Source organism: Rhodoferax sp. GT1R46, assembly GCF_056521285.1.
On the sequence record NZ_JBWMBC010000003.1, the window covers coordinates 1 to 57,671 of the forward strand.

General features: G+C 53.6%; 52 protein-coding genes, 1 tRNA gene and 4 pseudogenes (1 of these 57 running past the window's edge). 30 read left to right on the forward strand and 27 right to left on the reverse strand.

From position 1 onward, the window contains the following. Positions 1-508: 508 nt before the first annotated feature. From AC097W_RS08530 to AC097W_RS08585, 12 genes are all read right to left on the reverse strand, one after another. A complete protein-coding gene (locus AC097W_RS08530) occupies positions 509-697 on the reverse strand; it encodes a hypothetical protein (RefSeq protein ID WP_479602082.1) in 189 nt (62 codons plus the stop codon). Between the two features lie 712 nt (positions 698-1,409). Further along, positions 1,410-2,816, reverse strand: a complete 1,407-nt coding sequence (locus tag AC097W_RS08535; RefSeq protein ID WP_479602083.1) for a hypothetical protein — start codon at positions 2,814-2,816, stop codon at positions 1,410-1,412. 485 nt (positions 2,817-3,301) lie between these two features. Then, entirely contained in the window at positions 3,302-3,571 is a 270-nt protein-coding gene (locus AC097W_RS08540) for a hypothetical protein (protein WP_479602084.1), read from the reverse strand. A 91-nt stretch (positions 3,572-3,662) separates the two neighbouring features. Beyond that, positions 3,663-4,094: a S16 family serine protease gene (locus tag AC097W_RS08545; protein WP_479602085.1), complete on the reverse strand. Its 432-nt coding sequence runs from the start codon at positions 4,092-4,094 to the stop codon at positions 3,663-3,665. Beyond that, positions 4,057-5,316 (reverse strand): protease Lon-related BREX system protein BrxL, encoded by a 1,260-nt coding sequence (gene brxL, locus AC097W_RS08550; RefSeq protein ID WP_479602086.1) that lies wholly within the window; start codon positions 5,314-5,316, stop codon positions 4,057-4,059. Before brxL ends, AC097W_RS08545 begins: the two co-directional genes overlap by 38 nt. A 9-nt stretch (positions 5,317-5,325) precedes the next feature. Beyond that, positions 5,326-7,941 carry a BREX-1 system phosphatase PglZ type A gene (pglZ, locus tag AC097W_RS08555; RefSeq protein WP_479602087.1) on the reverse strand — a complete coding sequence of 872 codons (2,616 nt, stop codon included), beginning with the start codon at positions 7,939-7,941 and terminating at the stop codon, positions 5,326-5,328. Beyond that, a complete protein-coding gene (locus AC097W_RS08560; protein WP_479602088.1) occupies positions 7,938-9,791 on the reverse strand; it encodes a 3'-5' exonuclease in 1,854 nt (617 codons plus the stop codon). Before AC097W_RS08560 ends, pglZ begins: the two co-directional genes overlap by 4 nt. Further along, the gene (locus tag AC097W_RS08565) at positions 9,784-10,452 is read right to left on the reverse strand and encodes a hypothetical protein (RefSeq protein WP_479602089.1); all 669 of its coding nucleotides are present in this window, start codon (positions 10,450-10,452) and stop codon (positions 9,784-9,786) included. The genes AC097W_RS08560 and AC097W_RS08565 overlap by 8 nt, the downstream gene beginning before the upstream one ends. Beyond that, positions 10,421-10,633, reverse strand: a complete 213-nt coding sequence (locus AC097W_RS08570; protein ID WP_479602090.1) for a hypothetical protein — start codon at positions 10,631-10,633, stop codon at positions 10,421-10,423. Before AC097W_RS08570 ends, AC097W_RS08565 begins: the two co-directional genes overlap by 32 nt. 93 nt (positions 10,634-10,726) lie before the next feature. Then, the gene (locus tag AC097W_RS08575) at positions 10,727-11,158 is read right to left on the reverse strand and encodes a type II toxin-antitoxin system VapC family toxin (protein WP_479602091.1); all 432 of its coding nucleotides are present in this window, start codon (positions 11,156-11,158) and stop codon (positions 10,727-10,729) included. Continuing rightward, on the reverse strand, positions 11,155-11,388 hold the full coding sequence (locus tag AC097W_RS08580; protein ID WP_479602092.1) for a hypothetical protein: 234 nt from the start codon (positions 11,386-11,388) through the stop codon (positions 11,155-11,157). The genes AC097W_RS08575 and AC097W_RS08580 overlap by 4 nt, the downstream gene beginning before the upstream one ends. A gap of 195 nt (positions 11,389-11,583) precedes the next feature. Further along, positions 11,584-12,024 (reverse strand): hypothetical protein, encoded by a 441-nt coding sequence (locus tag AC097W_RS08585; protein WP_479602093.1) that lies wholly within the window; start codon positions 12,022-12,024, stop codon positions 11,584-11,586. Between the two features lie 126 nt (positions 12,025-12,150). Between AC097W_RS08585 and brxC the strand changes: the two are divergent. Continuing rightward, positions 12,151-13,776, forward strand: a pseudogene (gene brxC, locus AC097W_RS08590) (BREX system P-loop protein BrxC); the annotation flags it as partial. Positions 13,777-13,905: 129 nt separating this feature from the next. On the opposite strand, the pseudogene AC097W_RS08595 reads toward brxC, so the two are convergent. From AC097W_RS08595 to AC097W_RS08620, 6 genes and pseudogenes are all read right to left on the reverse strand, one after another. Then, positions 13,906-14,397, reverse strand: a pseudogene (locus AC097W_RS08595) (DUF1819 family protein); the annotation flags it as partial. 152 nt (positions 14,398-14,549) lie between these two features. Next, positions 14,550-14,732 carry a hypothetical protein gene (locus AC097W_RS08600; RefSeq protein ID WP_479602094.1) on the reverse strand — a complete coding sequence of 61 codons (183 nt, stop codon included), beginning with the start codon at positions 14,730-14,732 and terminating at the stop codon, positions 14,550-14,552. A gap of 160 nt (positions 14,733-14,892) precedes the next feature. Beyond that, positions 14,893-15,222: a hypothetical protein gene (locus AC097W_RS08605; RefSeq protein ID WP_479602095.1), complete on the reverse strand. Its 330-nt coding sequence runs from the start codon at positions 15,220-15,222 to the stop codon at positions 14,893-14,895. A gap of 98 nt (positions 15,223-15,320) precedes the next feature. Further along, complete coding sequence (locus tag AC097W_RS08610) at positions 15,321-16,529, reverse strand: plasmid recombination protein (protein WP_479602096.1); 1,209 nt, start codon at positions 16,527-16,529, stop codon at positions 15,321-15,323. A 258-nt stretch (positions 16,530-16,787) separates the two neighbouring features. Beyond that, positions 16,788-17,924 (reverse strand): ParB/RepB/Spo0J family partition protein, encoded by a 1,137-nt coding sequence (locus AC097W_RS08615; protein ID WP_479602097.1) that lies wholly within the window; start codon positions 17,922-17,924, stop codon positions 16,788-16,790. Positions 17,925-18,148: 224 nt separating this feature from the next. Next, positions 18,149-19,387, reverse strand: a complete 1,239-nt coding sequence (locus AC097W_RS08620) for a hypothetical protein (protein ID WP_479602098.1) — start codon at positions 19,385-19,387, stop codon at positions 18,149-18,151. Positions 19,388-20,074: 687 nt separating this feature from the next. On the opposite strand from AC097W_RS08620, the gene AC097W_RS08625 reads away from it, so the two are divergent. The 3 genes from AC097W_RS08625 to AC097W_RS08635 all read left to right on the forward strand — a co-directional run bounded on the left by AC097W_RS08625 (position 20,075) and on the right by AC097W_RS08635 (position 21,516). Continuing rightward, complete coding sequence (locus AC097W_RS08625) at positions 20,075-20,302, forward strand: DUF4224 domain-containing protein (protein WP_479602099.1); 228 nt, start codon at positions 20,075-20,077, stop codon at positions 20,300-20,302. A 42-nt stretch (positions 20,303-20,344) separates the two neighbouring features. Beyond that, on the forward strand, positions 20,345-21,403 hold the full coding sequence (locus tag AC097W_RS08630) for a tyrosine-type recombinase/integrase (protein WP_479602100.1): 1,059 nt from the start codon (positions 20,345-20,347) through the stop codon (positions 21,401-21,403). A gap of 37 nt (positions 21,404-21,440) precedes the next feature. Further along, positions 21,441-21,516 (forward strand) — tRNA-Asn (locus tag AC097W_RS08635). Positions 21,517-21,738: 222 nt separating this feature from the next. Here AC097W_RS08635 and AC097W_RS08640 read toward each other — a convergent pair. The 3 genes from AC097W_RS08640 to AC097W_RS08650 all read right to left on the reverse strand — a co-directional run bounded on the left by AC097W_RS08640 (position 21,739) and on the right by AC097W_RS08650 (position 25,522). Then, positions 21,739-23,502, reverse strand: a complete 1,764-nt coding sequence (locus AC097W_RS08640; protein WP_479602101.1) for a retron Ec67 family RNA-directed DNA polymerase/endonuclease — start codon at positions 23,500-23,502, stop codon at positions 21,739-21,741. Positions 23,503-23,735: 233 nt separating this feature from the next. Next, a complete protein-coding gene (locus tag AC097W_RS08645) occupies positions 23,736-24,929 on the reverse strand; it encodes a tyrosine-type recombinase/integrase (protein ID WP_479602102.1) in 1,194 nt (397 codons plus the stop codon). 11 nt (positions 24,930-24,940) lie between these two features. Then, positions 24,941-25,522, reverse strand: coding sequence for a hypothetical protein (locus AC097W_RS08650; protein ID WP_479602103.1), 582 nt, complete (start codon positions 25,520-25,522; stop codon positions 24,941-24,943). 125 nt (positions 25,523-25,647) lie between these two features. On the opposite strand from AC097W_RS08650, the gene AC097W_RS08655 reads away from it, so the two are divergent. From AC097W_RS08655 to AC097W_RS08705, 11 genes are all read left to right on the forward strand, one after another. Next, positions 25,648-25,893: a helix-turn-helix transcriptional regulator gene (locus tag AC097W_RS08655; protein ID WP_479602104.1), complete on the forward strand. Its 246-nt coding sequence runs from the start codon at positions 25,648-25,650 to the stop codon at positions 25,891-25,893. Positions 25,894-25,923: 30 nt separating this feature from the next. Then, positions 25,924-26,745: a toprim domain-containing protein gene (locus AC097W_RS08660; protein ID WP_479602105.1), complete on the forward strand. Its 822-nt coding sequence runs from the start codon at positions 25,924-25,926 to the stop codon at positions 26,743-26,745. Further along, positions 26,742-28,379 carry a YfjI family protein gene (locus AC097W_RS08665; protein WP_479602106.1) on the forward strand — a complete coding sequence of 546 codons (1,638 nt, stop codon included), beginning with the start codon at positions 26,742-26,744 and terminating at the stop codon, positions 28,377-28,379. Before AC097W_RS08660 ends, AC097W_RS08665 begins: the two co-directional genes overlap by 4 nt. Beyond that, complete coding sequence (locus AC097W_RS08670; RefSeq protein WP_479602107.1) at positions 28,376-29,029, forward strand: hypothetical protein; 654 nt, start codon at positions 28,376-28,378, stop codon at positions 29,027-29,029. The genes AC097W_RS08665 and AC097W_RS08670 overlap by 4 nt, the downstream gene beginning before the upstream one ends. Beyond that, positions 29,010-29,834, forward strand: coding sequence for a hypothetical protein (locus AC097W_RS08675; RefSeq protein WP_479602108.1), 825 nt, complete (start codon positions 29,010-29,012; stop codon positions 29,832-29,834). Before AC097W_RS08670 ends, AC097W_RS08675 begins: the two co-directional genes overlap by 20 nt. A 138-nt stretch (positions 29,835-29,972) precedes the next feature. Further along, positions 29,973-30,581 carry a hypothetical protein gene (locus AC097W_RS08680; RefSeq protein ID WP_479602109.1) on the forward strand — a complete coding sequence of 203 codons (609 nt, stop codon included), beginning with the start codon at positions 29,973-29,975 and terminating at the stop codon, positions 30,579-30,581. Positions 30,582-30,716: 135 nt separating this feature from the next. Next, complete coding sequence (locus tag AC097W_RS08685; protein ID WP_479602110.1) at positions 30,717-35,762, forward strand: DEAD/DEAH box helicase; 5,046 nt, start codon at positions 30,717-30,719, stop codon at positions 35,760-35,762. Positions 35,763-35,766: 4 nt separating this feature from the next. Next, complete coding sequence (locus AC097W_RS08690) at positions 35,767-36,258, forward strand: thermonuclease family protein (RefSeq protein ID WP_479602111.1); 492 nt, start codon at positions 35,767-35,769, stop codon at positions 36,256-36,258. A gap of 473 nt (positions 36,259-36,731) precedes the next feature. Next, positions 36,732-36,962: a hypothetical protein gene (locus AC097W_RS08695; RefSeq protein WP_479602112.1), complete on the forward strand. Its 231-nt coding sequence runs from the start codon at positions 36,732-36,734 to the stop codon at positions 36,960-36,962. 835 nt (positions 36,963-37,797) lie between these two features. Further along, a complete protein-coding gene (locus AC097W_RS08700; protein ID WP_479602113.1) occupies positions 37,798-38,190 on the forward strand; it encodes a glutaredoxin family protein in 393 nt (130 codons plus the stop codon). A 28-nt stretch (positions 38,191-38,218) separates the two neighbouring features. Beyond that, complete coding sequence (locus AC097W_RS08705; RefSeq protein WP_479602114.1) at positions 38,219-38,428, forward strand: hypothetical protein; 210 nt, start codon at positions 38,219-38,221, stop codon at positions 38,426-38,428. Between the two features lie 72 nt (positions 38,429-38,500). Here the strand turns inward: AC097W_RS08705 and AC097W_RS08710 are convergent, their stop codons facing one another. Then, positions 38,501-38,818 carry an SHOCT domain-containing protein gene (locus AC097W_RS08710; RefSeq protein WP_479602115.1) on the reverse strand — a complete coding sequence of 106 codons (318 nt, stop codon included), beginning with the start codon at positions 38,816-38,818 and terminating at the stop codon, positions 38,501-38,503. Positions 38,819-38,964: 146 nt separating this feature from the next. On the opposite strand from AC097W_RS08710, the gene AC097W_RS08715 reads away from it, so the two are divergent. The 7 genes from AC097W_RS08715 to AC097W_RS08745 all read left to right on the forward strand — a co-directional run bounded on the left by AC097W_RS08715 (position 38,965) and on the right by AC097W_RS08745 (position 43,690). Then, a complete protein-coding gene (locus AC097W_RS08715; RefSeq protein WP_479602116.1) occupies positions 38,965-39,267 on the forward strand; it encodes a flagellar basal body rod protein in 303 nt (100 codons plus the stop codon). Between the two features lie 74 nt (positions 39,268-39,341). Continuing rightward, entirely contained in the window at positions 39,342-39,863 is a 522-nt protein-coding gene (locus AC097W_RS08720; RefSeq protein WP_479602117.1) for a superoxide dismutase family protein, read from the forward strand. Positions 39,864-40,213: 350 nt separating this feature from the next. Then, positions 40,214-40,609, forward strand: a complete 396-nt coding sequence (locus AC097W_RS08725; RefSeq protein WP_479602118.1) for a translational machinery protein — start codon at positions 40,214-40,216, stop codon at positions 40,607-40,609. Positions 40,610-40,826: 217 nt separating this feature from the next. Beyond that, entirely contained in the window at positions 40,827-41,102 is a 276-nt protein-coding gene (locus AC097W_RS08730; protein ID WP_479602119.1) for a DnaJ domain-containing protein, read from the forward strand. A gap of 12 nt (positions 41,103-41,114) precedes the next feature. Beyond that, positions 41,115-41,678, forward strand: a complete 564-nt coding sequence (locus AC097W_RS08735) for a hypothetical protein (protein ID WP_479602120.1) — start codon at positions 41,115-41,117, stop codon at positions 41,676-41,678. A 33-nt stretch (positions 41,679-41,711) separates the two neighbouring features. Next, entirely contained in the window at positions 41,712-42,458 is a 747-nt protein-coding gene (locus AC097W_RS08740; protein ID WP_479602121.1) for a hypothetical protein, read from the forward strand. 2 nt (positions 42,459-42,460) lie between these two features. Next, positions 42,461-43,690 (forward strand): hypothetical protein, encoded by a 1,230-nt coding sequence (locus AC097W_RS08745; RefSeq protein ID WP_479602122.1) that lies wholly within the window; start codon positions 42,461-42,463, stop codon positions 43,688-43,690. Positions 43,691-43,716: 26 nt separating this feature from the next. Here the strand turns inward: AC097W_RS08745 and AC097W_RS08750 are convergent. Then, a pseudogene (locus AC097W_RS08750) lies at positions 43,717-44,040 on the reverse strand (3-oxoadipyl-CoA thiolase); the annotation flags it as partial. Here AC097W_RS08750 and AC097W_RS08755 point away from each other — a divergent pair. The 6 genes and pseudogenes from AC097W_RS08755 to AC097W_RS08780 form a co-directional block, all read left to right on the forward strand. Then, positions 44,038-44,133: pseudogene (locus AC097W_RS08755) on the forward strand (ABC transporter ATP-binding protein); the annotation flags it as partial. The pseudogenes AC097W_RS08750 and AC097W_RS08755 sit on opposite strands and share 3 nt — an antisense overlap. 7 nt (positions 44,134-44,140) lie before the next feature. Continuing rightward, the gene (locus tag AC097W_RS08760) at positions 44,141-44,632 is read left to right on the forward strand and encodes an acyl-CoA dehydrogenase family protein (protein WP_479602123.1); all 492 of its coding nucleotides are present in this window, start codon (positions 44,141-44,143) and stop codon (positions 44,630-44,632) included. Next, positions 44,619-45,104 (forward strand): MarR family winged helix-turn-helix transcriptional regulator, encoded by a 486-nt coding sequence (locus AC097W_RS08765; protein WP_479602422.1) that lies wholly within the window; start codon positions 44,619-44,621, stop codon positions 45,102-45,104. The genes AC097W_RS08760 and AC097W_RS08765 overlap by 14 nt, the downstream gene beginning before the upstream one ends. 105 nt (positions 45,105-45,209) lie before the next feature. Then, complete coding sequence (locus AC097W_RS08770) at positions 45,210-45,425, forward strand: hypothetical protein (RefSeq protein WP_479602124.1); 216 nt, start codon at positions 45,210-45,212, stop codon at positions 45,423-45,425. A 52-nt stretch (positions 45,426-45,477) separates the two neighbouring features. Beyond that, entirely contained in the window at positions 45,478-46,065 is a 588-nt protein-coding gene (locus AC097W_RS08775; protein WP_479602125.1) for a DsbC family protein, read from the forward strand. A 7-nt stretch (positions 46,066-46,072) separates the two neighbouring features. Beyond that, positions 46,073-47,326: a putative Na+/H+ antiporter gene (locus AC097W_RS08780; protein WP_479602126.1), complete on the forward strand. Its 1,254-nt coding sequence runs from the start codon at positions 46,073-46,075 to the stop codon at positions 47,324-47,326. 20 nt (positions 47,327-47,346) lie between these two features. Here the strand turns inward: AC097W_RS08780 and AC097W_RS08785 are convergent, their stop codons facing one another. Together AC097W_RS08785 and purL are read right to left on the reverse strand one after the other, a co-directional pair. Beyond that, the gene (locus AC097W_RS08785) at positions 47,347-47,943 is read right to left on the reverse strand and encodes a glutathione peroxidase (RefSeq protein ID WP_479602127.1); all 597 of its coding nucleotides are present in this window, start codon (positions 47,941-47,943) and stop codon (positions 47,347-47,349) included. A 53-nt stretch (positions 47,944-47,996) separates the two neighbouring features. Continuing rightward, positions 47,997-52,046: a phosphoribosylformylglycinamidine synthase gene (purL, locus tag AC097W_RS08790; RefSeq protein WP_479602128.1), complete on the reverse strand. Its 4,050-nt coding sequence runs from the start codon at positions 52,044-52,046 to the stop codon at positions 47,997-47,999. A gap of 85 nt (positions 52,047-52,131) precedes the next feature. Between purL and map the strand changes: the two genes are divergently transcribed. Then, on the forward strand, positions 52,132-52,953 hold the full coding sequence (gene map / locus AC097W_RS08795; protein WP_479602129.1) for a type I methionyl aminopeptidase: 822 nt from the start codon (positions 52,132-52,134) through the stop codon (positions 52,951-52,953). Between the two features lie 16 nt (positions 52,954-52,969). Further along, positions 52,970-55,585 (forward strand): [protein-PII] uridylyltransferase, encoded by a 2,616-nt coding sequence (locus AC097W_RS08800; RefSeq protein ID WP_479602130.1) that lies wholly within the window; start codon positions 52,970-52,972, stop codon positions 55,583-55,585. A gap of 46 nt (positions 55,586-55,631) precedes the next feature. Here AC097W_RS08800 and def read toward each other — a convergent pair whose 3' ends face one another. Continuing rightward, positions 55,632-56,177 carry a peptide deformylase gene (def, locus tag AC097W_RS08805; RefSeq protein WP_479602131.1) on the reverse strand — a complete coding sequence of 182 codons (546 nt, stop codon included), beginning with the start codon at positions 56,175-56,177 and terminating at the stop codon, positions 55,632-55,634. Further along, positions 56,177-57,671, reverse strand: the 3' portion of a protein-coding gene (ligA, locus tag AC097W_RS08810) for an NAD-dependent DNA ligase LigA (protein ID WP_479602424.1). The gene runs 608 nt beyond the window's last position; 1,495 of the gene's 2,103 nt are visible here — the last part of the coding sequence; the start codon falls outside the window, past its right edge; the stop codon is at positions 56,177-56,179. The genes def and ligA overlap by 1 nt, the downstream gene beginning before the upstream one ends.

The window sequence follows — 57,671 nt, forward strand, 5'->3', positions numbered from 1 at the left end:
CCGGCCAGCACCGGGTAATTGAATGACTGAAGTGTGCACGTGTCCACCTTATTGAAGTGGACACCATGCTCCCAACTATTGCCGCCTCCAACAAGATGGGTTTGCCGCGCGCTTACATTGGACGCTCCAATTGCCATTTCATTGCGAATGTTTACGGGGCATTGGGGTCTTTTGGGATGGGGCTACCTTTTCAAAGAAGGTGTCCATCCTTCCTGGCAAGTTCGAATTGGAGGCTCCAATTTTTCAATTTCCTTCATCAGATCCTTGTCGTCTCTCGATTTAAAGCCAGAAGGAACCCTGAAAAAATGTCGCTAAACAGCTAACTTAATTTCAATCACTGGGGGTGAATTCCCCGCCCCTTGGGGCGTAACGGTATTCGCAATATAGCCCTTATAAATGCTTCTAACACTGGCAAATAATATCAAATATGCCATGCTACACAATTTCAATCAGAATGAAAGTTTCTATATAATACAAACATCTACTACTTTTTACTTTTCATTTCTTGCTATATTTCTTTTAATGCCTTCAAGGCTGCTTTCTTGCTTTTTTTAGATTCTTCCATTGCTCTTTGCTCATGAATTGCATCTATAGCTTTTTTCATATATAAATCCAACTCTTCTTTGCTTAAAGTTAAAAGACGCAAGTATTCAGGGTCTTTATGCAGTTTTTCCATTACGTCGTCATCTTGACTCATGATTTATCTCCACAAAAAATTCATATTTTCACGAATAGCGTTTAGCAGTCGCCGCCTTGATGCCTGCCAGGAGCACTGCTGCAGAACGGCGGGTACAGTGTCCGAAGGCACTGAAAAACGTAGGTGAGCCCAATCGGAGCGATACCGCACCCCTTGGAGCGCGGATGTTCACTCACCTACCAGCGTCAAAAATTTCGAGGTGAGTAAATAGCAGCCAGTTCTTTTCATGAAAGCTTGCGGCAATCAAAGAATGTAGGCCGGGGGTCTCCCTTAAGTGCCAAGTAAGCAACAAGTCATTTTTCCAACCTCACCCACATCGGTAAATGACAAGTTGCATGATCGCTCTTCAGCGATCATCTCAGCACTATGCTATTTTTATGCTGAGATCCAATAGAAAAAATAAAATTTACTGGATCCAGACCGGTTCAAATTTTCCTACGAAACAATTCTAATTGAATTCATGAAAAAATGCAACACAAAGTCCTGAAAATATGCATGCAATTATGTGGATTTTAATGGAACTTTAAATTCATATATTGTCGTTAGTGCTAAGCATACAAGTGAAAGTTTTTCGCTGAAGAAAAAATCCTGTTAAATTCAATAAATTCAACAGCCTAGAGCCGAATCGGCGAACTATATTATTGTTATAGCTAACAGACTAGACGAAAATATAAGACCAACCTAGAAGATCAAATTTTTACCCTCTCATCAATCAAACGAACCCAATTTTTCGATTGTTGATTATTGAGTTGTTGCTGCAAGACCACGAATTCATGTCGATTTCACTTTTCCGGTTAGCAACTGCAATTCCGATAGCCGATTGAAAACGAATTTTGCACTGACGCAAACTCAAACTTTGAGCTTGGTCAAGAATGTTTTCCGGCAAACTTTTATCAAAAGCAATGCCCAACTTATCAATTTCTTCTTCGAAAATACTTCGCGATACTTTCCTCAATTGACATGGCGTTAGTGGTTCAATTTCAAAAGTTAGCACACGAGACATTATTGGTTCTGGTATCGAGGCTTCATTACCCAACAAGATGAATCGTACAAAGGACGCATTGATGCTGATGCCCGGTAGGGCCTGATCTTCAAACACTGTTGCAGTGTCTTCCTCAAGCAGAGAATAGAGGCTTGCAAGTGGGTCGTAATCTTTTGCCCTTGCCTTTTCAACTTCGTCAATGACAACGAGGGGGTTAGCAATTGGCCCATACCCATTCACTGGGTATGCAAGTCGCTCAAACAGCAGCCCAGGACTTGAGTTACTAAAGAACGTAGAGGACCCGCCAAGGCTCATACCGTTTGTCTCCGCCGCTATGACGATATGCAGGGGCTTCGTCACGTTAAATATCTTTTGCAATGACCTAGCGAACGCATTTTTTCCACAACCGGACGATCCCAGCAGGAAAATTGGTTGCATCCGATGAGCGCCTAATCCACCATGTGTAACCAACGCTAGATGAGGCCGAATTACCGTGGAAATTACGCGTTCGAAATTGGGAAATTTTACGGCGAGTACATCCAGTTCCGCTTGCCAGTCCGATACAGGAAGTCGAAAAGGCCGAGTCGGGCCTGACTCAAACAAACTCATCATGATTTTTTTGTAGCGCGTACGTACATCGGAATCACGAGATACGGTCACAGCCTCCGCTTCTGCTTCGAATACTAGGTTGCCAAAAATAATGACCTGCTTCTCATTTCGACCATTTACCGATACCTCTTGGCAATCACTTTTCGTGTCCTGTGATTGGGCATTGTTTGGCTTCGATTTATGAGCTTTGAAACTTTGCATTTCAAACATGTCTTCTGTACCAAATAGTTTTTCATCATCTGAATATATCGACCAGGCCATTTTCTTGAAGTCGGCTATTGCGCGCTCGATTACTAGCGCATGTCGCCTCGTCAGATACGGGCGGGCACTGAATTCGATTTGTAAATGTCCTTGAAACTCATCGAAGCCTACGAAGGCAATTTCAGGCGGTTTTGTCAGTAAAAGTAACTCGACAGTTTTCAAAAATGCCTCAGTTATGAAAGTCCATTTTTTCGAAAAATCGCTGGCGTAATTAACTTGCATCCAAGCTGGTAATTGTGACTTCCTACTCAATTCAAAATCATTCATTTTTATGCAACTCCTGCACTTATAGCGCGAGGAAGTTGCACTTCAACTGAAGCACAAAAATAGTTTTTGGAGAGCATAAGTTTTCCGGTTGTGCCAACCTTGCGAATACATAATTCGCAGCTACTCACTGAAGTAATTTCAATGAAAAATCCGGACAATCCGGATGACAAAAACGGAACGCGATCACGCAATGAAACAGTATTGCGTTTAGCGTAAAGATTTAGATAAAAATACTGTTACTTCAGCTGTTTAACGTCCTCGTTGAACTAATTTCAACAGATAGAAATCAACAAAATCGACAGCGACTTTGGTTGCTGATAGTAACAGTGAGTATTTCGCAATGCATGTACGTAATGTACGATTGATTCCGGAAGTTTTGTGCAGAAATGTTGCGTAAAAAAAACGGGCACGAAATAGATAATTTACTACAACACGACGGAGTCAGTCTATCGTATACGCAACTCCGTCGCTTCTATACGACTAAGCTATTCTGCAGTTTTCAACTTAGGTGGACGTCCAGGTTTTGCCCCTGGTTTTGGTACTTTCTTTACACCTTCCCCATTTGGCGCACGTGGCTTGCGCAGCACAATGACACTTTTAAGCTCTGCTAGTGTCAACTCGTATTCTTTGATGGTCTTAAGTACATCGGCAAGCGCAGCTGCTCGCCCAGCTTTCTTTGCAGCTTTAATTTTTTCGGCGATTTTTGCTTGATCTTCGAGCAACGTTTCCAGAGTTTCTGGCTTTTCTATTTTCATATTTCCTTAGGATTGAAATTAAAAAACAACACGAATAATGCCATATTTTTGAAATTTAAATTAATTTTCTTAACTTTCAAAGAGCATAGCGTCATTCGACCCCAAGCGCCTTGAACACCGCATCCACAGGATCCGAATAAAAACTGGTCTGGAATTTTGCAAACAGCTCACCGGGCACGGACGGAATGTCGGTAACGCTCGACATAGGCAGCAAGATCCGCTTTGCACCAGCATCAAACGCAACCTGCATGCTTTCAGCAAGGTTGCGCACCTGCACAACGGTGCCGCCAAGGCTCATGTTGCCCATGACGGCCAGCTGGGACTGCACAGGCTTACCCAAGGCAGCGGAACATAGAGCAATGAAGCTTGCCAGAGTAAACGTCTGCGGCATACCGCAGTTTTGAAGATCAACCAGGTGGGTGTGAAAATCGCGCTCACCGGGCTTTATGGATGCGCTGATGCGAGATGAATTAGCTTTGAAGTAATCAAAGGCTACCCAACTTGAACCATTTATCGATGGCATCGGCAAAGCTCTGCTTGCGCATTTCGCGCAGGTATTCAGCCAGGTAGTCAACGATCAAGCCGTATTGGTTGGTGAAGAATTCAGGCCGCATTTTCGGGATTTCCCAACCTGGCACATAGGCATGGAAGCGGTCGAAAAACGCAGAGTCAATCATTGCCTCGGGGAATGGCGAGAACAGATGACTGGTCTTCACCAATGATTCCACGGACTGCCCTTGGGGCAAGTTGCCAACAAACACCATGGCAGCACTCGCATTGATGGATTCACGGCCACGGCTGAACGAGCCTGATGCCATGTAATCTTTCATGATCTGAACGCCATCGTGGTCTTTGAAATTGATACCGGCCACTTCGTCAAAGGCCACCACATCCCAAAGGCCAACCAAACCCACCTTGCGCGCACTCATGTTGTAGAACAGATTCGCAACGGTTGTTTGCCCACCGGAAACCAAGATGCTGTTGGGGCTTATTTCCTTGTAGATGTGGCTCTTGCCAGTACCGCGTGGCCCTAGTTCGCAGAAGTTGTAATTGTTTTCAACTAGCGGAATCATCCGGGCCAGCAAATGCCATTTGGCTCGCTCTTTAAAGTGGCTCGGCTCCATTCCAGTGGAACGAATCAGGGCATCGATCCACTGCTCGTCCGTGAATGACTTGCGCGCCTCAAACAACTGCGGCATATCCATGTTGGGCATCTGGATTGGCTTGAGCTCAGTGACTGAAAAAGGCGAGCCTTTTTGGTCTTCTTCAAAGTGGTATTTCAGGGTAACGATGCACCAGATTCCACCCACCAGCAGCTTCTCAAACTGGCGCACATAGGTGTCAGAGATCTCAGCATTTTTTACACCCAGGTTCGAGAGCAATGCTTCATACACATCGCGCTTTTCATTCAGCTTGACGGTGACCTTGTCGATTACTTTATACGTACCACTTTCGCGCACATTCGACTTGACCTTCTCGGCTTCGTCGGGGCGCACATAGTTCTCCGTGAGGATGCGTTTGACGTTGACCAGACCGTTCTTAATTACCGCTTCGTCATTACTTGCGCAGTACATGCCTAGCAGGTACTCCAGCACATAAACGGGCACGTTGGCCCCCTCTTTAATGAGCTTAGTAAGGTCTTTGCGGACCACTTTGCCGGCGAAATGCGTGTTCAGCAAATCGTCAAGGCTGGTGTCGCTCACGATGTCGGCCTGTGGCTCTGGGGTTGAAGTTGTTGTGGTCATTTATTGATCTCAGAAATCGTTCCCAAACGCCAGATCCACCTTGATGGGTAGGCGCATCACTTCCACTTTGCTGACGGCATCACGCATTACTAGGTCATAACGCTTGTGGGGGTCATGCGAGCCCGCCAACACGGTCAACAAAACGGAGCGTTTGCGCTCATCCAGCAGTTGCGAGGTGCTGTCAAACGTAATGGACTGCACATCGCTGATAGGCTTGTCTCCATCCTGGCTGTCGCGCAGTGAAACTACAACTGATCTTGGCAACACTTTTTCGGATACAGCATCGGTCTGGATAAATTCAAACCTTTGGGTGTTGGTCACCACCTTGTTGACGGCACCCAACAGACTCACGCTCACGAATTTTGTTTTAGCGGTTTCGGATTCACTTTCGCGAACGGTAATCACTGGCACCACCACCTCCTGCGGCATGGCACTGCCATGAACAAAACGCGCGCCGCCAGCAAAATGAAAGCGGCTGGCACCTTTGGGCACCCAAAAGTCCAGGCTGCCTTCAGCTGTAGTTCCAGCAGTGATAGCGGTATTGCCAGACCATGCTTTTGAAGAAGCACCCAAGTCACGACCAATCAAGTACCGCTTTTTCGCTTTGACTGTGCCAGCGGGTTTGTCGTCCAGGGTCGATTTATCAGAATCATCCAGCGCGGATTCCTGGTACATAAAGCCATGGTCGGCGGTGACCAGCACGGTGGAGCCATTCAGTCCATTAATAATAAAACCCAGCACTTGCGATAGCTCTGTCACGGTTTGCGCAGCCGCCTCAAAGGTTTTGGTCTCCGACACCTGCTTATCGCCAGTCATGTCGATACGGTCGTGGTAGATGTAAACAAGGCGTTGGTCACGCACCAGTTCTCGGCCCTTTTCTTTACCTAAAGCCATCAGGTCCTCTGCTTTGATCGCAATGCCGCCGAAGGTCCTCAGGTGGTCGTTGCGCTGCTCCAAGGAAGCCACGGAATGACCATCGGCCAACACATCCAAGTTGGCATTTTCTTTATAGCCCAAGGTTTGGTGCGGCAACAGTGCGGCCATGCCTAGCGCTGTATAGCTTGGCAATACGCCCAACATGCCATCCAGTGATGCCTTGAACCGGCTCTTGTTATTAGTGTGCTGAACAAGTTGTTGGGCAACTTCAAACCGGAATGCGTCAGAAATTAATACGTAAACCCGCTTCACACCACCATCAAACAGCGGCAGCACCTTGCGCGCGTAAAAATCCTGCTGAGGAGTGACATCGGGCAGTTTCCAATGGCTGAGCAAGCCCTGCGGGCCTTCCATTACCTTGGACCAAGCTGTGCTGAGTTGCGGAATAAACCATCCGGAATACACGCCCTCAATGGTTTCCCGCAACTCATGCAACACCGCCCACCCTGTGGGCTCCACGGCATCGGCGGCAGTATGAAAGTAGCGGTATAGCTGATCGAAACGGAATAATTCATCACGATATTTGGCGTACGCAGTGGACGGATCTGCAAAGCTGAAGCCCGCTGCATGCGTGGCCTTTAAACTGAAGAAATCGGCAGCTGCAGTCAATGCGTCGTAACACGCTGCCAAGGCGCGTGTGCGGTCACTGGCGCTGGCCAGCAAGGGGTTGGCCCAATGCCCTTCGCGCCGGCGTGCCATCAATGCGCGAACCACATCCATGTTGGCACCTGCACCAGTAACAATCCTCTTCTTGAGGTCTTGCACCACCCGCAATTCCACGTCCTCAAAAGTCATGCACTCGACCAGTTGCTCAGCGGTCTGGCTGGAAAGCAAGCCCTCTAAATTCAGCTCTTTGGCAACTGCCTGAGCCAAGGCGTTGTAATTGCCAAACTGGGCAATATCAGAGCGCCACCGCCCCACGAATACCGACGCATTGGCAGCCAAAGTTCGATCCGGCAACACAAAATGGGCCAACTGCCTGGGTGCATCACCCATCAAGCCACGGCAAAAGTCGGTTACCAAAATTCGCAACAATAAATCACGCAAATTGGGTTCGGCATCGGCATACCCCAACTGCAATTGCACAAGCGACCAGAAAGCGGGTGTCAGATCGTTGGCAGCAATTTCCAGCCAAGCCTTCGGCTGCGCCGACAAGTCAGCAGTGCCATCCGCCACCATCGCCCCATAAAGCCGCTGCAACATGGCAAACAGCTCTGGCTGATCGGCTCTAGACAGAACCGCAAGCATCTTTCTATCAAGGTCCACCGCTGTATCACCAGGCAGTACCAATCGTTTCAAGCGATCCACACGATCCTTGGCACGCAAAAACTTGACGCGATCTTTCAAGTGCTGGCGAAGACCCTGCGTGGTCAACCCCAAGTCTTCCAACAATATGGATGTGGAATCAGCGCGGAATAATTTACTGCGCATGCGTACATCCAGCAGCCAGTCTTTTGCAGGCTCCGGCTCTGGCTTGTTGCTGTACACCAGCCAACGTTGATTGGCGATGCGCTCCAGATCCAGCTTTACGCGCAATGTGGGTACGTCATCTAGGCGGATCAACTTCACGCCATCAAGGTTCAGACTGTCGAGACTATTTGCAAATTCAGCTTCTACGTCGTGCCAGAACACAACCGCATGGGTGGTGAACAAGGATGCCAGACTGTCAGCAATTCTTTGATTACTCATGAAAATGGATCGCCAGTTGCGTCAATTTGATTTCTGATTTTTGCTGCAAATATGCCAAGTTCATCTGGCACATTTGATCTTCGGTGTATTGCTAATTGCCCGACCGTTGAGCGTGATCCAAGTGCAGACAGATACGGTGACTCTGCACCCTTATCGGTAAGCAAAAGAAGTCTATGTTCAGCACGCGTCATCGCCACATAAAACAGCCGCCGTTCTTCATCAAGAACAGCACGCGGCGTAACCCCAAACGGCATAAACAGCAAGTTATCAGGGTGAATTTTCGGGAATTGCCTTTGGGTTGCATCCAAAATAATCACCGTGTGTGATTCTTGCCCTTTGGAGCCATGGGCAGTCATTGTGGAGATTTGCCCCTCTAAGGACTCTTTTGTTGCTGCGCTGAGCTTGCACAGCGCAGCAATAAGCCGATCTTTGAACGCACTGAGCTCGACCCCATAGACAAACCCGCCCCTGGCCAAAATCATGGTCTTTTCTTTGGGGGCTTCCAGAAACTTTTCAGCACAATATTTCAACGCCTGCGCAAGTCTTAGCATCGAGGGCGATGGTGCCCTGTTGTCTTCACGCTTTGGAAGAAAAAGTCGATCCTGATCTCGCTCCACCTGGTATTGATCACCATCACGGAACTCCAACCAAATATCACCCAGGTTTTGAGTTTTGATCAGCCCAAGGTTTGACTTACTGCTTTTGGCCGGCTGCCCCCGCCCCGCCATCAACCGGTTGCCAGCAGCCACCACCAACGAATCGCTGCGGTAGTTGGTTGTAACTCCCACAGCATCCGAGTTTGGGAAAAAACTGCCGAAGTTATTAAAGAATCGCAAATCGGCGCCGGCAAAGGCGTTGATGGCTTGCCAGTCATCGCCAACGGCAATCAGACGGATGCTCGGATTTGCCCTGAGGACCGCGTCGAGCATCTGAAAGTACAGCTCTGAAAAATCCTGATATTCGTCAAGCAACACCCACCGCAATTGCCCCAGCGGCATCATTCGGCCTTCACCCAGGTGGATACTGGCAGTTGTTCCCCGAACACGAACTTCTTGTGTGGCCTGCATGAGCAGATCGTCAAAGTCCATGGCTTGCTCTTCGGTCAGCATGGCTTCGTATTCACGATAGGCCCTTAACGCCAGTTCATGGAAAAGTCTCGCACGTGGCTCGATGTCTGGAGAATCGGCCAACTGTGCTGCGACTGTATCGACTGACCAGGCTCGCTTCTTTGACCGCTGAATGAATTGCAGGAACAACTCAGCCATACGGGAAATTGCGAAATCATTTTCAAAGACACGCCGAACAATTTCAGATTCCGACAGCAATGTGCATTTGATACCCTGCTTCTCCAGGATCCTTTGCAAGCTGGCCTCAAAGCCAACCCTACCGCTGCGAATCAACCCCGTGTGAGTCTCCAGAAGCGGGATCTGATGGCCGACCCTCAACACCCACAATGTGGACAGCACATGAAAGTCCAAACTCGCTTGCGCCATCAGCCGGAATTCAGCTTTTGGTTTCCCATCTTCACTTAATTTACAAAGATGATTCCATTCGTCAGCAGGCGAGGAGAAGAGCACGCCGTTCTTGACATCCTTACCCAACTCCGGCGACTTCAGTGATTTGGGTACCAATGTCCAATTACCAAGAAAGCTGCTGGCTTTGACCCATTCCTCATCGGCGCCATTTAACTTCGTCAGCAGGGACTGCAAATTCGCTTCCAGGTCGTCCTCGTATTTGGCAATCTCATTCGGCTGAGAGTTGGTCGAATAGTAGAGATCCACCTTGGCCTTACGGTAGGCCATGCCGAGGTCGACAAGGGTGAATTCCGATGGTGGAGTCTTGCTACTCATCCCCCGCTCCACCCGTAACCGCCTTTACATCCGCCAGCAAATCCCCGAACTTGCCATAGTTGACCTTCACCCCATCATCCAGATCCAATGTGATACGCATATCAGCGTAGTGGCGCAATTGTTCGTCGTAGGCCAGTAGCTCTACGTGCTTCTTCTTTAGCTTTTCCACTTCCTTGGCCAGCTTGTTGCGGACAGCGGTGCTGCTGGCGGCATTGGCATCTTTTTGCAGCATCTCGATGCGGCTGTGGATTTTGCCGGTGAGAGGTACGACGTATTCGGCGCGTAGGCGTGCCAATGTGCCTTCGGAATAGCGGTGCAGGTAAACCAGAGCCTGGAAGGCACCTTGTTTGCCGCTGCTGAAGAGCCAGTAGATTGGACGCTTCTTATAGGTTTGCAGGTGGTCTTTGAAAAACTTGTCTGCAATGTAGCGGCGGATAGTTTCGTCCGGAGTTTCGGTAGGCTTGGCACCTAAGCTTTCTGCCAACCAAGCCATGTTTTCTTCCAAAGTATCTGGCCCCCAGACAGCCTGCAAGAATTCGCGGATGCGGCTGCAGGCATCGTCGGCGAACCAGAGTTCGTCGGTGATGGGGACGATGCCATCCGCATCTGCGGGGAGGGTAACGTAGCGGCTAGACTCGAAGCCGACGTTGGCGTTGTCCATCCACCTTGATGGGCCAAGCCTGACCGGCAATAACGGTAACGTCACCCTGAGGTTGGCTGGGTGCTACTTCCAGCTTGTCGCCTTTGCTTGACAAACCTAATTGATTGGCACGGGCTGTGACAGCAGCGATGAAGTCTTTGCGTGCTTGCGGGGCGTAGGACTTGAGATTTGACTTGTTCATGTTTTTATATGGGAAATAGGGCTGTATCCCGCGTGAATTGTGCGGTAGCAGCTATCAAATTAGGAGTGGATGGTGGCTGATTTTGAGCGGCCACTACGCACAACTAAAGTCGGCCAACCAGGCAATTTGGCCGAGGTTTTGGGCCTTGGCGAAGTAACGACGGTCCGCCGTGACCAGCACCGCACCAGGAATAGAAAGTGCCACTGCGTGGTAAAGCGTGTCGAACAGGTGGTGGTCAAGTTGGCGAGCCAGTTCAATAGCTCGGCCGTAGGCCACTGTAGGAGCTGCCCAGGTGATGTTGAGCTGTGCCAAATCATCAATATATTGTTGTGCCCGATCTGGCTTGAGGCGGGACACCACTGCCGCCACTTCCGCCAAAAAATGGGGTGGCTGATAAAAGTCCAAGGTGCCGCGGGTGCTGGCTTTCAGAATCTCTAATGCAGGATCAATATCGTCTTCGCGCAATGCCCAGTCGCCTTCAGCAAACCATTTGACGGCCACGCTGGCATCTACGACACAAATCATGGACGGCCTTCTTCGCGGGCCACCCTGAACTCCGCCTCAGAAAATCGAGGGGCATTGATTCGATTGGCCAAAATGCGGTCTACGGCACTGCAATGCTGCTTGCGGCGCTGTTCGCGCTCCACTGCATCGCGCATTAAATCTGCAATGACGGCGCTTTTGTTCTGGCCTTCAAAAACGGTGTTGAACGCATTCTTGATGTCCTCGGGGACGCTGAAATTGACGGTAGACATAGTGAACCCTCGGTTGTTGAAACTTTCAACAACATTGTGATGCGTAAATCTGGATCCGTCAAATTGGCTCGAATGAATAAAGCCCTGATCCGTTGCGGCAAGCCACAAGTTCACGGAGCTTTTGTCCATTTTTGACGCGTTATGTATTACTTGTTGATACTTATCGCAATGAAAGTGGCGCATTAGCGCGTGGCTTTACTGCAGCCGTGCAAGTTGTCCGGAGCGAATGGCCGCCAGTAGCTCTGCTTTAAGCTTGTCAACACAGGCTTCCACGTCAGCTTCAGTTTCCAAATAATTCTTTGTAGAAAAGTCCGCCACCCTAATTACGCGGGTCGTTTTCGCCACTACCACCGGCACATTGGGATGACCGGTTTGCAACGGCTTGGCGGTGTCTCCAGGCATGGCCACCTGGTGGGGTGGTTTTACGGTGGAAGATTCGATCATGCTCACAGCATCGTCCATAGCATCACCACCCTGACCTTGCAGGTACAAGATCTGCGCAATGCTGGTTTGACTGGCGATGCGAGTTTTGATGTCTTGCAGTACTCGCAAAGCCTTGTTGCTGAGGTCTGATGAGGCGGCAGATGCGTTGAGCTTGGCCTGGACTTCGGCAATCTTGCCGTCGATAGACAGCAAGGCTTTTTCTCTCTTTTCTTGGGCCAACTGCTCATTAATAGCGCCGACAGTGGCCAACAAAGGCTCGATGCGGTTGAGGTCATTGGCGAACGCCTGTTGACCAAAACAGAAGCTGCCCATATTGCCTTGCGTGATGTGTTCGCCGCCAAAGGCGATGTTATTAATAACCAGCTCAGCTTCGTTGGCAATTCAGTGAGCTTGCTTGGCTACAAGGATGCTGCAGACTTTGTGGCGGTGTATCCCTTTGCGCCTTACCAGTTCACTTTGCTTCAAAAGATTTTTGAGGCTATCCGCAAGGTCGGCGCTACTGGCAAACACCTGTCTCGTGGTGAGCGCTCGTTGTTGGATGCATTCCAGTCCGCCGCAGTCCGCAATGCGGATCAAGGTACGAGTGTGCTGGTGCCGCTGTACGACTTCTATCCGTCTATTGAATCTTTCATCGACGGCATTGCCAAGAAATCCATTGATGAAGCGCCACTGAACCCTGGTTTGCAGCCCGCTGATGTGCTGCTGCTAAAAGCCATGTTTCTCATCCGCCATATCGCGGACATCGTCAAACCCAACGTCGAAAACTTGGCTACCTTGTGCTGCCCAGAAATCGATGCTGACAAGTTGGCTCTCAAGCGAAGCATTCAAGAGAGTCTTGCTCGCCTAGAGCAGCAGCGCCTGGTCAGCCGCAATGGCGACCTTTGGTTCTTCCTCACTAATGAAGAGCGGGACGTAGCAAGAGAAATCGGTCACGTAGAAGTCTCCGCAGCCGAAAAATCACGCTTGCTGGCGGATATCGTTTTCGATGAAATATTAAGCGGCCAAACCAAAGTTCGCCACCGTGACACCAAGGCAGATTACGAATTCAACCGCCTTATTGATGGTGCGCCTTGGCGCCAAGCCAACCAGACACTTATTTTTGAAGTCATCACGCCCTTAGGCGATGAATACGACCGCCTGCAGCCCGCCAAATGCATTTTGCGCAGCAGCGAAGGCCTGGGGCGTGCTTTGATTCGTTTGGATGAAGGCGACCGCCTGGACATCGAAATTACGCTCTACCAGCAAATTGAAAAGTACATCGTCAGCCCCAAGGCTGACCAAGCTACTCCATCGTTAAAGCGCATTTTGGGTGACCGCAAGGAAGAAAACCGTGAGCGTAGATTGCGTTTGGTTCATCAGATCTCGGGCCTTATCACTTCGGGTGACTTTTATGCGCTCGGCCAGCCGGTCACCATCAAGGCAGCAAACCCATCGACTGTGCTCGATGAATTGCTCAATTATTTAATCACCAACACCTACGCCAAGCTGCCTTATTTGAAGGTGCGCCAAGCCGACCCGATTGCTGAAATTAAAGCCGTTTTGATGGCCGACGATCTGGGGCAGCACGCCCTTGGTCTTGACGGCGATGCTGGCAACGCATTGGCCGTTAAGGAGATGCGCGACTATTTGCATATGGCCGCAAGCCAAAACCGTGTGCTGTTGTCCGATGTGCTGAACCGCTTTTCCGGCATTCCATGGGGATGGCAGCCCGAATGGGAAACAGTGCTGCTCATCGCGCGCCTGTTCATGGCTGGCGAAGTCAAACTGATGCTGGATGGATCTGAGCTGGACCCTGCTGCCGCTATGGAGCCATTGACCAAGTCCGCCAAGTTCAAACAGGTTTCCATTCTCAAGCGGAAAACCGCTGATGCCACCGCCATCAAGCGTGCGCGTGAGCTTTATAAAGATCTTTTCCAAAAACTTGGACGGGAAGAAGAAGACAGCCTGGTCACCGACTTCCGCACCCGTTTGACCGATTGGCAGTCGGACCTGAAAAGCTATTTGCTTATCGTCCCGAGCACGCAAGTAGCGGCGAACATCAGGGTGAATGTGTTGTGGGGTCAACTTCATGGAGCGGCCATTTTCCAAATACTTGGCCTCAACCAGAATGCGAACAATAACTTGAAAAAGCTTGGCTTTTGTAGATTCAGACCAGGCGGCCACAGCGGCATCTTGATGAGAACACTGGGTCAAAAAGTCTTGCCAGTCCAGCGGCGACAGTGCTACCTCAAGGCGCCGCTGGCGATCAGCGTACACATTGCGCATGAAGTCGCCCAAAAGCTCGCTGTGCTTTACTGAAGCGGCCAAAAGGAGCTGATTGACCACTTCGCTCTCCCGCTCCGAGATCATTTTCCAAGCCTGGTCATCAAGCGTCGCTAGACGACGCTGGATCAATCTAGCCTGGCGGCGTGCGGTAGCTGGGGTCTTTTTTTGCAGAATATTGTCGACTTCGATGGCCCGAAGCCAGGCGGCATCATCTGGATGCGTCAAAAGCAACGCGGCAATGCGCCTGCTCTCGGATGGCATCAGTGATCCAGCTGAAATTTCTGCGTTGTACTGCGTCATCCGAGCGCAGCGATGATGGAAATGCGAGTCATGACTCCCCTCTGTTATGAGGGGAGTTTAACGGGTGAAATATGAAGGCTTTGGCGTTAGCGTCAGCGGCGAAAGAGCCAAGGATTTAACGTTATCCGTATCCGGTGGCTGGTTCATTTTTTCTAGGCTTCAGCAGCGATTTTCCACAAGTCACGGTTAGCGGTTTTGACGGGTGCGCTGAATCGCCCATGGTGAATGAATGCATCTCCTCGCTTTAAAAAGGCAGTGAACAACTTCATTTGACGGCCATTCAAGTTGGCCTTTTGGATGTTCTCAATGCGGAAGTCCGCGGTGCTCTTGGTCATTTCAATCTCCCAACCCCTGTACCCGAGGTGCGGTGTCAGCGTTTTGCTGACTATGGTTTGAACTATGCGCACAGTGCGCGTTAAAAATAATATATGTGACGTAAAGTGAAATTTTGATAACCTGAATTTCACTATCAATTCATAACTGATGTGCCACTAATTAAACGGCGTACTCTTCATCACAATAAACGTATCTAAAAAATCCCATCAAATGAATTGGATTAAATTTACCATCTTTAATTTTTATGGAACTAACAACAACAGGATGATCATAGATTTCATGGTAAAGATTATAATTTTCAATTAAATCACTGAGATTATGAGAATCAACAATCATTCCATTTTTATCCTGCATCCAGCGCGCAGCAACTAAGTGCTTGACTTTTAGATTTTTTCTCACAAATCCAACGCTTCCGTTTTTTTCACCAGGATAAATTCTTAAGAATTTATCATAATTTTTCAGTAGGTTTTTTATATCCGATTCAATCATAAAACTCCAATAGTTAACTTAAACACAATTTTATATTTATTAATAAATTAAATGTTGTGATTTTCGAGATATTGGCATGTATATTTAATACAATTTACTTAAAATCCAATTTTATTAATGGTATTTAGATTTATACCGACCGAATTCAATACGTATTTAGCCGCGGATTGTGGAATTTCACCCATTTGAACTTGCGCCTGGAGTGCCTCTGCGAACGACAAGTCACGATCTTTAGCAGCCGCAAGCCCTTCTTTCAGCATCGCGTCATTTGCAGCACTGAGTGCCATGACGTCAGCTCGACCCAGCTGCTCTTGCAGGCGGAAATTGAGCGCCTGATTTTCAGCATTGGCAATCGAAATAATTTCGCGCACTCGCGCTTTTTGTTCCATCAACTCCTGGGCTTCTCGCTCAACTTCTGCACGTTGAAGACTTAGCTCCTTGGCGCTGCGGTAATCGAGCCTTGGTTTTGGAAATTCGCTCTTTCGATGAAGACTGCATTTCACTCCTACGCGAGCATGAAAGTGGTCTTGCATTTGGACGTAACCTTGGTTGTAAATACCGACCAGCTCTCGACCCTTGATGCCCTCTGCCTTGGCTTTCTGGACTTCAGAAAATCCGGCCATAAGGTGCCGCACTGAAGCGCCTGGGTTTGCCCCATTCTGGGCAATGCAGTGCACGTGACCATAATTTTCATCCTGGTGGCAGATAACGGAGACGAGGTTGCGGCCATACTGCCGCTTGCACCATGCGGTAACCATACGAACCCATTTGGCATAGACTGGATTGTCGAGGTCGTGCTTTTCTGGGTAACTGAAAACCGAAGCGATCATCACTACAGTCGAAGATCTCTGCTTACGCGTTACAAGCTTGCCTGTCTTTTTGAACGTCATGGTCTCAGTTTGCACCGCGGCCCTCCGTTGCAAATCCTCATACCAGCCAACCAGCTCCTCCGGCTTCTTGCCCCACAAATGGATGGCTGGCTGTGGCGCGTCAATATGCAGGAAGTATTTTGGGGCTTCCCTAATTGCCTCGCCGATTACATCGCGTGCAGAAGCCTTTTTTCTGCCCACCTTTACGCTCTTGCGAACACCATCCACGGTCAGAACCTTTGCCCGCCGCTGTCCTTTTGTGATTGCGTAACCAGTTTCGTGCACGAATTGAGCGGAACCAATTCCGGTCGCGCCCTTGATTTTCGAATTCGAGGGAGTCTTCGGTAACGTAGATTTCGTTACTGTAGAAATTGAACTATTCGGCTTCGTTTCGCCCCGCCTAGTCAGCGAAGGAATAGATTGATTGATTTTTGACATTTGTTTGCATTCCTATTATTTTTTTTATTTGCAAATTTTTCTACACTAACGAATCACATGTTTACGTCATCTAATAATTTCGCGATCGAATAAATTAAATTTACGCTTAATACATTAGCTATATCAACAGACTTAGCTAATGTTTAATTCTCACTACTAGCCACAAAATATGGCTAGTGGTAATTCTATGAAGAGGAATTTCAAATTGGTGTCGGAGAAGATGATTGATCAACTTCTTTTAACTTGAAATAAACTCAATCAAGAAGCAGGTACAACAACATCAGCCAGCAATTCTTGTAAAAATTTAACCAACTTTTCACGCAAATCGATAGTCTTTTCAAACGACTGATCTGTTTTTAAAGTTGCAGTAATCTCGCCCTTACTGTTAATTTTTACCTCTGCAACTGGGTATCCTGAAACAGATATCTGCATTGGCTGACTAAAAGCTGATTTTTTTGAAGATGCTGGCGTCTTGGCTGTAACGACATCAACAAAATCTCTTGCTGAAATAGGGCCAGATTTCTCAAGGCTTTCCCTGGCGATTTCAAGTAACTTTTCTGGATCCTTTTTTAACAACCCACTGAGCTTGTCCGCACTGTGAATGCTTAGATCCTTCGGGCAGTCAATCGCATTTGTAACCTCCAGAGGCAGCGACGCCAGAGTCATGCATCGCGACACGTCACCGCGATCACGTCCAAGTGCATCAGCCATTCTCGCCTGCGACTCGAACAGTTTGTCCGTATGCAGCATGCGATGAAACAGTCGACCTTGCTCCAACGGTGATAAATCCTTGCGAAGACTGTTCTCAGAAAACATCTCCATAATCAAATCACGATCGCTCAATTGGACGATGATTGCAGTTACAGGTACATGTGCAAGTGCGCACGCTCTATGTCGCCGATGGCCATAAACAATTTCATAAACTTGCCTGGGAAGACCCGTAGCGTTGGAGACTCCAACGGTTCGAATTGGGCGCACTTTTATAGGGACAGTATTGGTATGACCAGTTCGTATTGATGTGCGAAGATCTTCAAAATCACTGTCAGCATAGGAAGCCTCACTACGGTCAGCCCACTTTGAGGGGACGACGTCATTGGCATTGAGTTGCACAACAGTTGATGGAGTGAAATTACCTTTCGGAACTTCATCTATCTCAATGTCCAATAACAAGTCAATTTCAGGCTTTATGAGTGTCAGGTGTGACATCAAATCTTTTGCGACATCAGACGAATATTCATCCTCAGATGAATCTTTGTTGGTGCGCTCATTTCGAACGCGGCTAAAACGCTTTGGCATAAATTTTCCAATATAAATAAAATAAAAGACAGGCGAAAATTGATTCAATTCGGACGTCAATATTGATGTCAGAAAGGAACAAAATTCAACTAAGAACAAGCTACATCTCTGTAACTTGCTTCAATGTGATAGCGCCCGCTTCTATCTGGTTTAAAAAGGTCGGTGGGCCCGAATATTTCGCTGATTCGGTAGCGTCTGCTGTTTTTATTGCTAGTAATTTAATGTGACATATCGATGCCACTTATTTAAGTATAATCGCATGAAATAATAAATGTTGATATTTTAATAGTTAGCGTGCTTTTATTTAATGCATTTAAATTAAATTAAATATATTCGCCACTCTCAGCCAATACAACTACACTTTCCAGCGAATTTTCAGCTTCTTCTGTTCGGTCTGAACAAGCTTGAATTGATCCCATAGTTTTCGCATCTGATGCCCACCACCGTGCTCGGTAAATTGTTACCATTAAAGCCGTCTCCGCATACTCACCGTCAACCATAAATCCAAAGTAACCATCTTTGTAAAGAAATGATTTTTTATTTCCATTTCCATAAATTTGCGTTGCTTCTAATGTTTTCGTTGCAATTGATGTTTTATTTATTGATTCATGAAGTGAAATTTCAAAGTCCGGTGATTTTGAATTTTCGACAAATACAACATATAGGGGTTTCGCTCCTGGTTGACTAAATTTTTCAAGTGGATCGTCCGACCACAACACGTGAGCCGAATACAAAAGATCTGCAATTACAAGATTCTCAACTGCAACTTTAATGCGATCTTCCATCTGAATCCCTGCATTAAATTCCGGTAAACAGGAGAAAACGTTTTGCAAAAAATCATGGTTCCACAGTTTCTCTTCCGGATTTGCTCTTACGTGATTTAAAGTCCAGTCTACAGTCCCTTGTACAGGAATACATGAAGGCCAATCCTCCAAAAAATCAGGGCCTGCATCGTCAAATTGTGAATTCACCACTTTAGGATCAATTCCTGAAAATTTGAAAAAATCCTGATGTTCGTGAAGAGCAAGAAATAGCATTATTGCATCTAGACGCTGCTGATCTTTTGTGATATCTCTCTTCGTTAGAGAAATCTTTTTACAAAAATGCCGGAGACTTCCGACGTTTCCATTTTTAAAATTTTCTTCTTCAGAATGAAATATTTTTTGCGATAAACACGATAAATCAGTGACGTATTTAGGATCAACTCTGCAAGTGTAGTAAAACATTAAATTAGGATTTTCTTTTTCCAGTTTTTCTATGTATCCAAATCTAACTAGCTTTTCAATCGCTACTTCAGCAAGACTCTCTGAAAGCCCAGCCCTTTTGTAAACACTTCTTCTCCAATGTCTGCTGGCACGTGGATTTGCAGCATCCTCGCCATTTACTCCTCCAGCTAAGACCAGGTAAGAAAGAACACCGTGTAATCCAAGATCTGGATTGCATGCTATTTCTACTATCCGCGGGTATGAATATTGGAAGTATCCAGTATTTGAAGCCTCCTTCTTTCCTTTCCTTATTTTTTTTGATTCATCTACCGTTTTCGTATCGACTATTTTTTTCACTAAATTTCTCCTTTTTTGACATTAATGATTAATTGAGCAACTTTGCCTCAACTAAAATATAGTTTGCCAAAAATATTTAATGAATGGTTGCAATTTTTGAAGTTAATGCAACTTTATTTTCAAATAACTTAGATTACCAGAAAAAATTGCGAGGGCGAATTTCTTTATATTCTTTATTAGGATGTGTTTCAATCTAATTGTCTTTCCGTTACTTTTTTTGAATTTCCTCTTAAATTTCTAAATTTCATATGATCACACTCATCATGATAATGATGTATGTTCTTGACGTTTGATTTTTTAATGCATTGATACATTTATACCTTGATATCTTGATGTCCTAGAAATTGCAATTTTTCCAATGAAATTAACATTTTTCCGCATGTTAAAAAAGTACAATAGATTTTTGTGGTTAGCCTGCTAAAATAGCCTTCGGTATTTACCCAGCAATTGGCATTCAGTACGCGCTTCAAGCATCAATCAATGCGGTGCTACGTATGAATCAATTGCAGAAAACTCTGGATTTACCGTCACCCCAACAGAATCCATGATTTTTCAGAAAAAGTGTTATTTATTTTTAAAAGTCAACAAAATAAGACACTTTTGATGAATTTACAACACGGAACGATAATGGTGGAATAAAGTCCGCAAATCGTGTAGCAATTCTGCTGCCGATGTAATTCTTCCAACATGCGCCCTTTCCTAAGCGACGATGAAGTCGCCGAACTTTGCGATCCATTGATCCAACCCCACGCTCAAAAAAAGCACCTAAAGAAACTTGGCATTCCCTTTAAGGAGAAGCCAAATGGTCGTCCTATCGTTGATCGAGATTCGGTCTTCAAACTGGCTGATCAAGCGATCGCCAAGGCGCGTACTACGCCAAACAAAGCAGCTCTCCTTGCAAAGTTGGGGAGGTAAACCATGGGGCGACCTCGAAAAGACCCTGGGCAGGGGCTACCAATGCGTGTCTACCTGAAATCTGGCCAGTTCTACTACGTGCACCACAACAATAAATGGGAGGGTCTGGGGCGCGATCTGGACGTTGCAACTAAGAAGGCGGAAGCTTTCAACGCTGACAGTCCAACGCTGGGCACTATGGGTTACTGGCTGACAAAGTGGCACGTCTATCTTGATCAGAAGGTGGCTACAGGTGGACTGGCCTACCGAACAGTTGAAGACTACAAGGAAGCCACTGTATACCTAACGGAGTATTTCGGCGAAATGTTCCCGGCTGAAATCGAAGCCGTAAACATCCGTGACTACTTGGATATAGGCGTTCAATTGGATCGACCTGTTCGCGCAAACCGCGAGAAGTCAGCACTGAGCTCTTGCATGACTTGGATGATTGAGTACAGCCTTGGCAAACTTAAAACAAATTACTGCTTATCGGTAAAGAAGAACAGCGAGACACCGCGAGACCGCTACATCACCGACGATGAGTATCAAGAGGTTTATCAGCGTGCCAGTGCCCCCGTGAGAGCAATGATGGTGCTGATCTATCGCACTTTACAAAGGCCTTCCGATGTCCTTGCCTGGACTCATAGCAATATCAGCGAAAAGAAGGGGCAAAGGATCTTAAGCTTCAGGCAATCCAAAACCAAAAAGCCTATGTCGATCATATTGAATGACGAAATCGAAAAAGCGCTCAAAGAAGTTCAAGATGGCCGCGAAGTCAGTAGTCCATACCTGATTTGCACACGAGATGGTGAGCCGTACACAGAAATGGGCCTCGCCTCAATGTTTCGCAGGCACGTTCAAGACTCGTCTGTTCGCGACTACGCGCTGTACGATCACAAAGCAAAGGGCGCAACTGACATGCATGAAGATGGGGTTCCATTGGAGATCATCTGCGAACTTTGTGGTCATAGCAGCGTCAAAGTCACAGAAATCTACATCAAAACCCACACGCGCAAGCCGGTTGAAGCGAACGGAAGGGTCATGGAGCCTTCTAATACTCAAAGCGCTCCAGAGGGACCAAAGAAGAAGAGCCGCAAGAAAGTATTAGAAAAAGAGGTGTGAAAAGTGGGCTATAATTCGAGGCTTACACAATGAATATTCCTCGATAGCTCAGTTGGTAGAGCGCCGGACTGTTAATCCGTAGGTCCCTGGTTCGAGCCCAGGTCGAGGAGCCATGACAAGCCTTATGGGCACTAGAAAGCCTGCTACTTAATTGCTAGCAGGCTTTTCTTTTTGTGGCCTGAAAGTGTAATTCCTGTGTAATTGCGTCAGGAAACCCATATCAGTTCAAACCGTCAAGGGCTACCAAAAAGTTCAGGGAGTCAGCCGACGGGTCATGCGACAGTGAATCAGCACAGTTTTGGAGCCTGGGCCAATGTTTGGTGAACTTGCATTTCTCATAGAGCCATCTTCGCACTGGAATGCTTTTTCTTATGTTCCTGCACGACGGCGGCCAACCTGTCCAGCAAAGACTTGAATCCACTGAAGTCAATTTTCGCTGCATTCGGGAGAACAATTTTTTCTACAAAAACTGTTTTTCCATAGTGCTTTCCTTTGTCCTTTGTGTTGTTTGATTTGTCGAACAATTTGCCATCAAGCTCGATACTCAGTGTCTCTGGCTTGTACAAGTCTTCAATGCAACCCTCTGGCTTTCCAGGTGGCGGCGGTATGCAAACCACATACAGGTTTGTGCATACGTGATAAAAGGTCTGACTGCCATTGGCACCGCCTCCAATCGCGCCACCTATCGTTTTCCAGCCGTTGTCCTTGTCCACCACCACGATGAGTGGTTGGCCCATCTGAAGCACATCGAATTTCTTGGTTTCAGCTTTGTATGCGTGCAGAAAAGCCGCCAAATCAGAGGTGCCACCACACAGTCCCAGCAGCGCGTTTGTCCTGCGAGCCAGACTGGGGAAAATGCGAAACAAAAGGGTCGGGGGCGAGCCAGTCACATCCACCAAATCGGGATATCCATTCCCAAGTTGTATCGCGGCAACTCGAAGGTGAGTCTTGTCCGTTTTCCCCTCTGTCAGGATCATTGGCTGACTGGCGGAAAAGAAATTGCGGTAAAGCAAAAACTTTCGGTACTGTTTTTCCTGTGAAGTTAAGCCTTCCAGGCGGTGAGATTTTGTCTTTGTGTGCGCCTGTGCTTCTGGAGATAGGTGCCGCGCATTGGCGGTGGATCGCAAGTCAATCCAATCAATAAAGCCAAGCATGCCCTGCAGTTGACGTAAAGGGTCAACTTGCTTTGTGCGTTTGTTAGCAATGCGGTGTACACGGGCCGGTTGCATTTCAAACTTACCAGTAGTCACGAGTCTGTCAAGCATCGCGCGAACTGTTTTGCGATATTCCCGCGTGACATTGACTCGTTTGTTGACCACGAGTCCCGTAACTTCTTGGCGACTTTTGAAGTATTGAAGCCGAGTTTTTTTGGGGTTTTCGACAAACCCAGCTTTCACTACCGCTTCGCGAATTCTGTCGCCCAAGACCCAATCGTGCGTGGTATCAGTTGCAAGTTTTGCAAGCTGTTCAGGAAAATCAGTTTTGTTGGTTGAAAACGTAATGTCGTCGGCAAAGCGCGTGTAACTGCAACCATACCTCTTGGCCAAGTCAACGAGCTTCAAGTCGAGTGGTCGACCAACTATGTTTGAAATGATCGGTGATGTAGGTGCGCCTTGTGGCAGTGCATTCTTGTAGCAAGAAATTTGCGCAATCAGTGTTGCAACTGTTGGATGCAATAAAAAATTTCGATCCTTTATCAGAATACCGCGAACACGACCAAAATTAATGGTGCCGAAGAAATCGTGAAGATCAAGATTCAAAACCCATCGCTTGTTTCGATGGTTCTTGGCATTTGTGGCGATTGATCTTCCTTTAACGAAGCCATGCACGAACGGAGTTTTTCGCTCTCCGGTGGCCTCCACTTCAGAAAGGCAATTTGCCAGCAAATCTGCCAAATTTTTTTGCAGTCTTTTTAGTCTTTCCGTTGGTGCCGAAATCGTTCGTTTTCCACCGGATTGCTTAGAAATTTCAAACTCAGTGAATTTTTGCGTGTCTGTGAGTTTGAAAAGAATGTAGGTAATGGCTTGCGGCTTGAAATTGACTAGTTGCGCGAGGTCATCAAGGCAGGTCGCTTTACGAAGGCGGTCAAGCTGCGACATTGTCAGAGTCAGTCACAAGTGAAAGTGGCCCCCAGAAACTCTTATGCAAAGCAAGAGGAAGCACTGAGGGTACAGCGCAAGGCAGATAGAGCGCAATGGCTCTACCCGTTTCGGCCATGCCGCCGAAACAGCGGCAAAAATCTATCTGGGGGCCGGTGTTCATTCTAGTTTATCTATTCTGCTAGGTAAAAGAGGGGGTCCAACTTCATTGGATTGGCATTCAAACGGCGTGCTCAAAAAGACGTTTTCCCCCTATATCGCTCCGATAGCTTATCCATCGCCGTTTGAATGTGCGCCCCGTTCTGGTGGCTGTAGCGTTCGACCATGCTCAGGTTCTTGTGGCCGCTGATCCGCTTCACGGTGGGTAGGTCAACACCGGCCTGCACTAAGTGCGTGATCGCGGTATGGCGCAACGTGTGGCGCACCACCTGTTTGACATCCAGCCCCGCCGCCAGCACGCAACGGCGAAATGGTTTGTCCAGATTGACCGTGCGCCCGTCCTTGGCTGCCGGTGATGGAAATAGCCATTGTTCGCCAGGTCGCAAGGTGGCGACGTAGGCAGCAAGGTATTCACCAAGGTCGGCGGTAATGGGCTGCTCACGCGCCCCGGCCTTGGCCTTGGGGATGTAGATGACAAGCTGTTGCAGGTTGATGTGCTCACGCCGAATGCTCAAAATTTCCGTCTTGCGCATCGAGGTGTCCAGGCCGATCTTGATGAACGGGTGAATCTGGCGGTTCTGGTCGCCTTCGGCCATTTTCAGCAGCCGCTCGATTTGCTCTACCGTCAAATAGGTGATTCGCCCCGAGTGCTCTTTCAAGCGCTTGATGGTGGCGGGTCGGTGATCCACCCAGCCCCACTCCACCGCCTTGCTGAACAGGTGCGACAGCGCCGCCAATTCGCGGTTGATCGTGGCCGGTTTTGTTTCGCCGCCGACGGATGGTTTACCGCCTGGCCCATTGGGGCGGACAACCAATTCGCTGCCGCGCTGTTTCTTGTACCGTTCCACGTCAAAGGTGGTGATCTTGGCAAGCTGGGTATCACCGAAAAACGGTGTCAGGTGCATGTTCAGGCGGTAGCCCTTCATGGGCAGGTCTTTGCCGTCTTCCTGCACCAGCTTGGCGAGGTATTGGCTGGCTGCCTCGGTGAACGTCAGCGCCAGCTTTCGGCCCTTGGGCAGGTTCAGACGACCCGCCTTCGCGTCTTGGCGCGCCTTGTCGATAAATTCCTCAGCCTGCGTGCGCGTGGTGCCGTCGGATTCGCGGCCAATGACGCGGTGAATGCGCTGGCCGTCGACCATGACATTGACGCTGAACACGCCGTCGCTGTTTGCTTGGCGTTCAAATGTGATGCCGTGCTCGTTGAGCTTGTCGCCAGCAGCCAGCTTGCGCATGGCCGGGCGGGTGAGTTTGGTGAAGGTTTTGGACATGATTTGACCGATCAGAACGGGATGTCATCTGACATGTCGTCAATGTCCGACTTGGTGGCGGTCGAGGGGGCGGGTCTGTTTTCCGGCCATGTGGGCAAAATATCCCGCGCCGCTTCGCCGCGTGCAACATTGCAAAAGTCATCCCAACATGCACGAAGTCGGTCAAAGCACAACGAGTCCTCTTCGACTCGCCATGTCCATTTGCTGCCAATCTTGGCGTATTGACCTTTCCAGAGATAACCGTTTTCACGAATTAGCTTCCAGCGCTTCTGCTCATCGTGTGTAAGTAGATCTGGATATGTCAACGCGAGTTTGGCGAACCGGTCGGCATCATCAACGTCCCAAAGTTTGGCGGCCACGTCGGCAACTGATGTGCCTGGATCGTTCCCATAGCCGCCCTCTTGGAGATACACCCGACTTAGGCTGTCTTCGATAGCCCACTCGATAAAGCTGGATACGGTGCGCCGTTGCTTTAAGGCAGCAAGTTCCGCCAAATAACGCAACTTCGGGTCAAGCCGCACGGTGACGGTCTCGGATCGAGCGAGCTTGCCTCCACCTACTTTGCGTTTGCTTTCCGGATTTTCGGTTGCCATGTGATGTCCTTTCGTTCAAAGGTTCTATTACCTTCTGAAAAATTCTATCACCACAAAGGTTCTTTGACAATCTATGTATTGCTTTATTATTATCGTGCTGTCTTAGAACACATAAAGGAATCTACATGACCCGCCCAGAAATCAAATCCATCGAAGTAGTCACTTACCCGGATGGCCGCATGGATACATGCAATACCTCGAAGTACACCGGCCTTTCTGACAAGACTTTGGCCATGATGCGCTGCAACGGCAATGGGCCAAGGTTCATCAAACGCGGTCGCGTCTTTTACTTTCAGTCCGATGTTGATGCCTGGATGAATGCCAATGGCCGCATGACCAGCACCGCCCAGGCCAAACACGCCGCCTCCTAATTGGCCCCCACGGACCAAAAGGGGCACACCATGAACGACCTGATCGAACAATTCAGGCAGGCCATTGCAGCGGCGGGACTGACACCACCGACTGAAATCATTGACGACGGCGTAATCCACCGTTTCAGCACCAATGGCAAACCCACCCACAAAAACGGCTGGTACATGCTGCACAGCGATGGCATCGCCGCAGGGGCATTTGGCGACTGGCGCGCGAGCTTTACGCAAAACTGGTGCAGCAAGGCGGACACATCCATGACCGAAGCGGAGCGGATCGCGCACCTTGAGCGCGTCAAGGCTATGCAGCGCCAGCGTGAAGACGACCTGGCACAGCGCCAGCAATTGGCAGCAGCCGACGCACTCAAGCGCTGGACAGCAGCCACACCCTGCACCCAGCACGACTACCTGACCCGCAAAGGCATCCAGCCCCACGGCGCGAAGATTGAAGGCGACAAGCTGTTGATCCCGATGCGCGACACAGCAGGCACCGTGCACAGCTTACAAACCATCGCGCTGGACGGCACCAAGATGTTTATGTCGGGCGGCAGGGTCAAAGGCTGTTACTACGGTATCGGCAAACCCAAGGGCGCGCTGATCGTGTGTGAGGGCTACGCCACCGGCGCAAGCATCCACGAATGCACCGGCCACGCCGTCGCGGTCGCCTTCAATGCCGGAAATCTTGAGGCGGTCGCCGTGGCACTGCGCACCAAGTACCCGGCTCTAAAAATCATCATCGCCGCTGACGACGACCACCAGACCCCCGGAAACCCCGGCATGACCAAAGCCACGGCAGCGGCTCAAACCACGGGTGCCACTGTGGCCGTGCCCGTGTTCACGGCGGCGGAGGCATGAACAACATGACCGATTTCAACGACTTGCACCTATTGGCGGGGCCAGACGCGGTAAAAGAGTGCATTGATACCGCTATCAATTCAGTAGCTGCTAACGCAAATTCCACGGGGGCTACAGGCATAAATGATGTATGGCCTGACCCAACACCACTGCCCAATGCCCTACCGCCAGTGCAGCCCTTTGATGCAGAGTTGTTGCCCGTGGCTTTGCGGGCCTGGGTGATGGATATTGCCCACTTGATGCAGTGCCCCCCAGACTTTCCAGCCGTGGGCGCAATTGCGGCGCTGTCGAGCCTGATCGGCGCACGCCACGTCATCCAGCCCAAAGCACGGGTTGACTGGCAGGTGGTGCCGAATCTATGGGCGCTGATCGTGGGCAGGCCCGGTGTGATGAAGTCCCCCGCGCTGGGTGAAGTGATGCGGCCATTGAACCGCCTGGAGGCTAATGAGCGGGAGTTGTGGCAGGCCGCCCATGACTCATGGGAACTTGATTGCAAGGTGTCCTCCATGCAGGACGATGCCAACGAGAAGAAAGCCAAAGGCCATGCAGCCAAGGGCGACACGGCAGCAGCACGGCAGTTGCTTGAACCCGGTGATACCCCGCCAGAACCCATTGCGCGCAGTTACATCGAAAACGATGCAACTGTCGAAAAACTGGGTGAAGTTTTGCAAGAAAACCCGTGGGGCTTATTGGCGTACCGCGATGAACTCTACAGCTTGTTGACCTCGTTGGACAAGCCCGGCCAAGAAGGCTCCAGAGGCTTTTACCTGCAAGGCTATGACGGCAATCAGGGCTACAAGTTTTCTCGAATCATTCGTGGCACCACTTACATTCCGCGCGTCTGTCTGGCCATGCTGGGCGGCACCCAGCCGGGCAAGATTCAGCAGTATGTGCGTGATGCAGTCGCTGGTGGCAGTGGCGATGACGGCTTGTTGCAGCGCTTTGGCTTGACAGTGTGGCCTGACATTGCAGGCGAGTTCAAATACGTTGACCAGTGGCCTGACACACCAGCAAAGCAGACTGCCTGGGCGGTATTTGAACGACTGGCACAGTTGCAGCCTGCCACCGATACCGAGGCCGTCATCTGGCGCTTCAGCCCCGAGGCGCAAGCCTTGTTCATTGAATGGATCGTGCCGTTCGAGAACGAGATTCGCGGGGAGGAACTGCACCCGGCAATGGTTTCGCACCTGGCCAAGTACCGCAAGCTGATACCGGCGCTGGCGCTGATCTTTGCCTTGATTGACACCCCCGACAACGGCGGCATCGTCCACGAAACAGAGTTGGTTCGGGCGCTGGCCATGGGCGACTACCTGCGCAGCCACGCCAACCGCTTGTATGCAGCGGCGGTGATCCCAGAAACCACCAACGCGGCAACGCTGTTGGTCAAGATCAAGAGTGGCAAGCTGGCTGACCGTGATGGCGTGATTCCAGACAGCTTCACACCTCGGCAGGTGGCGCTGAAACACTGGGCCGGGCTGGCAACGCCAGATGCAGTGCGCAAGGCCGCCGACGTGCTGGTGGACTTCGACTACCTGCGCCGGGACGTGGTTCAGAGCGCCGACCCATTGGGCAGGGGCCGACCCAGTGACCGCTATCTGATCAACCCGGCAGTATTCAAAGGCGGTGCAGCATGAGTTGGCTGGCACGGCTGAAAACCGGCAAAACGCCCGAGAAGGACGCTGCAAAAACTACAGAAACCCTTTTTGTAGTTTCTGTAGCCCCCACTTTGGCACCTTTGCAAAAAAACGAGGGGGCAACGGTAGCGGCCAATGACCCGGCACCAGCGCCCACGCCCATGACTGCAACGGTTGATATAGGCACCGTCCGCCCGCCGGGCCTGTCGCCCCTGCTGCTGGCCGCATCGCTGGCGCTGGATGCATCCATCGTCGCGGCGGGCGCATTACCCGGTAGCGATCCTGATGCCCACTGCTGGCCACATTCCACTGCCATGAATGGCGCGGAGATTGATCTGTTCACGGAGCGCCTGCACCGGTTCACCAACAAGGGGCTGACGGTCACCGAAGGCGAAGCGCTAGCCGACAAGCTGGTGGTGCGAGACCGCGAAGCAGACGACCGGCGTTTTTGCCTGGAGTGCAGGCACTTGTCTGGCTACGGGCAGTCTAGCTGGCGCTGTGGCAATTGGCAGATTGCTGGTATCGCCATTCGTTCGCGTGACGCGCAGTTGCCTGCTGATCTGGTTTTGCAACTCCAACGCTGCGACGGTTTCGCGCCGCACCACACATCATCACCCCAAGGAAAAGACGATGACCACGCCCACCGCTGATTTATCCACCCTGACTGCGGGCGACACCCCTGCCCCCCTTATGGCCGACCCAAAAGCCCAGCCCTACGAAGTGGTGCGCTTCAACGCCCTCAAACACGGCATCCTGAGCCGCTACACCGTGCTCAGCCACGAAAGCCATGCCGACTATGAAAGCCTGGTTAACTCGTTGATGGACGAACACTTGCCAGCGGGCGCAACTGAACAGCACCTGATTGAAGAGCTGGCCAGCGTCATCTGGCGCAAGCGCCGGGTATTGCAAGCGGAGGGAGCCACCATCAACAAGGGTTTGAAGGAATCCGCCCGCAGCGCCAAGACCGTCATTCCAGCGGCAGCACCGTTTGAAATGGGGTTGTCGGGCGACAACAGGGACATCCGAGACCTGATGGATTTGAAACCGGCGGATGTGGCCGAAAGTCATCAAAGCGCCAAACATGACATTGATGCCACCAGCAAGGCCAGCGCCATCCTGCGCAAAGGCGGCGACCGCGCCTATGACAAGGCCCTGCGCGCCCTGTTGCCCGACACCCGCGAGTGGTGGCAAAACTATCTGGACGACGAGGAATACACAGCCGATGCCACGGGTCTAGCAGCGTTCATCACTGAGCACGTCACGCCCTTTGTCTACCAACAAGAAAAGGAATCCCGCCACCACGACGCTATCGTGAACCAAACAATTGGTGAGGGGCTGCAAGCCTACCGACTGGAGAAGCTTTCGCGCTACGAAACCCACCTGGATCGCAAGTTTGAGCGCACTTTGGCGATGCTGATCAAGCTGAGAGACCTCAGAAGCAGCCGCGCAGCGTAAAAACATGCCTACTTTGCAGCAATACGCAAAACGTCCAGAACCCAGCATCCATGCGGGTTACAGCCCGATTCATGGGTTTTCAGGTAACTACATCTGTTCAACTTGCCAAATGATTTCGGCAAAAACCGGAGAATAAAAATGGGCGGACGCGGAAGTGGACGGCAATGCAGCCACAGCGGCAAAGCGGAGACCAGCGATTCCATGCCGCTGGACATTCGCAAGATCACCCGCAAAGGCCTGTTGGTGCCGGGCAATGGCTTTACCTGGCAGTGGACGGTGAACGACCATCAAGTGGCGGGCATCAGCATCCGGGTGGACTTTGACCACGGCATGGCGCTGTCCTACCGCATAAAGAGTACCGGCGAAGTAGTCGAGCAACGGGTGCAGACGCAAACCTCACCTTGCCACCTGGGCGGGCAGCGCTACTGGTTTACCTGCCCCCGGTGCAGCAAACGTGTGGCGGTGTTGTACGCGCCGGGCCGGTACTTCGCCTGCCGCAAATGTGGCGGGCTGGGCTACGCCACGCAGAAAGAAGGTGCAGGCGACCGGGCATCCACCAAGGCTGACAAGCTGCGCAAACGCATGGGCTGGGAGGCAGGCATCTTGAATGGCGGCGGCGGCAAGCCTAAAGGCATGCACTGGACGACCTACCAGCGGCTCAGGGGCCACCACGATGCGTTGGTGCAGGTCAGCTTGCATGACATTGGCCGCAAGCTGGGTTTCCTGCACAAGTTGTTGGAGGGGTGAATCTGTTTCGCAAAAGTGGCTGAAGCATCGCCTGAGACGCATCAAGGTGTAGCCTTTTGTCCTTTTGGAATCGCGCCAATTCTCGCAAGTTCCCCTGATAGACTGCCATGAGAAAACCACAACATTCAGGCAGTCATGAGCGCATTAACCGAAATCCTAGACACCTTCCGCGCAGCTTCACAGTCCGAGCGCGAAAAAGGCGCCTATTTTGAAAATCTGGTCAAGGTATATCTCCAGAATGAGCCGGTCTATAAAGACCTGTTCAATGGCAAAGTTTTCCTCTGGGAGGAATGGCGCAGATATTGGATGAGTCTGGGTCACAAAGACCCGCAGGCGGATGCCGGTATCGACCTGGTTGCCGTTGAAGACACCAAAGACCATCCGCGCATCTTTGCGATTCAAGCCAAGTTCTATGCCGAAGACTCCAAGATTCGCAAGAGCGACGGCATTGATTCATTCCTGAGCGCGATGGGTAAGCAGCCATTCACCAATGGGCTGCTCTTCCTGACCACCTACGAAGCCAGTCACCATGTGAATGCCGCCATCCAGCAGCGCGACAAGCCGGTCAACATCATTGACATGTTCGCTCTGGAAGCGAGCGTGGTCGACTGGGGCGCTACTTTCAAAAAGCAGGCCGTCCAGCTCAAGGAAACCAAAGACCTACGGGACTACCAAAAGACCGCCATTGCCAACGTGATCGAGGGATTGGGCCATGCCGACCGGGGCAAACTGATCATGGCGTGCGGAACGGGCAAGACCTTCACGTCGTTGCGGCTGGCTGAACAAATGGCCGGGGCTGGTGGGCGTGTCCTGTTTCTGGTGCCGTCGTTGTCATTGTTGTCACAGACCCTGACCGAATGGACGCAGGAGACGGCTACACCGATTCACAGCTTCGCCGTTTGCTCTGATAGCGAAGTCGGCAAGGGCCGCGACAAAGATGACGACTTTGCGATGCTCGTGCATGAATTGCAGTTCCCGGCCACCACCAATCCCAAGTCATTGGCCCATGAGGTGACAAAGCGCCACGACAAAGAACACATGAGCGTGGTTTTTTCCACGTACCACTCCATTGATGTGATCTCGCAGGCGCAGAAGCTGCACAAGCTGGCAGACTTCGATTTGATTATTTGTGACGAAGCGCATCGCACCACGGGTGCCAGCTTTGACGGTGACGACGAATCCGCCTTTGTCAAAGTCCACAACCAAGACGTGATCAAGGGCAACAAGCGGGTTTACATGACCGCTACCCCGCGTGTATACGGCGTGCAGGCGAAGGCCAAAGCCGAAAACGACAGCATCGTTCTTTACGATATGAACGATCCGGCTTACTTTGGGGAAACGCTGCACACCTTGTCGTTTTCCGAGGCGGTGCATGGGCTGGGCATCTTGTGTGATTACAAGGTCATTGTGCTGACCATCAGTGAAGACCACATTAGCAAGTACCTTCAAAAGCAGTTGGCGGATGCAAATAACAGCTTGCGGGTGGATGATGCGGCCAAGATTGTGGGTTGCTGGCGCGCGCTGGCAAAGCAGGACACACAGGCAGACCTGAGCCACGATCCCGAGCCCATGCGCCGGGCCGTGGCGTTCTGTCAGGTCATTGAAGTGAACAATGGCGCGAAGACGCACAAGGTCAGCAGTAAGAACATTGCCAATATGTTTCAGGCCGTGGTGGACGAATACCGCGCTGAATTGCTCAAGGAAAATCCCGACAACCAAGATGCCATCAGCCAACTGGTATGTGAAGCGGCCCACGTTGATGGCGGCATGAATGCCGCGCAGAAAGAAGCAAAGCTGGAATGGCTCAAAGCTGAAATCCCCCCCAATACCTGCCGGGTGCTCTCCAACGTGCGCTGCCTGTCTGAAGGTGTGGACGTACCGGCGCTGGACGCGGTGTTGTTCCTGACCCCGCGTAATTCACAGGTGGACGTGGTGCAGTCCGTCGGGCGTGTCATGCGCAAGCCGCGCAACAGTACCAAAAAGCTGGGCTATGTCATTCTGCCGGTGGTCATTCCGGCGGGCGTGCTGCCAGAGAACGCGCTGAACGACAACAAAACGTACAAAGTGGTTTGGGAGGTGCTGCAAGCGCTGCGATCCCACGATGACCGCTTTGACGCGATGATTAACAAGCTGGACTTGACCGGGCAGGACCGGTCCAAGATGGAAGTCATTGCCATCACGGACACCATCAACATCAAGCGCAAGGCCCCCGCTGGTGATAAACCGGAGGTTGCCAAGATCAATAAGGCCGCCAAGTCGGCCAAAGCAGCCAAGGGTGGGACAAGCATCGGGGAAGCTGCAACACCAGCGCCAACCCAGCAAGATATTGATTACCACGTCGGGGAGATCGAGCGCGCCATCATGGCAAAGGTGGTCAAGAAATGCGGCAACCGTTTGTACTGGGACGAATGGGCTGGCGACATTGCCCGTATTGCCCAAACCCATATCAGCCGGATTACCGCAATTCTGGGCAAGCCCGAAAACAAGGCCGAAATTACTTCGTTCAATAGCTTTCTGAAAGAGTTGCAAGACGATTTGAATGACAGCATCACCCGCGACGAAGCGATTGAAATGCTGGCACAGCACATCATCACCAAGCCGGTGTTTGATGCCTTGTTTGAGGGCTACAGCTTCACCCAGCACAACCCAGTTTCCAAGGCCATGCAAGGCGTTTTGGAGGTGCTGAATGAACACAACCTGGACAAGGAAGCTGAAACGCTGGAAAAGTTCTATGCCAGTGTGAAGATGCGCGCCGCTGGTATCGGCGACCTGAAAGCCAAACAGAAAATCATTGTCGAGCTCTACGACAAGTTTTTCCGAAACGCATTCCCCAAGATGACGGAACGTCTGGGCATTGTCTATACCCCGGTCGAAGTGGTGGACTTCATCATTCACAGCATCAATGACATTCTGAAAAGCGAGTTCGGGCAGAGCCTGGGCAGCAAGAATGTTCACATAATTGACCCGTTCACCGGGACAGGCACCTTTGTTACCCGCTTGCTCCAAAGCGGACTTATCAGCCGGGAAGAGCTGGCCTACAAGTTTCAGAACGAAATCCATGCCAATGAAATCGTCTTGCTGGCCTATTACATTGCGGCCATCAATATCGAGCAGGTCTATCACGCCATCATGGGCGGCGAGTATGTGCCGTTCAACGGCATTTGCTTGACCGACACCTTTGCCCTGTATGAGCCGGGTTCACACGCGATTGACACCGACACGGTTGCGGCAAACAAGAGCCGCCGCCGCAAGCAAAAGAAGCTATCCATTCGGGTGATCTTTGGCAACCCACCGTACTCCGCTGGACAGAAAAGCGAGAACGACGATAACCAGAATGTCGAGTACAAGACTCTGGACGCAAGCATCCGCAACAGCTATGCCAAGCATTCCGCAGCGACCCTGCAAAAGAACCTGTACGACTCCTACATTCGCGCCATTCGATGGGCCAGCGACCGTATCGGTGATAGTGGCGTTGTGGGCTATGTGAGCAATGCCAGTTTTGTCGACAGCAAGTCTATGGACGGCCTGCGTAAATGCCTGGCGGAAGAGTTCAGCAGCATTTATGTTTTCCACTTGCGTGGTAACGCCCGCACGTCAGGCGAGCAGCGCCGCCAAGAAAAAGATAACGTTTTTGGCATGGGGACACGCACACCCATTGCAATCAGCATTCTGGTGAAGAACCCCAATGCTGCCGAAAACGGGAAGATTTATTTCCATGACATTGGCGACTATCTGACGCGGGAAGAAAAGCTGGAAAAGATTACCGCCTTTGGCAGCATTGAAGGCATTGGCCGGGCCAATGGGTGGTTGCCGATTACACCGGACCAGCACGGGGACTGGGTGGGGCAGCGGGATGACAGTTTTGGGGAGTTCATTAACCTCGGCGGCAAAGTCACGGCCGGAAAGAATGCGATTTTCTCCAACTATTCTTTAGGTGTTAGTACAGCTAGGGATGCGTGGGTGTATGGCTTTTCCAAATTGGCGGTCAAGCAAAATATGAGCCGCATGACTCAGTTTTACAACGAGCAAGTTAATGACTTTGCTAAGTATCAGGCGAACTTGCCGCCTGTTGATACTGCAGGAAGGCTTAAACGTGTTGAAGAATTCATTGATAGATCGCCCACAAAAATTAGTTGGTCGAGTGGGCTAATTGGGAATGTCGGACGGCAGAAGCACGCTACTTTCGATGAGTCGAAAATTGTCGTTGGGATGTATCGCCCTTTCACTAAACAGTACCTATATCTTGATGGACAAATGATTGAGCGCCCCGGCCAAAATAGACAACTTTATTCAAGCGACAAGGCGAATCTAGCTATCTATTTAAGCGGGACAGGCTCAGGCAAGGGGTTTTCGGCGTTGATGACCAGTTCGCCTGCCAATCTTCACTTTCTAGATTCCGGTCTATGTTTCCCAATTAACTGGTTTGATGACGAAGACAGTACAGAAGACGCAGAAAATCAAAGTGAACTGTTTGGGGGTGCAAGCTCCTTGCGGACACAAGATAAGCACTCCCGCAACGGACCAAAGTATGCGGCTAGGGATGCAATATTGGATGAAGGGTTGCAGCACTTCCAAAATGCCTATCAAGGCCAGCAAATCGACAAGGAAGACCTGTTCTATTACATCTATGGCCTGCTGCACTCCGAGGACTATAAAAAGCGCTATGCCGACAACCTGAGCAAGGAATTGCCCCGCATTCCCGCAGTAAAGGAGTTTGTTGATTTTCAGGCGTTCAGCGCAGCCGGGCGCAAGCTGGCGGACTTGCATATTGGTTATGAGAGCGTCACGCCTTACCCAGTGGAGATTGAAGGCGGTGCATTGCTGCTTTCCAGCTTCACCGATGCTGACTATCGGGTAACGCAAATGAAGTTCCCCAGCAAGACCGACAAAACCCGCGTGGTCTATAACCACAAAATCACCATGATCGGCATTCCGCTGGAAGCGTATGACTATGTGGTCAACGGCAAACCCGCTTTGGAATGGGTGATGGAGCGGCAGGCCGTAACCACCCATAAAGACAGCGGCATCGTCAACGATGCCAATTTGTGGGCCACTGAGACTGTCGGGGATGCGGCCTACCCGCTCAAACTGTTTCAGCGAGTCATCACTGTGAGCCTGGAAACAATGAAGATTGTGCGGGCGCTGCCACGGCTGGATATTGTTGCCGGCGGCAAGTCGTAGCCTCATGACGCGCAAAGCCCTTGTATGCCTGTTGCTGGCGCTGGCCTGCGCCGCCCATGCTGAGACGGTCACGGGCAGGGTTGTCAGCGTGGCCGATGGCGACACGATCACGGTGCTGGATGCCGACAAGGTGCAGCACAAGATTCGTCTGGCCGGTATTGATGCGCCAGAGAAAAAACAGGCGTTTGGCAACCGTTCCAAAGAGTCGCTGTCGGACATGGTGTTCGACAAGACCGTGAATGTCGAGATTGAGAAGCGCGACCGATACGGGCGGCAAATTGGCAAGGTGTTGGTCAATGGGCAGGATGTCAATCTGGTGCAGGTCGAACGCGGTATGGCCTGGTTCTATCGGCAGTATCAGCGTGAGCAGTCACCCAACGACCGCAGGCTGTACGAGGCGGCGGAAGACGCGGCCAAAGCTGGCAAGCGGGGTTTGTGGCGCGATACTGAACCTGTACCGCCTTGGGACTTCAGGCATAACAAGTCGAAATCCTAAAGTTCACCTACCTAAGTAAGCCAGCGGTCACGCTGGCTTACAGGCCGTTTCGGCCTGTAGTCCCCGTATTCTGTGCGTGAGAAGCTACTAAACTTGTAGCAAAACCAACAACCAATGAGCGCTGGGCTGAGGGAGCCCCTTGGGGGCGGACGGGCAGACCAGCGCAGGGCCAAAGCCGCGCAGCGGCGAGGCCACAGGGTGGGCGGGGCGCACACAAGATAACTGGCCGCAGGCCACTGACCAAGCACACAGCGCGCAGCGCCTGACCAATGCCACGGTGCCACGACAACCACAAGGGCGCGCAGACGGCGGCGCGTAGGGCGTGCCAACGACCGGGAAGCGCCGACGGCTGTGCGACCGCCTCCAGCGAAGGCCACTTTGCATAACGCCTGTTGCCTTCACCCGACAGGGCGCGAAGCGGTGACCGGCACCAAGCGGAGCTTTAGCGCAGCGACTGGCGGGCACTGAGGGCAATGCGGCGTTATGTAAAAGCGAAGCGGGTGGCCGTAGCGGGCGTGCGCCACAACTGCCACGAACAGCACGGCATCCAGGCCGAGCCGCAGGCGAAGGCTGATCCAGCACGATGCGCCAGCGAGCCGAAGCCATATCTGCGTACCAGCGCACTGACCAACACCTGCGAAGCACTGGCGATGTACCTCCCCGGCACCTGTGCGGGGCGCACCAGCGCCGCGCGCACTGACTGAGACTACAGCGCTGGCAAACCGAAAGCGGTGATGCTGGGTGGACTGGCCCACAGCGCGCAGCGCAGTTCAATCAAAAAACAGGCCGCCCAACATGACCGCGCTGTTGGTCGAAGCTACGCGACAGCCTCGTGCTGCCTGGCCATTGCGGTACTCCGCATTGGCCACTGACCAAAGCTACAGACTCACGAAAATGGAAAGCGGTGATGTTGGGTGCGCTGCCACCAGCGCAAAGCACCATTCAGCAGGCAGCGTGCCCGGCATGACCGCGCTGGTGGAGGCAGCAGACACATATCGAGCGCCGAAGGTTCGTCACTGCCTACCGCCGTCGCGGTAGCTGATCAAACCCTTGCGGAGCACTTTCTATATGCCAAATAGGCCGCTAGCCCTCGTAGAACGTGCGCAAGCAGCTATCAATTAAATAGCGGATTGAAAGTCTATGTCATCAGATATGGAGGGTTGTCCCGTTCCCTGTCCGCCGCTTCACCCCCGCATCGCCCAGCAAGCGAGCTAAATCCCGGTGTAATTCCTGTGTAATCAGGCAGAGAAAATTACACAAAACGCGGGAACCGCATGGAATGTCCAAAAATCAACCAAATGGAAAAACTCTAGGAAAATCAGTAACTTAGGAAGTTTTGAGAATCGGATAGAATTCGGCATACGCCTCGATCTGAAGACTGTTAATCCGTAGGTCCCTGGTTCGAGCCCAGGTCGAGGAGCCAAAACTCCAAAAGGAAAGCACTTAGGTCAAAAGCCTAGGTGCTTTTTTCTTTCCCGTCCCCATATGCATTGGGACGGAAATCGCGGAAACCGCCACACCCCACAATACCACCTCTTCATGAAAACATTCTTCCGCCTATTTTTCAAAGCACTGCGCGTCGTTCTCGGCCCGGTGATGCTGCTTTGGGAAGTGATCAGTCGACCCGCCGCACTCAAGCGCACGACGGCCCAGCAAGTTGCGGTCGATCAGCAGTGCGAAGGCCTTGTTCTGTATCAATTCAAAACCTGTCCGTTTTGTCTCAAAGTCAGGCAGGAGATGCATCGCCTGTCGCTGCCGATTGCGCGCAAGGATGCCCAACATGACGAAACCAACCGCGCGGCATTGTTGCAAGGTTCCGGTCTGACCAAGGTGCCTTGCCTCAAAATCACCGACCAAAGTGGTAAGGTGCAATGGATGACAGATTCAGGCGCAATCAACAGCTACCTGCGTGGGCGTTTCGCTAACATTTGATTCCACGTTATTTAAGGAAAACATCCCCATGAGCAAGCCAGTTACGAAGTCAGCAATTGTGGAAGACGGACTCCGGTACAAATCCAAAGTCTCCGGCTCTCCATTCCTCGCAACGCCGTTTTCGGCAAGCACAACCATGTCCTGCTTCCTGTGTGGCAAGCACCGTCCACGCACGGAGTTGATGACCCGCAAGCTGATCGGAAAATCCCAAACCGTCTGTTCGCCCAAGTGCGGATAAACGCCCCGCAATGGACGGACTAGCTCAGACCAGAGCCGTTTTCCTCCGCACCCTGTTTCCGAACGGCATCTCTCAAGTCTTCAGATTGCGCTTGCGCTCCTCGAACTCAGTCTTGTCAATTTCGCCGCGCGCATAGCGTTCACGCAGAATTTCAATTGCGCGGTCTTCCTCGGATCGCCGCAAGCCGCGCGGGCCACGCGCAGATGTCCACCGAATAAGGGTGACGATGCCAACTACCAAGAGCACCCACCATAGGACATGAACGAATCTGAACATGCCCCAACCGTCTTCCCACATCATTCCTGGCCCAAGGCCGTAAGGCTGCGCGACCGCATGCGCCGTCAAAAAGAGGCCAGCCACGCTAATCATCAATAGGCGTTTCAGTTTCATATTCAAATCCTCTTGATTGTCCAAGAACTGAAAAATACACGACCGTTGAGAACGAGCGTTGACCAATGTCAAGCGACCCCAGAACAGTGCATCCTGGCGACTGTGGTCAAATCGAGCGCATTGCGTCGCCCCCTAGGAGATTCAACATGGCTTCTTCCCTTTCGTCGATCGCTCTGCCGGGCATGGCCGCAGCGCAGACCACGCTGAATTCATCTGCCCACAATGTCGCCAACGTCAACACCGCAGGATTTCGCCGGCAGGAAGTGATGCAGACCGAGCAAAAATCCGGTGGTGTTTCCGCGTCCATCGTGAAGTCCAGCACGGATGGGGCTGCACTGGAGTCAGATATGGTGGCGCAACTGCAGGCAAAGAATTCATTTTTAGCGAATCTGGCAGTTTTCAAAACGAGCGACAAAATGGCGGGCTCGCTGCTCGATACCCTGGCTTGACTGCGCCACTCTACAAAGGCAGATCTTTGGTGCTACATTGAACGGCCTTCAGCAAACGATTCGGAGAATTTCTCATGAATAGAATCCTTGGAACAGCATTGGCGGCATTCGTAGTTTCTGGATGTGCCGGATTCCAGCCAGCCCCCTCGGCAACAGCGCAACTGGCGCCTACGAATGGAAACACAGCGACTGGACTGGTTACATTCAAAAAAATCGCTGGCGGGGTGCTCGTGTCGGGTTACGTTCAAGGACTTGCACCCAATACCGAACACGGTTTTCATATCCATGAAAAAGGTGACTGCTCGAGTGGTGACGGAATGAGCACGGGCGGGCATTTCAACCCGGATGGGAAGCGTCACGGAGCGCTCAATGAAAATGAGCACCACGCGGGTGACTTGCAGAGTCTCAAATCTGATGTGCATGGAGTAGCGAAATTCAGCTACGAATCTCTCTCGCTGTCCGTGGGCGATTCAATGACGGACGTGGTCGGACATGGACTTATCGTTCACCGTGATCCCGACGACTTCAAAACACAGCCAACAGGAAATTCAGGGCCGCGGATCGCCTGCGCGGCAATCATCAAGGGTCAGAGTTGACTTTGCCAGCGCAACGTGGGCTGGCATACAGACACTCGCGCCAACGAATGCTTCAATCAGTTCACTAACGCGTGCTTTGCTATCCTCGTTGAGGATGGGCTACGCGATGGAGACTGACATGTATATTGGCGGCGGCGCTCTCTTAATCATCATTCTTCTCATCATTTTTTTACGGTAGTAGAGCAGAAGGCTAGTGACCTCCCAGTGTGGGTCATGGCCTCTGCCTCAGTTGAAATGCCCACTACGCATCACAACTCCGATGCGTCCGTTGACTTGACACAGATCAACCTTCACATTGGTGGGCGGGCATAAACTGGGTCATATCCCTATCAATGTAAAGGAACTCTTCCATGTCTTTCAATCATGCAGTTGTGTGGCTCGATAACCAAGAAGCCCACGTTATTCATTTCAATGCCGACGCCAGCGACACCGAAATCATCAAAACCAAGTCGAAGCACCCCCACCTCCATCACCACGCGGGTACGCTCGGAAGCGGCAATGTTTTGCCAGATGATCATTACCTGCATGAAGTGGTCAAAGGGATCGCTGACGCCAAAGAGGTTCTGATCGTCGGCCCTGGATCCGCCAAGCTGAAATTGATCAAGCATATGCACGGGCATGATCCCAAGGTAGCGGAAAAGATTGTGGGCGTTGAAACGGTTGACCATCCGACCGACCCTCAGTTGCTTGCCTATGCAAAGAAATATTTCGTCAAAGTGGACGGAATGCTGGGCGACAACTTCTAGACCGGCCTCGCCAATGCTGGGAACAGCAATATTTAAATATCGTTTATAATCAATAACTTACACTCCGCGCATCTTGTCCTGGGGCTGATACGGTCAAACCATCGTTGGCAAGCCAAGGCCCTGATCGAGGAGCCAAAATCAAGCCTCACGGCTGCAAAAAGCCCCGCTATTTTTTGTTAGTGGGGTTTTTTCTTTTCTGGCGAGGAAACCACGCTTCATGAAAGACCATTACGCATCCCTTGGCGTCACGAGCGCAGCAACCCTTGCCGAAATAAAAAAGGGCTTTCGACAAAGGGCCGCCCTGCACCATCCGGATCGAAATGACCACCTGGATGCGCCCGAGCGTTTTCGGGCAGTGCAAGAAGCCTACGAAGTGCTTTCAGATGATGCCAAACGCCAAGCGTACGACGACAACCGCCGCCGCAACCTGCTGGACAGTCCCATCGATACTGCGCGTGAAATCTGGCAAAACTACTTTAACCGTCTCATTTAAATCCACCCAGGCATGAATATTTCCCCCTACTTTCGCAACCTGCGTTCGGCTTACAACGCAGAAATAGATGACTTGACTTTTGACTCTGAAGGGCTGAACGTGCTGGGCAAGCGACTGAAGCAGCAGCGCAAGGAAATCGGTTTTCTGGTCAATATGCTGGAGCTCAGTCCCGAGATGGTGGCCGTCGTATTCCACCAGGGCTTTCGCTTCAAGTCAGCTGCAGCTATGGATCATTTGCTGACCCATGAGTCGGATGAACTGCCTGAATGGGACAGCCTGACGCACGCGATTGAGTTGGAGCCCTGGACACAAGATCTTGTTCAGGTCGTCATGAAGCAGCCCATGGGTGAGTGGTTTCTAACGGTTGCCGCAGGCCTGGAATACATGCGCAACAAGCCCGATGGAACACCATCCAACGCAAAAGATCACGATGAAGATGACAGTGAAGACGCTGACACCCACCACGGCGCGCGCGACACCGATGGCGACGATGACAATGAAGACAGCGATGCCCGTGTACGCGAAGAAGCCGGGGCCGACTGGATGGTCGAGCAAGGCTTCGACCGCAAAGACTGATCCATAGAATTATTCACTGACCTGAAGCACCGCATGAACCACCTCGCCCTCATTGCAAAAACCCAAAGTCTGATCGCAGCTGGCGACATTGTTGGCGCTGAATCCGCATTGGTAGAACTGGCAGATACAGAGGGCGATCATGCCCTGATGGTCGTGCTGGAGCAGCTGCCACCCAAGGACATCCTGGCGGTCATCCGCGAGTACGACAACTCGAAGGAGTCGGTCATCAATCTACTGGTTACGCCGGCGATGTTCGCGCGCGCAGTCGTCATCGAAAAGCAATACAAAGACCTGAGCCGCACCCACCTGCGGGGCATGGTCAATTCGGTCATTTTTCGGGAAGACGCGGACCCGGTCGAGTTTTTGACTGCGATTGGCGACCTGGAGGGCGGCAGCGAGGCGCTGGCCGACTACTTCTCCGAAAAGTGGAGTCGCATTGAAGCATTTGCCCGCACCGGTACCTTTGATTCGGTCGAAGACGATGGCGAAATGCTTTCGGAAACCGCCCTGCTGTCATCGGCCTATGTCCCAGCACGCTTGGAGCTTGATGAGGTGGCCGACCAGGACTGGATGCAAATGGCCTGGCTCCTGCGCTACGAATGCCCTGACCTTTTCATTGAAATGGTCATGGTACTGCGCGCCAAAGCGCGCGCCCATGACATGGGTCTGGCTGATGAAGAGGAGCTGGAAGAAGACGACGGCAAAGTCGAGACAGGCGACACCGATCGCGGCAAGGCCACGCCAGCCGCCCGCGATGATGACGAGGAATCGGCAATCTAACGATGTCTACGCCTTCAGCCTCCCAACACCATGGAGTCTCGCTATTCGATGCACGACCTTTTTTTGAAAAGGCATTGGTCTATGGCATACAGAACCGCCTTCTCGATCAGGCCAAACTGGATGCTATAGCGAACGATGCACCCAAAGGGATGGTGCAGATTGCGCGTTACTTTGGTACCGAGTTTTTGCGTCCCGAACTGGAAAAAGCCAAAGACCGCATGGTCAATCTGGTCAGCCTCTATTTGGAAACCACCAGCGGCGGTGACCTGCAACTGGCCGCTGAGGCACTGCGTGATCATTCGTTTTTGTCGCGATCCAAAGGCGGATCGGACATGCTCAAAGCACTGATTGCGATGCCTCAAAACAGCCACTTTGGCATGAATGAACACCGCGGTTTTACCGATGACGACATCCCGCTGCTGGCCAAATGGACCCTGCGCAGCTTGCCCGAATACCAGGTTGAGTTGGCCCTGCGTCGACAAGTGGCACAGGTGGTGGATGCAGCCATCTGGCTGGCAGACCTGCTGGGGCTGGATGCCGATGTGCTGGAAGAAGCCGGCAAAGACGCCGAAGCCGTGATCCGCACTGCCCTGCTGACGCTGGCCTCCAAACGCACCGACATGCCTGACTGGGTGGCGTTCGAGAAGATGGTCGGAGCATTGCGGAAAAAATACGCTGCAGATGCATCCACATTGGTCATCGCCATGCCCAAGAACCTGCCCCTGCACCTCAAAACGGTGGTGGATGGTGTCCGGCAATCGGTTCAGACCGACTTGTCGAAAATTCTGGACACCAAGCTTGCGGTACGCAAACTGTTTGACCAGACACCCGCGTTCATGGGCCGCTATTTCTGGCTGGAAGATGGTTTGAGCGAGGTGGACCATTTCGATCGCAGCGCGTCTGCCGCCTGGACCAAAGCCACCGGCGGCCACAGTGACGACAGCTCGCTGCTTACGCTATTTTTGTGTGTTGCCGCAGGCAGCACGCCCAAGACCGTATTGACAGAGAAAAGCGCGTCCGCACTGATACGCAAAATACGAAAATCAGCACTCCAGCCAGAACTGGCCAACGCTTTCATTCTGAAGAACGCACCCGATCAACATCAGGACGACTACGCCCATCTGTGGAACGCGTTTGTGGACGAGGCCCTGCCCACACTGCGCAGTGATCTTGACTATGCTCTCAAGGACGCCATGGCATTGCTGCGGCGTGAATGCAATATCGGGACTTGAGACCGTAGCGCCTCATTCTCCCGTGTTCAGACGCGCTCAACAATGAATGCAATACCCTGACCCACGCCGATACACATCGTGCACAGCGCGTAGCGCCCGCCAGTGCGGTGCAACTGATTCACGGCCGTGGTCACCAGGCGGGCGCCACTGGCTCCCAAAGGGTGGCCCAAGGCAATAGCACCCCCGTTGGGATTGACGCGCGCATCATCGTCCGGCAAGCCAAGGGCACGCAACACCGCCAAGCCCTGCGCAGCGAAGGCTTCGTTGAGTTCGATCACATCCATCTGCGCCAGACTCAAGCCCGTCAGCTCCAGCACCTTGCGTGTGGCCGGTGCCGGGCCAAATCCCATGAACGGCAAATGCTGGCCGTGGGCCGCTCGCTGATGTCGCGCCCCAGCCTGCTGATGCTCGACGAGCCCAGCCTGGGCCTGGCGCCGCTGGTGCCTGCAGGTGTTCGGCGGCCACGGCTATGTGCGCGAATGGGGTATTGAGCAAAACGTGCGCGATGCCCGTGTAGCCATGATTTACGAGGGCACCAACGAAATTCAGGCCATTGACCTGTTGATGCGCAAAGTGCTGCCCGATGGCGGCACGTCGTTCACGATCTGGCTGAATGCCTTGCGGGGCGATCTGGATGCCAGCCAACCCGCTGACGACCGGGTGCTGGCCCGACTGGTCGCGCTACAGGCCCAAACACAAGAGCTTGCCAAGGCTGCCGCACAAGACCCCACGCTGGCACATTGGGTTGCCGACGACTACCTGCGCGCCGTGGCCGTGGCGCTACTGGACTGGGCCTGGGCCCAAATTAGCCGCCATGCCACGCCCGCAACAGCGCGCTGGACAGCGCCCGCACAGGCACTGCAGCGCTGGGTAATGCCCGAGCTGGACATGCGCCTTGGTATCATCGCTGCGGCCTCTTCAAGGCACACTGAAGCAAACTGACCCCAAACCCACGACCCCTGCCCGCCCCGTTTCCACCCCCCGTGTTGACCGGGTCGATACCCGGTACCTTGAAACACTCTTGGGCTACAACGCGCGGCGAGCGGCATTGGCAGTCATCGAGGTGTTCATGCAGCGCATGGCGCCTTACGACATGCGGGTAGTGGACTTTTCTGTCGCATCATTGATTGCGCACAACCCGGGCATCACGTCACGCCAGCTGTGCAGCACCCTGGGGATACTTCCCCCCAATCTGGTCGGACTGGTCAACGCGCTTGAAAAACGCGGTCTGATTGTCCGTCGCCCGCATCCGAGTGACGGCCGGGCCACCGGTTTGCACGCGACTCCAGAAGGGGAAGCCTTGATGCGCAGCGCTGAATCCACCGCGTTTGACCTCGAAAGTGAAGTCGCTTCCCGCCTGACGACCACCGAACACAAGACACTGATCCGTCTGCTGCAAAAAGTCTATCTCTGAATCACGGGGCGCATTGAGATTGCCCACTGGCTTCTGGCCTGCAAATTGCATTGGATTTACGAATCCGCTACAGTGCAATGAAGAATGAAACCAGAGGGAGTCTCCGTGATAAACAAGCCAGAAAAGCCGGCTTCCACCCAAGCACAAGCCCAGGACCGCTACCAACCGGGAGACCCCATTCCGGTGCCGGAAGTCAGCGAGGCCAATACCGAGTCGGCATGGGCGCTTTTCTCGGAACTTGCACAAATAGCGGACGATGTCAAGACAGTTCCAGCATCCCTGATGGACGAACTAACGCCCGCCCCTGACCCAAACTCCTGAATGGCAGGTCTTCTGAATCCGTTAACGTGTCCATATTTTTGATCAATTGCCCATGACTCCCACTCGCCTGCTTTTTGTATTTGTCGCCCTATTGCCACTTTGGCTGGGCGGGTGCTCCCGCGAGGATGCTGCCAGCGCAGCCAGCCCGACCAAGCGCGAAGTCTCAATTGAAGTCGTCGCTACGCAAGCCAAAGGCTTTACCGCGGGCGCCCTGATGAGCAGCAGCACGGTCTATGTTTTCTTTGACCCGCAATGTCCGCACTGCGGGCATTTGTGGGAAGCCTCCCTCCCCTTGCACAAGAAGACCCGCTTCGTATGGATTCCTGTGGCCATCATCAATGCCACCAGCGCGACACAGGGGGCCGCGTTGCTGACTGCAGGCAACCCGGTGGACCTGATGACCACACACGAGGCCTCCCTGCTGGCGGGCAAAGGTGGCATATCTGCGTCATCCAGCGTTGCCACGGACGTGGAGCAAACCATCAAGGCCAACACCAAGCTGCTGAACAGCTTCGGCGCGGAGTCGGTTCCGTTTATCGTGGCCAAGAACCAGAAAAGTGGTTTGACAGTCAGCCAGGAAGGCGCTCTCACCACGGCCGCTTTGGTCGATTTGTTGGGGTTGGACCCTGTGGCGCAGTAATCCGCTGATGCAAACCATCGAACTGATAGCCGCCGTCATCTTTGGCGTCGCGCTGATCCATACATTTTCGACCAAGTTCTTCGAGCAATTGGCGCACCGCGGCTCCCGCCATGCGGGTCTGTTTCACCTGCTGGGGGAAGTCGAGGTTGTATTCGGCTTCTGGGCTTTCGTACTCATCGTGGCCATGGCGCTGGTCAGCGGCGGTACCGAGGCTATCGCCTATGCAGAATCGCTGCATTACACCGAACCCTTGTTTGTGTTTGTGATCATGGTGGTTGCCGCGTCAAAGCCCGTGCTGGTCAGCATTCAGTCCCTGATCGCCGCCATTGCCCGTCTTGTTCCCGGCCGCAGGGCTGTGGCACAAGTGTGGCTGTGCATGGCGCTGGTGCCACTGATTGGTTCACTGATCACCGAGCCCGCCGCCATGACCCTTGCAGCGCTGATGCTGGCACCCCTGGTTTTTCGACCCGGCATACCGGAATGGCTGAAGTACGGCGCGCTAGGCGTTTTGTTTGTCAATGTATCCATCGGTGGCACGTTGACATCATTTGCCGCACCACCCGTGCTGATGGTGGCTGCCACCTGGAACTGGGACAGCGCCTTCATGGCCGCCAACTTTGGCTGGAAGGCCAGTATTGCGGTGCTCATCAACGCCAGTGTGATAACGTTTTTGCTCCGCCGCCATCTGCTTGCCATTACGGTTCCACACGTGGCAGCAGCAGAGCACCGCATTCCGCCTATTGTTCGTGCAATCCACCTGGCATTTCTCGCGGCGGTCGTGGTGTTTGCACACCACCCGGTCATCTTTCTCGGACTGTTTCTGTTCTTTCTGGGCTTCACGCAGGCGTATGCGCACTACCAGAATCCGCTGATTCTGAAGGAAGGACTGTTGGTGGGTTTCTTTCTGGCAGGGCTGGTGGTGCTGGGCGGCATGCAACAGTGGTGGCTGCAACCCATTGTGTCCAGCCTGGAGCCCACAGCCCTGTTCTTCGGCGCGCTGGGCCTGACCGCAATCACCGACAACGCGGCATTGACCTACCTCGGTTCGCTGATTGAGGGCATGTCCGATGCCGCCAAATATGCCCTGGTGGCGGGTGCCGTCGCGGGGGGTGGCCTCACCGTGATTGCCAATGCACCCAACCCCGCTGGCGTTGCCCTGCTCAAACGGGGTTTCAACGACGAGTCCATTGGCGCAGGTGGGCTGCTGCTGGGAGCTTTGGCGCCGACTGCCGTCGCGGCTATGGTGTTCCTGCTTTTATAGAGCACAGTCCACGTGGCACTCTACAGCTTCTGGCTCAACGCCTTTTCAATAGCGGTCGTGACAGTGATATTTTCGGGTGGAACCTGGCTGGAAAAATTGGCCGCGACCTTGCCGCTGCGATCAATCAGGTACTTGTGGAAGTTCCAGCCCGGAGCCACTTTTGTCGCCTGAAACAATTCCTCATACAAGGCGTTTCGGTTGGCGCCTTTGACCACAGCCTTGGAAAACATCGGAAACTTCACGCCGTAGGTGTTGAAGCAAAAGTCGGCAATTTCTTTGGATGAGCCGGGCTCCTGCTTGCCAAAATCGTTGGATGGGAAACCCAGCACCACCAGGCCCTTGCCTTTGTACTTGGCGTACAGGGCCTCCAGGCCCTCGTACTGGCCGGTGAATCCGCAGTAGCTGGCGGTGTTGACCACCAACACCACCTTGCCCGCGTACTGACACAGGTTTTGGGGCGCGTCATCCTGCAGCCGGGGAAACTGGTGCTGCAAGATGGTGGGGCAAGCCGCTGGTGCGGCGGCGGGCGTTGCCGCCTGCGCCGAGGCGCCCGAAGCAGAACCCAGCAAAGCCAGTCCGCACAGGACGGCGGGCAAAACAGATCGGTATATTTTCATACCAATCAGTATAGGCGCGCAGCAGAATCCTTGCTGGCGCGTAACCGCCAGCCCTAAGCTACCCAGCGACGGGCGTTGTGCCACAGCTCCATCCACGGGCTGTGCGCGTTTTGGTCCAAATTGGTCCAGCTCATCTGGATGTTGCGGAACACGCGCTCGGGGTGCGGCATCATGGCGGTGAAGCGGCCATCCGCCGTGGTCACGGCCGTCAGGCCTGCCGGGCTGCCGTTCGGGTTGAACGGATAGGCCTCGGTGGCAGCACCCGTGTTGTCGGTGAAGCGCATGGCCGCAATGGCCTTGCTGGCGTCGCCCCGGTACTTGAAGTTGGCATAACCCTCGCCATGCGCCACGGCAATCGGCAAGCGCGCGCCCGCCATACCGGCGAAGAACAGCGAGGGCGACTCCAGCACCTCCACCATCGAGAGGCGCGCCTCGAAGCGCTCGCTCTGGTTGGTGGTGAAACGCGGCCAGTCCTGCGCACCCGGAATGATGTCGGCCAACTCGGCAAACATCTGGCAGCCGTTGCACACGCCCAGGCCAAAGGTGTCTTCACGGCCAAAGAAGGCCTTGAACTGGCCGGCCAGCACCGCGTTGAACGTGATGGAGCGGGCCCAGCCAATGCCAGCGCCCAGCGTGTCGCCGTAGCTGAAGCCACCACAGGCCACCACGCCCTTGAAGTCTTCCAGCTTGGCGCGGCCGCTTTGCAGGTCGGTCATGTGCACGTCAAAGGCTTCAAAACCTGCCTCGGTAAAGGCGTAGGCCATTTCCACATGCGAGTTGACGCCCTGCTCGCGCAGCACCGCCACGCGGGGGCGACTCAGCATCAAGGCGGGGCTTGCTATGGTTTTAGTAGCTGCTTGCGCATATTTCACGGGGGCTACAGGCATAAACACATGCATACCAGGGTCAGACAGAAGCCCAGCTGCGGCATGCTCGGCATCGGCGCAAACGGGGTTGTCGCGTTGCTGGCAAATCTTCCAGCTCACGCTGTCCCACACCTGGTGCAGGTCATGCAGCGGGGCTTTGAAGACCGCTTTGGCATCGCGCCAGATTTGCAGTTCACCCTTGCCCGCGTCGATGGTCGATGACGCAGGACGCGTCTTGCCCACAAAGTGGCTGAAGGCCGAGAGGCCATGTTCGCGCAGTGTCTGCATCACGTCACCACGCTCAGCGGTGCGCACTTGCAACACCACGCCCAGCTCTTCGGTAAACAAGGCCTGCAGCGTTCGCTCTTCACGTCGCGCGCCCACCTGCCCAGCCCAGTTTTTACTATCACCCACGTCCATGCGGCTATCCGAGATGCCATCGCCCTCGGTCACCAGCATGTCGACATTCAGCGAGACGCCGACACGGCCCGCAAACGCCATCTCGGCGACTGCGGCCAGCAGGCCACCGTCGCTGCGGTCGTGGTAAGCCAGAATCTTGCCCGTCGCGCGCAGGGCATTCACCGCGTTAACCAGGTTCACCAGGTCTTGCGGGTTGTCCAGATCCGGCACTTCGTCGCCCATCTGCCCCAGGGTTTGCGCCAGCATGCTGCCGCCCATGCGGTGTTTGCCGTGGCCCAGGTCCACCAGGACCAGCGTGGTGTCTTCGTCCGCGTTGAGTTGTGGTGTCAGCGTGCCACGCACATCTGCCAGGGTGGCAAAGGCAGTAACGATAAGGGACACGGGGGATGTGACCTTTTTGGCGCCACGCTCGTCTTTCCATTGTGTACGCATGGACAGCGAATCTTTACCCACCGGGATGGACACACCCAGCGCCGGGCACAGCTCCAGACCCACCGCCTTGACGGTGGCGTAGAGCGCCGCGTCTTCACCGGGTTCGCCACAAGCCGCCATCCAGTTGGCTGACAGCTTGACGCGGGGCAAATCAATCGGTGCAGCCAGCAAATTGGTAATCGCCTCGGCCACGGCCATGCGGCCGGACGCGGGCGCGTTTACTGTGGCCAGCGGGGTGCGTTCACCCATGGCCATCGCCTCACCGGCGAAACCTTTGTAGTCGGCCAGCGTGACAGCGCAATCGGCCACCGGCACTTGCCACGGGCCCACCATCTGGTCGCGGTGGGTGAAGCCACCCACGCTGCGGTCGCCAATGGTGATCAAAAAGCGCTTGGACGCCACCGTAGGGTGGGCCAGCACGTCGATCACCGCTTTTTGCAGGTCCACACCGGTCAGGTTAACGGGGGCGAACTGGCGGGCCACGGTCTGCACATCGCGGTGCATTTTGGGCGGCTTGCCGAGTAACACATTCATCGGCATATCCACGGGTGATTCGTTGCCCACGTCTACCAATTCCAACTGCCGCTCTTCGGTAGCGACGCCGACGACGGAAAACGGGCAGCGCTCGCGCTCGCACAGGGCTTTGAACATCTCCAGTGACTCGGGGGCGATGGCCAGCACATAGCGTTCCTGGCTCTCGTTGCACCAGATTTCTTTGGGCGCCATGCCGCTTTCTTCGAGCGGGACGGCGCGCAGGTCAAACCGGGCACCGCGCCCAGCGTCGTTGGTCAACTCGGGAAAGGCGTTGGAAAGTCCGCCTGCACCAACGTCGTGAATGGCCAGAATGGGGTTGCCGCACTGGTCAGCCGATCCTTCGGCGAGCATCCAGCACTGGTTGATGACCTCTTGCGCCCGGCGTTCGATCTCGGGGTTGCCGCGCTGTACCGAGTCAAAGTCCAGCTCGGCCGCGTTGGCACCCGTGGCCATGGAACTGGCCGCGCTACCGCCCATGCCAATGCGCATGCCGGGGCCGCCCAGCTGAATCAACAGGCTGCCTGCGGGGAATTCGATCTTGTGGGTCTGGGTGGCATCAATCACGCCCAGGCCACCGGCAATCATGATGGGCTTGTGGTAGCCGCGCTGCACGGTGTCCACATTGCTGGTCACGCTTTGCTCGTATTCGCGGAAGTAGCCCAGCAGGTTGGGCCGTCCAAATTCGTTGTTGAAGGCCGCGCCACCCAAAGGGCCCTCGGTCATGATTTGCAGCGGACTGGCGATGTGGTCGGGTTTGCCAAATGCCTCGGTACCGTCTTGCGGCCAGAGTTTGGATACGGTAAATCCGGTCAAACCCGCCTTGGGCTTGGAGCCGCGCCCGGTGGCGCCTTCGTCACGAATCTCTCCGCCCGCGCCAGTGGACGCTCCGGGAAATGGCGAGATGGCCGTCGGGTGGTTGTGCGTTTCCACCTTCATCAGGATGTGGTTTATTTCGCTATGCTTTTCATAGCTGGATGCGCATATTCCGCGGGGACTAGAGGCTGATTTGGCTGTAAAACGCTCCACCTGCACGCCCTCCATGACGGAGGCGTTGTCCGAGTAGGCCACCAGCATGTGCTGGGGGTTTTTCTGGTGCGTGTGACGAATCATGCCAAACATGCTTTGGTCTTGCGCCACACCGTCAATGGTGAACTGGGCGTTGAAGATTTTGTGGCGGCAGTGCTCGCTGTTGGCCTGCGCAAACATCATCAGCTCCACGTCGGTGGGGTTGCGCTGCAACTGGGTAAAGGCGTTCACCAGGTAGTCGATCTCGTCGGCAGCCAGTGCCAGGCCGAAACGGATGTTGGCTTCCTCCAAAGCAGCTTTGCCACCGCCGAGCACATCCACATGGTCCATGGGCGCCGCCTGCAGCGCGCTGAACAGATCCAAAGCCTGGGCACGGTCAAACAGCGCGCTCTCGGTCATGCGGTCGTGCAGCAGATCGGCCACTTGCGCGAGCTGGGCTGGCGTCAAGACGGATTTGGAGATCAAGCCGTTTTTGAGGGTCAGGCGGTATTCCACTAGGCGCTCAATGCGCTTGACGGCAAAACCGCAGTTGTGGGCAATGTCGCTGGCCTTGGAAGCCCAGGGCGACACGGTTCCCAGTCGGGGTGAAACCACAATCAGCGTTCCCTCGGTAGGGCCTGTATAGGGGTCACCGTAGGTGAGCAGCGCCGCCAATTGCGCTGAAAGCGCCGCATCGGGCGCAGCATCAGACGCCACCAGGTGCACAAAGCGGGCCGAAATGCTGGTAATCTTGTCGTGAATGGCCACTAAGCCGGGCAACAGTTGCTGAATGCGGAAACTGCTCAGGGCGTTGCTGCCCTCGAATGGGGAGATGTGCAGGGTCACTGGGGCGGCCTTGAAGATGGGCTGAGGAAAGCCTTCAATTTTACCTGCCCGCGACAGGTTAAAAGGCCGGTGGGATAATTGGCGTATGACTATCACTTACAAAGACGCCCAGGGCATTGCGGGCATGCGCATTGCGGGCAAGCTCGCCTCCGAAGTTCTGGATTACCTGACGCCCTTCGTCAAGCCCGGTGCAACCACCAATGAGCTGGACAAACTGGCCTATGACTACATCACCCAGGTGCAGGGCGCCATTCCCGCGCCACTGAACTACATGGGCGGTGGCTCCACGCCCTACCCCAAGTCGATCTGCACCTCGGTCAACCACCAGGTGTGCCACGGCATTCCCAACGACAAGCTGCTCAAAAAGGGCGATGTGGTCAACATTGACGTGACGGTAATCAAGGACACCTGGCACGGTGATACCAGCCGCATGTTCATGGTTGGCGATGTGTCCATTGCCGCCAAACGCCTGAGCGCCATCACCTATGACGCCATGTGGCGCGGCATCATGATGGTCAAACCCGGAATCCACCTGGGTGACATCGGTCATGCAATCCAGCAATTTGCCGAAGGCCAGGGCTTCAGCGTCGTGCGCGAGTTTTGTGGCCACGGCATTGGCCAGGTCTTTCACGAAGAGCCGCAGGTTCTGCACTACGGGCGCCCCGGCACACTGGAAATGCTGAAAGAGGGCATGACCTTCACGATCGAGCCCATGATCAATGCCGGCAAAAAAGAAATCAAGGACGGTCCTGAGAAAGACGGCTGGACGATTGTGACCAAAGACCACTCGCTGTCCGCCCAGTGGGAGCACACCATTCTGGTGACCCCCACCGGCTACGAGGTGATGACCCTGTCGGCAGGCAGCCCGCCCATACCCGCGTTTGTGCCGGCCCAGGCCACAGCCTGAACCCGGCAGGCACCTGGTGAGCGAAGTGTCCCCTCACGGGGTTGACCTGCCTGCGCTGCGAGCGGAGTACCGCAGCCAAAAAGGACTGCTGTTGCAAGCGATTGGCCAGCGAACGGCCAACGCGCGCGATGTTCGCAAGGCGCTGCACCGCCTGGCACAGCTGGCCGATGGCTTGCTCCGAAAGCTGTGGGACCACGCGGGCCTGCAGTCCCCCTTCGCCTTGCTGGCCGTCGGTGGATTTGGCCGCGGGGAGTTGTTTCCCTACTCCGATGTGGATGTGCTCGTGCTGCTGCCCGATGCGTTTGCGCCCGAGGAAGACGCCGCGCTCAAGAGCCAGATCGAAGCCTTCATCGGTAGCTGCTGGGATGCCGGGCTGGAGATTGGCTCCAGCGTGCGCACCCTGAGCAGTTGCCTTGCGGAGTCCGAAAAAGACGTTACGGTACAAACCGCGATGCTGGAATGCCGGCTGATCACTGGCAACGGCGCCTTGATGAAGCAGTTTCAAACAGCCTTCTTCGCGGCCATGGACCCCCGCGCCTTTTTTGTGGCAAAGACCCTGGAGCTGCGCCAGCGCCACACCAAATTTGACAACACGCCCTATTCGCTGGAGCCCAACTGCAAGGAGTCCCCCGGTGGGCTGCGCGACTTGCAGGTCATTCTGTGGGTGGCCAAAGCCGCAGGCTACGGAAACAACTGGAAGGAGCTGGCTGCCAACGGGCTGGCAACGCCGTTTGAGGTGAAGCAGATTCAGCGCAATGAGTCCCTGCTGTGGCTGATACGCGCCCGTCTGCACCTGATTGCCAACCGGCGCGAAGACCGCCTGGTTTTCGACATGCAAAATGCCGTGGCGGAATCCTTTGGGTATGGTGACCAGCCGCCCGGTGCCGACCCGAAAACGTTTGTCCGCGCCAGCGAAGCGCTGATGAAGCGATATTACTGGGCCGCCAAGGCCGTCGCCCAGCTCAACCAGGTCTTGTTGCTCAACATTGAAGAGCGGCTCAATCCCTCCACCCACGAGCCCCGGCGCATCAACGACCATTTCAATGACAAGGCGGGGATGATTGATGTGGCGAGTGACGACCTGTACACGCGCGAGCCCCACGCCATTCTGGAGACCTTTCTGGTCTACCAGCAAACCGTAGGGCTCAAGGGCCTGTCGGCACGCACACTGCGTGCCCTGTACAACGCCCGAGACCTGATGGATGCCCGGTTCCGCAATGACCCGGTCAACCGCGACACGTTTCGCAAAATCCTCATGGCACCCGAGGGCACAACGCATGCCATGCGGCTGATGAACCAGACCTCGATTCTGGGACGCTACCTGTGGGTGTTTCGCAAGATCGTGGGGCAAATGCAGCACGACCTTTTCCATGTCTACACGGTCGACCAGCACATCCTGATGGTGCTGCGCAACGTGCGCCGTTTTTTCATTGTGGAGCATGCACACGAGTACCCGTTCTGCTCGCAACTGGCGGCGGGCTGGGACAAGCCCTGGCTGCTGTACATCGCGGCGCTGTTCCACGACATCGCCAAAGGACGCGGTGGCGACCACTCCGACCTCGGAGCCATGGAAGTGCGGCGGTTCTGCAAACAGCACGGATTTCCGCGCGAAGACTCCGAGTTGATCGAATTTGTGGTGCACGAGCACCTCACCATGAGCCGCATTGCCCAGAAGTCGGACCTGAGCGACCCCCAGGTGATTGCCGACTTTGCCAAACGCGTCGGCACCGAACGCAAACTCACCGCCCTGTACCTGCTGACCGTCGCAGACATCCGCGGCACCTCCCCCAAGGTGTGGAATGCCTGGAAGGGAAAACTGCTGGAAGACCTGTACCGCTACACCACCCGGGCTCTGGGTGGACGTGCCCCGGACCCGGACGCCGAGGTCGAGGCCCGCAAGCGCGAAGCCCTGGTTCTGGTGGCCATGCACTCGCTGCCCTTTGAGGCCCACAAGCCGCTCTGGGACACGCTGGATGTGGGCTACTTCATGCGCCATGACGCGGTCGATATTGCCTGGCACACCCGGCAACTGTCGCGCCTGGTGGGCTCCAGCAAGGTCATCGTTCGTGCACGCCGTTCACCGGCGGGCGAGGGACTGCAGGTGCTGGTCTACACGCCAGATCAACCCGACCTGTTTGCCCGCATCTGTGGCTATTTCGACCTGAACGGTTTCAGCATTCTGGATGCCCGCATCCACACCGCCAAAAATGGCTATGCGCTGGATACCTTTCAGGTGGTGACCGCCTCCAGCCCGGACGAATACCGTGAAATCACCAGCATGATCGAAAATGGTCTTGCCAAAGCCATCACGGATGCCGGCCCCCTGCCCGCGCCCGGTCGAGGTCGTGTGTCGCGCCGGGTCAAGAGCTTTCCGATTGCGCCTCGCGTGACCTTGAGCCCTGATGAAAAAGGGCAACGCTGGTTGTTGAACATTTCTGCCAGCGACCGCGTGGGCCTGCTCTACAGCGTGGCCCGTGTACTGGCCAAACACCAGATCAACCTGCAACTGGCCAAAGTGGCCACGCTGGGCGAGCGCGTCGATGACACCTTCCTGATTGACGGCCCCGAACTGCAGCACAACCGAAAGCAAATTGAAATCGAAACGGAGTTGCTGGAAGAGCTATCAAAATAATAGCTGCCCGCGCTTATTCCACGGGGGCTAGCGCCCCAAATCGCTCTCAATCATCTTCGGCGGCATCAATATCCGGAAACAGCACTTCGGTGTAGCCAAACTTCGAGAAGTCGCGCACACGCATCGGGTACAGCTTGCCAATCAGGTGGTCGCACTCATGCTGCACCACGCGGGCGTGGAAACCGTCTACCGTGCGGTCAATGGGGTCTCCGTATTGATCGAAACCGGTGTACCGAATCTGGGACCAGCGCGGCACCACACCCCGCAGGCCGGGGACGGACAGGCAGCCTTCCCAATCGTCTTCCTCGGCCGCGCTCAAGGGGGTGATCACCGGGTTGATCAGCACCGTGGGGGGCACCTGCGGGCGGTCGGGGTAGCGCGGATTTAAATCGTTGGAGCCAAAGATCACCAGCTGCAGATCGACGCCAATTTGCGGGGCTGCCAGGCCCGCGCCATTGACGGCGCGCATGGTGTCCAGCAGATCGCTGATGAGCAGGTGCAGGGCATCGGAATCAAAGTCGATCTCGGGCACCGGCTGCGCGACGCGCAGCAGGCGCGCATCACCCATTTTGAGAATGTCATGTACAGCCATCAGTTGTTTCCTTCCAGCAAGGCGATCATCGCCGCCTCGTCAATAACCGCCACACCCAGTTCCTGCGCCTTGGTGAGCTTGCTGCCGGCCTCTGCCCCGGCCAGCAGGTAATCCGTTTTCTTGCTGACGGAGCCAGCCACCTTGGCACCCGCGGCTTCGAGCCGGTCTTTGGCGTCATCGCGGCTCAGGGTGGGCAAGGTGCCGGTAATCACAAAGGTTTTACCGGCCAGTGGCTTGGGGGTCTGGGCTGCAGGTTCGCCCTCTTCCCACGTGACGCCACAGGCGCGCAATTGCTCCACCACCTCGCGGTTGTGCGGCTGCTCGAAGAAGGTGCGCAGACTCTCCGCCACGATGGGCCCCACGTCGGCTACCGCCAGCAACTGCTCTGCTGACGCGTCCATGATGGCGTCAAGCTTTCCGAAATGCTTTGCCAATGCTTTGGCCGTGGCCTCGCCCACATGGCGAATGCCCAGGCCGAACAGGAAACGCGGCAGCGTCGTTTGCTTCGATTTTTGTAGCGCCTCCAGCAGGTTCTGTGCGGACTTGTCGGCCATTCGGTCCAAGCCCGCCAACGCCACCAGGCCCAGGCGGTACAGATCAGGCAGGGTGTTGACAATGCCCGCTTCTACCAGCTGGTCGACCAGTTTGTCACCCAGGCCCTCCACCTCCACGGCGCGGCGCTGCGCAAAGTGCAGGATGGCCTGTTTGCGCTGGGCGCTGCAAAACAGCCCACCGGTGCAGCGGTAGTCTGCCTCGCCCTCTTCGCGCACTGCGACTGATCCGCACACCGGGCAGATGCGGGGCATGGTGAACACCGGGGCATCGGACACGCGCTTTTCCACCAGCACCGACACCACTTCGGGAATCACATCGCCCGCCCGACGCACGATGACGGTGTCGCCCACCCGCACGTCCTTGCGGCGGGCTTCGTCTTCGTTGTGCAGTGTGGCATTGGTCACGGTCACACCGCCAACAAAAACCGGGGCCAACTTGGCCACCGGGGTGAGCTTGCCGGTGCGCCCCACCTGCACGTCAATGCCCAGCACCGTGGTGAGCTGTTCCTGCGCAGGGTATTTGTGCGCCACGGCCCAACGCGGTTCGCGGGTCACAAAACCCATGTTTTGCTGCAGGGCCAGGCTGTTGACCTTGTAGACCACGCCGTCAATGTCGTAGGGCAGCTGGTCACGCTCACGTCCCATGCGCTGGTGATACGCTATCAATTCAGGAGCACCCTGCGCAATTCCCACCTGGGCTGCGACCGGAAAACCCCATGATTTCAGGGTTTGCAGCAGCCCGTAATGGGTCTCAAAGGCGGGCCCGCCCTGCTCTACCGGTGTGACTTCGCCCACGCCATAGGCAAAAAAGCTCAAGGGTCGTTGTGCAGCAATGCGGGGATCGAGCTGGCGCACCGCACCGGCGGCCGCATTGCGCGGGTTCACAAAGGTTTTCTCCCCTTTTTCGCCCTGTGCAATGCGCTGGCGCTGGCGCTCGTTC

Bases quoted from the DNA above. Each gene is read 5' to 3' on its own strand.
- AC097W_RS08685 (WP_479602110.1), top strand. From the start codon at position 30,717: ATGAGCGCATTAACCGAAATCCTAGACACCTTCCGCGCAGCTTCACAG.
- AC097W_RS08645 (WP_479602102.1), bottom strand. From the start codon at position 24,929: ATGTCCAAAACCTTCACCAAACTCACCCGCCCGGCCATGCGCAAGCTG.
- AC097W_RS08655 (WP_479602104.1), top strand. From the start codon at position 25,648: ATGACCCGCCCAGAAATCAAATCCATCGAAGTAGTCACTTACCCGGAT.
- AC097W_RS08625 (WP_479602099.1), top strand. From the start codon at position 20,075: ATGCGCCCTTTCCTAAGCGACGATGAAGTCGCCGAACTTTGCGATCCA.
- pglZ (WP_479602087.1), bottom strand. From the start codon at position 7,941: ATGAGTAATCAAAGAATTGCTGACAGTCTGGCATCCTTGTTCACCACC.
- AC097W_RS08665 (WP_479602106.1), top strand. From the start codon at position 26,742: ATGAACAACATGACCGATTTCAACGACTTGCACCTATTGGCGGGGCCA.
- AC097W_RS08725 (WP_479602118.1), top strand. From the start codon at position 40,214: ATGTCTTTCAATCATGCAGTTGTGTGGCTCGATAACCAAGAAGCCCAC.
- AC097W_RS08560 (WP_479602088.1), bottom strand. From the start codon at position 9,791: ATGAGTAGCAAGACTCCACCATCGGAATTCACCCTTGTCGACCTCGGC.
- def (WP_479602131.1), bottom strand. From the start codon at position 56,177: ATGGCTGTACATGACATTCTCAAAATGGGTGATGCGCGCCTGCTGCGC.
- AC097W_RS08690 (WP_479602111.1), top strand. From the start codon at position 35,767: ATGACGCGCAAAGCCCTTGTATGCCTGTTGCTGGCGCTGGCCTGCGCC.
- AC097W_RS08660 (WP_479602105.1), top strand. From the start codon at position 25,924: ATGAACGACCTGATCGAACAATTCAGGCAGGCCATTGCAGCGGCGGGA.
- map (WP_479602129.1), top strand. From the start codon at position 52,132: ATGACTATCACTTACAAAGACGCCCAGGGCATTGCGGGCATGCGCATT.
- AC097W_RS08745 (WP_479602122.1), top strand. From the start codon at position 42,461: ATGTCTACGCCTTCAGCCTCCCAACACCATGGAGTCTCGCTATTCGAT.
- AC097W_RS08545 (WP_479602085.1), bottom strand. From the start codon at position 4,094: ATGCCATCGATAAATGGTTCAAGTTGGGTAGCCTTTGATTACTTCAAA.
- AC097W_RS08600 (WP_479602094.1), bottom strand. From the start codon at position 14,732: ATGACCAAGAGCACCGCGGACTTCCGCATTGAGAACATCCAAAAGGCC.
- AC097W_RS08640 (WP_479602101.1), bottom strand. From the start codon at position 23,502: ATGTCGCAGCTTGACCGCCTTCGTAAAGCGACCTGCCTTGATGACCTC.
- AC097W_RS08605 (WP_479602095.1), bottom strand. From the start codon at position 15,222: ATGATTGAATCGGATATAAAAAACCTACTGAAAAATTATGATAAATTC.
- AC097W_RS08710 (WP_479602115.1), bottom strand. From the start codon at position 38,818: ATGAAACTGAAACGCCTATTGATGATTAGCGTGGCTGGCCTCTTTTTG.
- AC097W_RS08570 (WP_479602090.1), bottom strand. From the start codon at position 10,633: ATGAACAAGTCAAATCTCAAGTCCTACGCCCCGCAAGCACGCAAAGAC.
- AC097W_RS08670 (WP_479602107.1), top strand. From the start codon at position 28,376: ATGAGTTGGCTGGCACGGCTGAAAACCGGCAAAACGCCCGAGAAGGAC.
- AC097W_RS08610 (WP_479602096.1), bottom strand. From the start codon at position 16,529: ATGTCAAAAATCAATCAATCTATTCCTTCGCTGACTAGGCGGGGCGAA.
- AC097W_RS08680 (WP_479602109.1), top strand. From the start codon at position 29,973: ATGGGCGGACGCGGAAGTGGACGGCAATGCAGCCACAGCGGCAAAGCG.
- AC097W_RS08630 (WP_479602100.1), top strand. From the start codon at position 20,345: ATGCGTGTCTACCTGAAATCTGGCCAGTTCTACTACGTGCACCACAAC.
- AC097W_RS08705 (WP_479602114.1), top strand. From the start codon at position 38,219: ATGAGCAAGCCAGTTACGAAGTCAGCAATTGTGGAAGACGGACTCCGG.
- AC097W_RS08775 (WP_479602125.1), top strand. From the start codon at position 45,478: ATGACTCCCACTCGCCTGCTTTTTGTATTTGTCGCCCTATTGCCACTT.
- AC097W_RS08740 (WP_479602121.1), top strand. From the start codon at position 41,712: ATGAACCACCTCGCCCTCATTGCAAAAACCCAAAGTCTGATCGCAGCT.
- AC097W_RS08675 (WP_479602108.1), top strand. From the start codon at position 29,010: ATGACCACGCCCACCGCTGATTTATCCACCCTGACTGCGGGCGACACC.
- AC097W_RS08580 (WP_479602092.1), bottom strand. From the start codon at position 11,388: ATGTCTACCGTCAATTTCAGCGTCCCCGAGGACATCAAGAATGCGTTC.
- AC097W_RS08535 (WP_479602083.1), bottom strand. From the start codon at position 2,816: ATGAATGATTTTGAATTGAGTAGGAAGTCACAATTACCAGCTTGGATG.
- AC097W_RS08650 (WP_479602103.1), bottom strand. From the start codon at position 25,522: ATGGCAACCGAAAATCCGGAAAGCAAACGCAAAGTAGGTGGAGGCAAG.
- AC097W_RS08780 (WP_479602126.1), top strand. From the start codon at position 46,073: ATGCAAACCATCGAACTGATAGCCGCCGTCATCTTTGGCGTCGCGCTG.
- AC097W_RS08530 (WP_479602082.1), bottom strand. From the start codon at position 697: ATGAGTCAAGATGACGACGTAATGGAAAAACTGCATAAAGACCCTGAA.
- AC097W_RS08720 (WP_479602117.1), top strand. From the start codon at position 39,342: ATGAATAGAATCCTTGGAACAGCATTGGCGGCATTCGTAGTTTCTGGA.
- AC097W_RS08540 (WP_479602084.1), bottom strand. From the start codon at position 3,571: ATGAAAATAGAAAAGCCAGAAACTCTGGAAACGTTGCTCGAAGATCAA.
- AC097W_RS08715 (WP_479602116.1), top strand. From the start codon at position 38,965: ATGGCTTCTTCCCTTTCGTCGATCGCTCTGCCGGGCATGGCCGCAGCG.
- AC097W_RS08785 (WP_479602127.1), bottom strand. From the start codon at position 47,943: ATGAAAATATACCGATCTGTTTTGCCCGCCGTCCTGTGCGGACTGGCT.
- AC097W_RS08700 (WP_479602113.1), top strand. From the start codon at position 37,798: ATGAAAACATTCTTCCGCCTATTTTTCAAAGCACTGCGCGTCGTTCTC.
- AC097W_RS08565 (WP_479602089.1), bottom strand. From the start codon at position 10,452: ATGGACAACGCCAACGTCGGCTTCGAGTCTAGCCGCTACGTTACCCTC.
- AC097W_RS08730 (WP_479602119.1), top strand. From the start codon at position 40,827: ATGAAAGACCATTACGCATCCCTTGGCGTCACGAGCGCAGCAACCCTT.
- AC097W_RS08575 (WP_479602091.1), bottom strand. From the start codon at position 11,158: ATGATTTGTGTCGTAGATGCCAGCGTGGCCGTCAAATGGTTTGCTGAA.
- brxL (WP_479602086.1), bottom strand. From the start codon at position 5,316: ATGACCACAACAACTTCAACCCCAGAGCCACAGGCCGACATCGTGAGC.
- AC097W_RS08735 (WP_479602120.1), top strand. From the start codon at position 41,115: ATGAATATTTCCCCCTACTTTCGCAACCTGCGTTCGGCTTACAACGCA.
- AC097W_RS08695 (WP_479602112.1), top strand. From the start codon at position 36,732: ATGCGGCGTTATGTAAAAGCGAAGCGGGTGGCCGTAGCGGGCGTGCGC.